Source organism: Nocardioides sp., from assembly GCF_036267815.1.
GTDB lineage: Bacteria > Actinomycetota > Actinomycetes > Propionibacteriales > Nocardioidaceae > Nocardioides.
In genome coordinates this window covers 1-56,697 of record NZ_DATAVI010000012.1, presented here as the reverse complement: position 1 = coordinate 56,697, position 56,697 = coordinate 1, and the positions used below count along the sequence as shown (strand labels likewise).

Sequence of the window (56,697 nt, the reverse complement as noted above, 5' to 3'; positions counted from 1 at the left end):
CTCCCCCCGTCGACGGCACCGAGGCCGGCCAGGAGCCACGCCTTGCACAGTCGGGCGTTGGTGAGGGTCTCCAGCGTCCCGAAGGTCTTGCTCGACACGATGAACAGCGTGCTCTGGGGGTCGAGGCCGGCCAGCTTCGTCGCGGCGTCCGTCGGGTCGATGTTGGAGACGAACCGGCACTCGAGGCCCTCCTGCCGGTACGCCGCGAGCGCCTCGTAGGCCATCACAGGACCGAGGTCGGAGCCCCCGATCCCGATGTTGACCACGGTCTCGATCCGCCGCCCGGTCACGCCCGTCCAGGTCCCGCTGCGAACGTCGTTCGCGAACGCGTACACGCGCTCCAGGACCTCGTGCACCTCGGCCACGACGTCGTGCCCGTCGACCTCGAGCGAGAGGCCGGCCGGGTCGCGCAGGGCCGTGTGGAGGACGGCGCGGTCCTCGGTGACGTTGATGTGCGCCCCGGCGAACATCTCGTCGCGGCGCCGGGTCACGCCCACCTGGTCCGCGAGGGCCAGCAGCGCCGCCAGCACGGCGTCGTCCAGCAGCGCCTTCGACAGGTCGACGTGCAGGTCTGCCGCGGTCAGGCTCAACCGCTCGACCCGGCCCGGGTCGTCGGCGAACCAGGCGCGCAGATCCGGGGCGAACCCGTCGGCGAGCGTGGACAGACCGGCCCACGCCTCCGTCGAGGTCGGGTCGACGGGGGCTTGGCTCACTGGGCGGCCGCCAGCGCCTCGTCGACCGAGCCGAGCAGCTCGTCCCACGCCTTGAGGAACTTGTCGACGCCTTCCTTGATCAGGACCTCGATCACGTCGTCGTAGTCGATACCGGCGTCGGCGAGGGCCTTCATGGTCGCCGCGGCGTCGTCGTAGAGGGGCCGGACCTGGTCGCCCTTGATCTCGCCGTGGTCGGCGACGGCGTCCATCGTCTTCTCGGGCATGGTGTTGACGGTGTCCTCGACGACCAGGTCGTCGACGTACATCGTGTCCTTGTAGTCGGGGTTCTTGACGCCGGTCGAGGCCCAGAGCGGGCGCTGCCTGCGCGCGCCGGCGGCCTCGAGCTCGGCCCAGCGGTCGCCGGCGAAGAACTCCTCGAACGCCTTGAACGCCAGTCGGGCGTTGGCCACGCCGGCCCGGCCCTTGAGGGAGGCGTCGGCCCCCGCCGCGTCGAGGCGGCCGTCGATCTCGGTGTCGACGCGGGAGACGAAGAACGACGCGACCGAGTGGATGCCGGACAGGTCGTGGCCGTTCTCCTTGGCCTTCTCCAGGCCGGCGAGGTAGGCCTCCATCACGCCGTGGTACTGCTCGAGGCCGAAGATCAGCGTGACGTTGACGCTGATGCCGTTGGCGATCGTCTCGGTGATCGCCGGCCAGCCCTCCTTGGTGCCCGGGATCTTGATCAGCAGGTTGGGCTGGTCGACCGTCTTCCAGAGGTCAGCGGCCTCGGCGACGGTCCCGTCGGTGTCGTGGGCCAGGCCGGGGGAGACCTCGATCGACACGCGGCCGTCGACGGTGCCGCTGGCGTCGTACGCCGGCCGCATGATGTCGCAGGCGTTGCGGACGTCGTCGGTGGTGATCACCCGGACTGCCTGGTCGCGGTCGGTGCCGAGCGCGGCGAGCTCGCGGATCTGCGCGTCGTACCTCTCGCCGTGGCTGAGGGCGGCCTGGAAGATCGACGGGTTGGTGGTGACCCCGACGACGTGCTGGTCGCGGACCAGCTCGGCGAGGTTCCCGGTCTCGAGCCGCTCCCGCGACAGGTCGTCGAGCCAGATGGAGACACCCGCGTCGGAAAGCTCCTTGAGGCGATCGGTCATGGTCTGCTCCTGTGGGGTTGCGGTGGTCGGGCCTGTCGGGCTGCGTCAGTGGGTGGCGTCCCGGATGCTGTCCTGGGCCGCGGCGGCAACGGCCTCGGCGGTGATGTCGAACTCCTGGTAGAGACGCGAGTAGTCGGCCGAGGCGCCGTAGTGCTCCAGCGAGACGCACTTGCCCGCGTCGCCGACGATCTCGCGCCAGCCCTGGGCGATCGCGGCTTCGACCGACACGCGCGCCTTGACGATCGGCGGGATCACCGTCTCGCGGTAGGACGTCTCCTGGGCGTCGAACCATTCCCGGCACGGCATCGAGACGACGCGGGCCCGGACACCGTCGGCGGCCAGCAGCTCGCGCGCCCGCACCGCGAGCTGGACCTCGGAGCCAGTGCCGATCAGGACGACGTCGGGCGCCCCGCCGTCGACGTCGATCAGGACGTAGCCACCCCGGTGCACGTTCGACGTATCGGAGAACCCGTCGACCCCACGGGGGTACGTCGGGAGGTCCTGCCGGCTGAGGACCAGGCCGGCCGGGCGGTCGGTGTGCTCGAGGATGGTCTGCCAGCACGCCGCGGTCTCGTTGGCGTCGCCGGGACGTACGACGTCGAGCCCGGGGATCGCGCGGAGGGCCGCGAGGTGCTCGACCGGCTGGTGGGTCGGACCGTCCTCGCCGAGGCCGATGGAGTCGTGGGTCCAGACGTAGGTGACCGGGAGCCCCATGATGGCCGCCAGGCGGACCGAGCCGCGCATGTAGTCGGAGAAGGTCAGGAACGTGCCGCCGAAGACCCGGGTGCCGCCGTGTGCCGCGATGCCGTTCATGATCGCGCCCATCGCGTGCTCGCGGATGCCGAAGTGCAGCACCCGCCCGGCCAGGGGGTCGGCCTTCCACATCTTCGTGGCGCGGTCACCGGGCAGGAAGGAGGGGACGCCCTCGATGGTGGTGTTGTTGGAGCCGGCCAGGTCGGCCGAGCCGCCCCACAGCTCGGGGAGGTGCTCGGCGACCGCGTTGATCACCTTGCCCGAGGCGACCCGGGAGGCCATCCCCTTCGGGTCGGCGTCGAACGACGGCAGGGTGGCGGCCCAGCCCTCCGGCAGGCTGCGGGTCTGGAGCCGCTCGAAGAGCGCGGTGTCGGCGGAGGGCTTCTTCGCCCAGGCGGCGAACTCGTCGTCCCACGCGGCCTGCGCCGCCTTGCCGCGCTCGACGGCCTTGCGGGTGTGCTCCAGGACGCCGGTCGGCACCTCGAAGGTCTGCTCCGGGTCGAACCCGAGCACCTTCTTGGTGGCGGCGACCTCGTCGGCACCGAGCGCGGACCCGTGCGCCTTGCCGGTGTTCTGCGCGTCCGGGGCGGGCCAGGCGATGATCGTGTGCAGCACGATGAAGCTGGGCTTGTCGGTGACCGCCTCGGCCTTGCGGATGGCGTCGTAGAGGGCGGGGACGTCCTCCTGGTACTTGGTCCCGTCGTGGGTCCAGTCCACGTGCTGGACGTGCCACCCGTAGGCCTCGTAGCGGGCGCCGACGTCCTCGGACAGGGCGATGTCGGTGTTGTCCTCGATCGAGATCCGGTTGTGGTCGTAGATCAGCGTGAGGTTGCCCAGCTGCTGGACTCCGGCGATGGCCGACGCCTCGGCGGACACGCCTTCCTCGATGTCACCGTCGGAGCACATCGCGTAGATCTGGTGGTCGAAGAGCGAGGAGCCGACCGCGGCGTTGGGGTCGAAGAGGCCGTGCTCGCGTCGTGCCGCCATGGCCATGCCGACGGCGTTGCCGATGCCCTGGCCCAGCGGGCCGGTGGTGGTCTCGACGCCGGCGGTGTGGCCGTACTCCGGGTGGCCCGGGGTCTTGCTGCCCCAGGTGCGCAGCGCCTCGATGTCGTCGAGCTCGAGCCCCCAGCCGCCCAGGAAGAGCTGGATGTAGAGAGTCAGGCTGGAGTGGCCGCAGCTCAGCACGAACCGGTCGCGGCCGGGCCAGTGGGGGTCGGCCGGGTTGTGCCGCATCACCTTCTGGAACAGCAGGTAGGCGGCCGGCGCGAGGCTCATGGCGGTGCCGGGATGGCCGTTGCCGACCTTCTGCACCGCGTCCATCGCGAGCACGCGCACGGTGTCGACGGCCTTGTCGTCCAGCTCGTTCCAGTCCAGCTTGGCGGGTGTCGCGCTCACGTGGTCTCCCGGCTCCGTTTCGTCTCGGACGTGTGCCTCGGCGGGCACCTGCTCAGGCGCCTCCGAGACTACCCACCCCGGGCGATACACTGCGAGGCGCCCACCTGAGCTCTGATCTTGCGTTCACCACCCCGTACCCGAGGACCCTGTGTGACATACGTCGGCCAGCGAGCCTCAGCGCTCTCGCAGCCGGATCCTCCTCCCGCGACCGGGGCCGCTGCGGCGCGCGACGTCGTGGCGGCGTACGTCGGGCTGACCAAGCCGCGCGTGATCGAGCTGCTGCTGCTGACCACGGTCCCGGTGATGTTCTTCGCCGCCGGCCGGGTGCCCCACCTCGGCCTGGTCGTCGCCACGGTCGTCGGCGGCGCGCTCTCCGCCGGGTCGGCGTCGGCGCTGAACTGCGTCTACGACCGCGACATCGACGAGCAGATGCGGCGCACGCGTCGCCGGGCCATCCCGCGCCACATCGTGACCCCGGGAGCGGCCACCGCCTTCGGGCTGGTGCTGGGGCTGGCGGCGGCGGCCATCCTGCTGGTCTGGGTCAACCCGCTCTCCGCGGCGCTGTCGGTGCTCGCCGAGTGCTTCTACCTCTTCGTCTACACGATGCTGCTCAAGCGGCGCACCACCCAGAACATCGTCTGGGGCGGGCTGGCCGGCTGCTTCCCGGCGATGATCGGGTGGACGGCCGTGACCGGGCATCTCGCCTGGCCGCCGGTGGTCCTGTTCCTGGTGGTGTTCTTCTGGACGCCGCCGCACACGTGGGCACTGGCGCTGCGCTACCGCGAGGACTATGCCGGGGTCGCGGTCCCGATGCTGCCGGTGGTGGCGCGGGCCGAGGTCGTCGGCCGGCAGATCGTGGTCTACAGCTGGGTGATGGTGGGGACGTCGCTGGCGCTGTGGCCGGTGGCGGGCACCGGGCCGCTCTATCCGATCGTGGCGGCGGTTCTCGGTGTGGTGTTCCTGGTGCAGGCACATCGGATGTGGGGTCGGGCTCGGGGGACCGAGGACCTCGGCGCGATCAAGCCGATGGTGCTGTTCCACGCGTCCAACCTGTATCTCTCCCTGCTGTTCGTCGCCGTTGCCCTGGAGCCGCTGCTTCGTTGAGTTGGCCCTCCGGGTCCCTTGAGTTGGCCCCCCGGGTCCCTTGAGCTGACCCGCCGGATGGGGTGGGACTCGGTGGCTCCGCCGGCGGGCCTGGTCTGGTACGACGCTCAAGCCGACGGCGTGCCCGCCGCTCCGCACACGCCACACCCCATCCGGCGGGTCAGCTCAAGGGACCCGGAGGGCCAGCTCAACGGGTGCGGAGGGGGAGGTCTGCGGGGGTGGGGGCGGGTTGGAGGGTGGTGACGAGGAGCCAGGTGGCGGCGGCGACGACGAGGCCGGCGCCGAGCATGTGCAGCATCACGACCCCGATCGGGAGGCCGGTGAAGTACTGGATGAAGCCGATCGCGGCCTGGAGCACCTCGATGGCGGCCAGGGCGGTGACCGGGCGGGGGTCTCCGCCGGTCGCGCGCCGGGCGAACCACAGGCCCACCGTGAGGCCGATGAGGAGGAACACCAGGTCGGCGTGGAACTGGCTCACGTCGAGGGAGTCCAGGCCGTTGCGTGGTGAGCTGGCGTCTCCGGCGTGGGGGCCCGAGCCGGTGACGGCGGTGCCGGCGTAGAGGACCAGCCAGGTCACGGCGTAGGTGGTGCAGGCGAGGCCCGGGACGAGCCCGCGGGCGAGCGGTCGCGGCGGGTGGTCGAGCCGATGCAGGAACAGCACGGCGAGCGAGACGATGGCCAGTGAGAGCACCAGGTGCAGCGACACGATCCACGGGTTCAGGTCGGTCAGCACGGTGATGCCTCCCAGCACGGCCTGGGCGGGGATCGCCAACGCGAGCACCAGCGCCAGCCGGAACAGGTCGGGCCGGTCGAGGTCGCGAGCCCCCTGCCGGGCCGCGACCAGGGTCGCCACGGCGACCGCGACCAGCACGAACGTCAGGGACCTGTTGCCGAACTCGATGAACTGGTGCACGCCCATCGCGTCGTGCGGGGTGAAGGAGCTGTGGTTGCAGCGTGGCCAGGTCGGGCACCCGAGACCCGACCCGGTCAGCCGGACGGCGCCACCGGTGACGATCAGCAGGATGTTGACGCCCAGGGTGGCCCAGGCGAAGCGTCGCAGCCAGGGGCTCACTCCCATCGGAACGTCCTCGCCGTCAGCGCGGCACCGAGGCAGCCCCAGAGCAGCAGGACGGTGAGGTCGCGCCAGCCGGCGCCGCCGTGGAGGCAGGCATGGCGCATCGCCCCGCCGAGGGCGCCGCTGGGGAGCCACGCCGTGACGTGGCCGAACGCGCCGTACGACGACCCGGGCAGCACCACGGCACCGCCGGCCATCAGCAGGAGGTAGACGAGGTTCGCCGCGGCCAGCGTGGCCTCCGCCCTCAGGACGCCGGCCAGGAACAGGCCCAGAGCCGCGAAGGCGAAGGTGCCGTCGACGACGGCCAGGACCGCGCCCGCCACGCCGTCGGCCGGGCTCCAGCCCAGCGCCACCCCGATGGCCCCGATCACGACGACCTGGAGCGCCTCGACGACCAGCAGGCCGCCGATCTTCCCGGCGAGCAGCCCGGACCGGGGGAGCGGTGAGGAGCCGAGGCGCTTGATCACGCCGTAGCGCCGCTCGAAGCCCGTCGCGATGGCCAGCGAGGTGAAGGCCGTCGACATCACCGCGAGGGCGAGCACGCCCGGGGTGAGCACGTCGACGGGTCGTTGCGAGAGCCCGAGGTCCACGTGCTTGGCGGCCGCCACGCCACCGACGAGCACGAGCACCGGGATCACCACCGCGAGGAGCAGCTGCTCACCGTTGCGCAGCATCAGCCGCGCCTCCATCGCCGCCTGTGTGCGGACCATCCGCGCGAAGGGCGCGGCTCCCGGCCGCGGTGAGAGGTCGAGGCTCACGACGCGATCTTCCGGCCGGTCAGCTCCAGGAACACGTCCTCGAGCGTGCGCTGTCCGAGCGTCAGCGACTCCGGCAGCACGTCGTTGGCCTCGCACCAGCGCGAGACGACGGCCAGGCTCGACGCGTCGGCCGGGCCCGTGACCACGATGCTGAGCTCGTCGAGCAGCGTCACCTCGACCTGCTCGCCGAGTGCCCGCCGCAGGGACTGCGCGGCGTCCGGCGGGAACGGCTTGGTCACGACCAGCCGGATCGTGGCCGAGCCCCCGCCGCGGGTGAGCTCCAGGGGCGTGCCGGAGGCGATCAGGCGCCCGTGGTCGATGATGTGGATCCGGTCGGCGAGCCGCTCCGCCTCGTCCATGTAGTGGGTCGTGAGCACCACGGTGACGCCGGCCGTCCGCAGCTCCGTGAGCAGCTCCCACGTCGTACGTCGTGCCGCGGGGTCCATGCCGGCCGTCGGCTCGTCGACGAAGGCGACCTCGGGTCGCCCGACGATCGCCATCGCCAGCCCGAGGCGCTGCTGCTGGCCACCGGAGAGCCGGCGGTACGGCGTGCGACCGCACTCGCCGAGCCCCAGCCGCTCGGAGAGCACGCCGAGGTCCAGCGGATGCGCGTGCAGCCGCGCGATGTGGCCAAGCATCTCCTCGGCGTGCACGCCGCTCCAGGCACCGCCGCCCTGGAGCATCACGCCGATCCGGGGGAGCAGCGCGCGGCGGTCGGCGACCGGGTCGAGGCCCAGCACGCGGACCCGGCCGGCCTGCGGACGACGGTAGCCCTCGGCGGTCTCCAGCGTCGTCGTCTTGCCGGCGCCGTTGGGCCCGAGCACCGCGGTGATCGAGCCGCGCTCGACGGTCAGCGAGAGCTGGTCGACGGCGACCCTCTCGCCGTACCGCATGACCAGGCCGTCGATCTCGACGGCCGGTCGGTCAGCCGCGTCCGAGGACGGTACGTCGGGGGGCGGTGCCACGCGCCAAGTCTAGGGAAGCGCTGATCAATCCGGCCTGCTGCCGCCGCGATGCGCGCGCGCCGGCTGCATTGCAGCCGCTCGACGTGCGCCCAGCATGCCGTCGCGACCGCGCCTCGCCATCGCACACAGGCGTCGCGGCGCTCGCGACGGCGCCATTGACCGGCACGTCCCTAGGTAGGCCCTCAGGCCTCGACGATCTCGGGCTCGTCACCCTCGTTGCGCAGATCCGCGAAGGCCGGCGGCGGCTCACGCCACACCTCGGAGCGGGGGTTCTGGATCTCGCGCCAGACCCGCTCGGCCGTGCAGGGCAGGTCGACGTGCTTGACCCCGAGGTGCTTGAGCGCGTCGACGACGGCGTTCTGGACCGCGGGCGTGGCCCCGATGGTGGCGGACTCCCCGATGCCCTTGGCGCCGATCGGGTTGACCGGCGTCGGCGTCTCGGTGTTCGAGGCCTCCAGCATGATCCCGTCGGCCGCGGTCGGGATGGCGTAGTCGGCGAAGGAGCTGGTGATCGGCGTGCCGTACTCGTCGTAGAGCATCTCCTCCCAGAGGGCCTGGCTGATGCCCTGGATCCCGCCGCCGTGCTGCTGCCCGGCGACGATCAGGGGGTTGACGATGCGCCCGCAGTCGTCGACCAGCACGTGACGCAGGGGAGTCACCCGGCCGGTCTCGGTGTCGACCTCGACGATCGAGACGTGGGCGCCGAAGGGGAACGTCGCGCCGTCCTGCGTGAAGTCGGTGTCGACGCCCAGCCCGCCGTCGTGCTGGTGGGCGTAGGCCGCGAGGTCCGGCCAGCCGATCCGGTCGCCCGGCACGCCGGCCACCCCGAAGCCGTCGTCGTCCAGCACGACGTCCTCGACGCTGGCCTCGAGCATCCGGGCCGCCACCGCGAGCGCCTGGACGCGGGTCTCGTCGGCGGCCTTGCTCACGGCGCTGCCGCCGAGCTGGAGCGACCGCGAGCCGCCGGTGCCGCCGCCGGAGCGCACCATCGCGGTGTCGGACTGGCGGTAGCCGATCCTCGACAGCGGGATGCCCAGGGTGTCGGAGACGATCATCGAGAACGACGTCGCATGGCCCTGGCCGTGCGCGGAGGTGCCGGCCATGACCGTGGCCGAGCCGTCGGAGATGATCTGCACCGAGCCGAACTCCGAGCCCCCGAACCCGGTGATCTCCACGTAGGTGGCCAGGCCGATGCCCAGCAGCCGCGTCTCCCCGGCCTCGATGCGGCGCCGCTGCTCGGCCCGGGCCGCGTCGATGTCGGCGATCCGCAGTGCCTCCTGGAGCGGCAGCTCGTAGTCGCCGATGTCATAGGTCTGCCCGGTCTGGGTGCGGAACGGGAACGCGTCCTTGGGGATCAGGTTGCGGCGGCGGATCTCCTCCGGCGCGATCCCGAGCTCCTGGGCGGCCAGGTCCAGGACCCGGTCGATGGCGGCCGCCGCCTCGGGTCGTCCGGCGCCGCGGAAGGCGCCGACCGGCGCGGTGTTGGTCATCACCGCGATGGCCTCGAAGCGGAGCCTCGGCACGACGTAGGGCCCCTGCGCCATGAGGTACGTCGGTCCTACCGCGAGCGCGCCGCCGAAGCCGGCGTAGGCGCCGCACTCGCCGAGCACCCGCATCCGGAGGCCGGTGATCGTCCCGTCGCTCCGCACCCCGAGCTCGACGAACTGGACCTGCCCCCGGCCCTGCATCGACAGCATCGCCTCGCTGCGGGTCTCGACCCACTTCACCGGGCGGTCGAGCCGTCGGGCGGCGATGGCGATCGCCGCGTGGTCGGTGCCGGTGCCGGCCTTGCCGCCGAAGGCCCCGCCCACGTGCGGGGCGACGACCCGGACGTGCTCGGCGTCCACGCCGATCGAGCGGGCCAGGAGGTCCTTGGCCATGTGGGGGTGCTGGGTCGACACCCAGGCCTCGATCCCCTCGGGGGTCGGGCGGACCAGGATCGCGTTCCCCTCGATCGGGGCGACGGCGATCCGCTGGTTGACGATGCGCACGCGGGTGACGTGGTCGGCGTCGTCGAGCACGTCGTCGTCGGCGTCCTTGGCCGCCCGGAAGGTCGCGATGTTGGAGCCGATCTCCTCGAACTGCACCGGGGCGCCCTCGGCGAGCGCGTCCTCGACGTCGGTGACCACGGGCAGCTCGTCGTAGTCGATGTCGACGAGCTCGGCGGCGTCCACCGCCAGCGCGCGGGTCTCGGCCACGACCAGGACGACCGGGTCACCCGCGTAGCGCACCTTGTCGACCGCTAGTGCCGCCCGGGGCGCGTGCTTGTTCACCGTGGCGAAGCTGGGCAGGGGCTCGCGGCCGAGGTCGTCGCAGGTGTAGACCGCGAGCACGCCCGGGGCGCGCAGGGCCTCGGAGGTGTCGACGCCGACGATCCGCGCGTGGGCGAACGGACTGCGCACGAAGACGGCGTGTGCGACGCCGTCGCTGTCGAGGTTGTCGACGAAGGTGCCCTGCCCGAGCAGGAGCTCCAGGTCCTCGACGCGGCGTACCTCGGTTCCAAGGATCGATCCCGGCATGCGCCTACCCTATGCCGCCAACCGGCGACGCTCTCCGGAAGGCCCGGGCCGAGGTTGAGTGTTAGGTGAGCCTTACTTGAATCGGTCCAGTCATTAACGGCACACTGGCGTTGTGGAATTCGAGGGACGCGCCACCAAGCACACGGAGAGCCGCTCCGACGGCGCCGGGCTCGGCGACGAGCCGACCCGAGAGCGCGTCGTCCGCACCATCCTCGTCGACGGCCCCTCCACCGCCGCCGACCTCGCCGCTCGGCTCGACCTGACCCCGGCTGCCGTCCGCCGTCACCTCGACCACCTGATGGCGCAGGGCGCGCTCGAGGCGCGTGACCCACGACCGACCGCAACTCGCGGCCGGGGTCGCCCGGCCAAGGTCTTCGCGATCACCGAGGCGGGCCGCGCCCACTTCGACCAGCAGTACGACGACCTCGCGGTGCAGGCGCTGCGCTACCTCGCCGAGACCGGCGGCGACGAGGCGGTGCTGGAGTTCGCGCGGCGTCGGGTGGCGTTCATCGAGCGCGACTACGGCATCGTCACCGCCGCGGAGCCCGACCTGAGTCCGGCCGAGGCGCTGGCCAGGGTCTTCTCCAGCGAGGGGTACGCCGCAGCGGTGCGCTCGCTGCCGCTGCTGCCCCAGGCCGACGGGGGCGTCGCCGTCGAGCAGCTGTGCCAGCAGCACTGCCCGGTCTCCCACGTGGCCCACGAGTTCCCGCAGCTGTGCGAGGCCGAGACCGAGGCGATCGGCCGGGTCCTGGGCAGGCACGTCCAGCGGCTCGCGACCATCGCCCACGGCGACGGCGTCTGCACCACCTGCATCCCGCACTCCCCGGCCCCCGTCGGGGCCTCCACAGGCTCGACCGCCGCGTCCACTAGTGAGAGGAAGTCATGACCTCCATCGAAGAGCTCAACCCGGAGCTGAAGGGCATCGGCCGCTACCAGTTCGGCTGGGCCGACCGCGACGACGCCGGCGCCGCCGCGAAGCGCGGCCTCAACGACGACGTCGTCCGCGACATCTCCGGCAAGAAGTCCGAGCCGCAGTGGATGCTCGACCTGCGTCTCAAGGGCCTCAAGCTCTTCGGCCGCAAGCCCATGCCTACCTGGGGCTCGGACCTCTCGGGCATCGACTTCGACAACATCAAGTACTTCGTCCGCTCCAGCGAGAAGCAAGCCGCATCCTGGGAGGACCTCCCCGAGGACATCAAGAACACCTACGACCGGCTCGGGATCCCCGAGGCCGAGAAGCAGCGCCTCGTCGCCGGCGTCGCCGCGCAGTACGAGTCCGAGGTCGTCTACCACTCGATCCGCGCGGACCTCGAGGAGCAGGGCGTCATCTTCAAGGACACCGACACCGCGTTGAAGGAGCACCCCGAGCTCTTCCGCGAGTACTTCAACACCGTGATCCCGGTCGGCGACAACAAGTTCGCCGCCCTCAACACCGCGGTGTGGTCCGGCGGGTCGTTCATCTACGTGCCCAAGGGGGTGCACGTCGACATCCCGCTCCAGGCCTACTTCCGCATCAACACCGAGAACATGGGCCAGTTCGAGCGGACGCTGATCATCGTCGACGAGGACGCCTACGTGCACTACGTCGAGGGCTGCACCGCCCCGATCTACTCCAGCGACTCGCTGCACTCGGCGGTGGTGGAGATCATCGTGAAGAAGGGCGGCCGCTGCCGCTACACCACCATCCAGAACTGGTCGAACAACGTCTACAACCTCGTCACCAAGCGGGCCACCTGCGACGCCGGCGCCACCATGGAGTGGGTCGACGGCAACATCGGCTCGAAGGTGACGATGAAGTACCCGGCCATCTACCTGCTCGGCGAGCACGCCAGGGGCGAGACGCTGTCGATCGCCTTCGCCGGCGAGGGTCAGCACCAGGACGCCGGGGCCAAGATGGTCCACGCCGCACCGCACACCTCCAGCTCCATCCTGAGCAAGAGCGTGGCCCGCGGCGGCGGGCGCACGTCGTACCGCGGCCTGATCCAGGTCAACGAGGGGGCGCACGGGTCGAAGTCCAACGTGCTGTGCGACGCCCTGCTGGTCGACCAGGTCTCGCGCTCGGACACCTACCCCTACGTCGACATCCGCGAGGACGACGTCTCCATGGGCCACGAGGCCAGCGTCTCCAAGGTCTCCGACGACCAGCTGTTCTACCTGATGTCGCGGGGCATGGCCGAGGACGAGGCGATGGCGATGATCGTGCGCGGCTTCGTCGAGCCGATCGCCAAGGAGCTGCCGATGGAGTACGCGCTCGAGCTGAACCGGCTCATCGAGCTCCAGATGGAAGGAGCGGTCGGCTAGTGGTCGCAGCTCTCCAGGACGCGCTCGAGCTCGAGCGCGTCGAGTCCCACCTGCACCCCGCGCCGTCGTACGACCTGGCGGACCACCCGGAGCCCACCGGGCGCGAGGAGATCTGGCGCTTCACGCCGATCAAGCGCCTGCGCGGCCTGCTCGGGGTGACCTCCTCGGCCGACCTCTTCTCCGTCGAGGGGACCGACGTCCCCGAGGGCGTGACCTGGACGGTCATGAGCCACGAGGAGACGCGGGCCCGAGGCGGCGTCGCCCCGATGGACCGGCTCGGGGCGCTGGCCGCGGGCGGCTTCCCGAAGGGGGGCGAGGTCGTCGGCGTGCCGGCCGACACCCGGCTCGACCGCCCGATCCACGTGATGATCTCCGGCGACGACGTCGCCAAGACGTGCCTGGGTCACCTCGTCTACGAGGTCGGGGCGCATGCCCGGGCGACGATCATCGTCGAGCATCGCGGCAGCCTGACCATGAACCTCTTCACCCAGGTGCTGGTCGGCGACGGCGCGCAGGTCGACCTGATCAACGTCTACGACTGGGCCGACGACGCGGTGCACACCGAGCAGATCAACCTCACGGTCGGTCGCGACGCGACGGTCCGCGCGTTCGAGATCTCGATCGGCGGCGACCTGGTCCGCACCTCGACCAACGTCGACTACGCCGGACCCGGCGGCTCGTTCGAGGGCTTCGGCCTCTACTTCGCCGACGCCGGCCAGCACATCGAGCACCGGCTCTTCGTCGACCACACGGCGCCCAAGACCAAGAGCCGCGTCACCTACAAGGGTGCGCTCCAGGGGCACGGAGCCCACACCGTCTGGATCGGCAACGTCTTGATCCGCAAGGTCGCCGAGGGGATCGACACCTACGAGGAGAACCGCAACCTGGTGCTCACCGACGGCTGCCAGGCCGACTCGGTGCCCAACCTCGAGATCGAGACCGGCGAGATCGAAGGGGCCGGACATGCCTCGGCGACGGGCCGCTTCGACGACGAGCAGCTGTTCTACCTGCGCTCCCGCGGGATCGCGGAGGACGAGGCCCGGCGGCTGGTCGTGCACGGCTTCTTCAACGACCTGGTCCGCAAGATCGACGTCCCCGAGCTGCGCGAGCGGCTGGCGGCGGTCGTCGAGGCCGAGCTGGCCCGCAACCTCCTGACGGAGGCGCGCTGATGGCGTTCGTCCGCGCGGCATCGGTCGAGGAGTTCCGCGACGGTGAGGCCCTCGGGGCGACCGTCGACGACCAGGACGTGGCCCTGGCCCGAGACGGCGAGGAGTTCTTCGCGGTCGAGGACGTCTGCTCGCATGCCGCCGTCGCCCTCAGCGAGGGCGAGGTGGAGGGCTGCACCGTCGAGTGCTGGCTGCACGGCTCGCGCTTCGACCTGCGCACGGGCAAGCCGACCGGGCTCCCGGCCACCGAACCCGTGGCCACCTTCCCCGTCGAGGTGCGCACCAGTGCCGCTGGCACCCGTGAGGTGTACGTCGACGTCACCACCACCCTGAACGGAGTACCCCCGCAATGAGCACCCCCGCCATGAGCACCCCTGCGACAGGCTCAGGACACCGCCTCGAGATCAAGGACCTCCACGTCTCGGTGACCGCCGACGACGAGGAGAAGGAGATCCTGCGCGGGGTCACGCTGAGGATCCAGAGCGGCGAGACCCACGCGATCATGGGCCCCAACGGCTCGGGCAAGTCGACGCTGGCCTACTCGATCGCCGGTCACCCGAAGTACACCGTCACCTCCGGGTCGGTGACCCTCGACGGTCAGGACGTCCTCGCGATGACCGTGGACCAGCGGGCGCGCGCGGGCCTGTTCCTGGCCATGCAGTACCCCGTCGAGGTGCCCGGGGTCTCGGTCGCGAACTTCCTGCGCACCGCCAAGACCGCCGTCGACGGCGAGGCTCCGAAGCTGCGCACCTGGGTCAAGGACGTCAACGCCGCCCTGGGCCAGCTCGACCTCGACCCGACGTTCGCCCAGCGCTCGGTCAACGAGGGATTCTCGGGCGGGGAGAAGAAGCGGCACGAGATCGCCCAGCTCGAGCTGCTCGACCCGCTGGTCGCCGTGCTCGACGAGACTGACTCCGGGCTCGACATCGACGCCCTGAAGGTCGTCGCGGACGGCGTCAACAGGTTCCGGCAGCAGCAGGGCAAGGGCGTCCTGCTGATCACCCACTACACCCGGATCCTGCGCTACATCGAGCCCGACTACGTCCACGTGTTCGTGGCCGGGCGGATCGCCGAGCAGGGCGGGGCCGAGCTCGCCGACCAGCTCGAGGCCGAGGGCTACGACAAGTACGTCCGCGCGGCGGTCTGACCGTGGCGACCCGGGAGGAGAGGTGATGGAGGGTCTACTGCCCGATCTCGACGTGGTGCGCAAGGACTTCCCGATCCTCTCGCGCACCCTGGCCGGAGGTCGGCCGCTGGTCTACCTCGACTCGGCGAACACCTCGCAGAAGCCGCAGGTCGTCATCGACACGATGGTCGACCACCTCGAGCGGCACAACGCGAACATCGCCCGGGCGATGCACCAGCTCGGGGCCGAGTCGACCGAGGCCTACGAAGGCGCCAGAGACAAGGTGGCGGCGTTCCTCGGAGCGCCTGACCGGGACGAGGTCGTCTTCGCCAAGAACGCCACCGAGGCCCTGAACCTGGCTGCCAACACCCTGGCCTGGCCGGGGGAGCGGCGGGTCGGTCCCGGCGACGAGGTCGTCATCACCGAGATGGAGCACCACTCCAACATCGTCCCGTGGCAGCTGCTGTGCGAGCGCACCGGCGCGACGCTGCGATGGTTCGAGGTCACCGAGGAGGGCCGGCTGGACCTGACGCGCATCGAGGACCTGATCACCGAGCGCACCAAGGTCGTCTCGCTGGTGTGGGTCTCCAACATGCTCGGGACGATCAACCCGGTCGGGGAGATCGCGCGCAAGGCCCACGAGGTCGGCGCCCTGGTCGTGGTCGACGCCTCCCAGGCGGCTCCGCAGCTGCCGATCGACCTGGCCGCGATGCCGGACGACCAACGTCCGGACCTGCTCGCCTTCACCGGCCACAAGGTCGTCGGTCCCACCGGGATCGGCGTGCTGTGGGGTCGCCGAGCGGTACTCGACCAGCTGCCGCCGTTCCTGGGCGGCGGGGAGATGATCGAGACGGTGACGATGGCGGGCTCGACCTACGCACCCGTCCCGCACAAGTTCGAGGCCGGCACGCCGCCGATCGTGGAGGCCGTGGGCCTGGGTGCCGCCGTCGACTACCTGTCGGTGCTCGGCATGGACAACGTCCACCGCCACGAGCAGACGATCACCGCCTACGCGCTGGCGGGCCTGGGCACGGTCCCGGGCCTGCGGGTCCTCGGGCCCCTCGACGCCGCCCAGCGCGGTGGTGCGGTCTCGTTCGAGATCCCCGGCGTCCACCCGCACGACGTGGCCACCGTCCTGGACACCCTGGGCATCGCCGTACGAGCCGGGCACCACTGCGCGAAGCCGGCCCACCAGCGGTTCGGCGTCCAGAGCTCGACCCGGATGTCGTCGTACCTCTACACCACGCCGGCCGAGATCGACGCGCTCGTCGAGGGCCTGGAATACACCCGCAGCTACTTCAAGTTGGGTTGAGAGATGACTGCCGACCTCGACGCGCTGTACCAGGAGATCATCCTGGACCACTACAAGAACCCCCACCACCAGGGGTTGCGCGAGCCGTTCGAGGCGGAGGTCCATCACGTGAACCCCACCTGCGGTGACGAGGTGACGCTCAGGGTCCACCTGGCCGACGGGCCCGAGGGGGCTTTCGTCGAGGACGTCTCCTACGACGCCCTGGGCTGCTCCATCTCGCAGGCCTCGGCCTCGGTGCTCAGCGACCTGGTGATCGGCAAGCCCGTCGACCAGGCGATGGCCATCCACCAGGAGTTCCTGGCCCTGATGCAGGGCAAGGGCCAGGTCGAGCCCGACGAGGACGTGCTGGAGGACGGCATCGCCTTCGCCGGGGTCGCCAAGTTCCCGGCCCGCATCAAGTGCGCCTTGCTGTCCTGGATGGCCTGGAAGGACGCGACCACGACCGCCCAGCTGGAGGAGACGAAGTGACCATCGACCCCGTCGACCATGGCGAGCTTCCCGACGTACCCGCGGCTGCGGGCGTGGGTGGCTCGACCACCACCGTCGAGGACCTCACCGAGGCCCTCAAGGACGTCGTCGACCCCGAGCTGGGGATCAACGTCGTCGATCTCGGCCTGGTGTACGGCGTCCACCTCGACGGCGACACCAACGCGGTCATCGACATGACCCTCACCTCGGCGGCGTGCCCGCTGACCGACGTGATCGAGGACCAGACCAACACCGCCCTGGAGGGCTTGGTCAACGACGTCGCCATCAACTGGGTGTGGATGCCGCCGTGGGGCCCGGACAAGATCACCGACGACGGTCGCGACCAGCTCCGGGCGCTGGGGTTCAACGTCTAGGTCCAGGCCGTGAGGGGGAGCACGGACCCCCGACCGGGCCGCCTGCGAGACTTCTCGCCGTGGCGACGACGTACGACGCGATCTCCGACCGGCACCGAGACTTCATCGGGCGACAGCCGATGTTCTTCGTCGCGACCGCGGCGCGGGACGGCCGCGTCAACGTCTCGCCGAAGGGACTCGACTCCTTGCGGGTGCTCGGCGCCAACCGCGTGGTGTGGCTGAACGGCACCGGGTCGGGCAACGAGACGGCCGCGCACCTGCGCGATCTCGACCGGATGACGATCATGCTCTGCTCGTTCGTGCGCGAGCCGCTGATCATGCGGCTCTACGGCTCGGCCCGCGAGGTGCAGCGCGACAGCGCGGACTGGCCGGCGCTGTCGGGGCTCTTCCCGCCGATGCGTGGCGCCCGCCAGCTGTACGACGTGACCGTGGACCTGGTCCAGACCTCGTGCGGGTACGGCGTCCCGCTGATGGAGCAGGTCGGTCAGCGTGACCTGATGGACCGCTGGGCCGAGAGGAAGGACGAGGCGGGGCTCGCGGCGTACCAGGCGGAGAAGAACCTGCACAGCATCGACGGCTTCGAGACCGGCCTGCGCGTCTGAGCCTCAGCGACCGGCCAGCAGCCGGTTGAGGAGCTTGTCGACCAGGTACCCGCCGGAGAGCCCCGGTTGTGGCTTGCCGTCGACGGTCACCCCGATGAACGCGCACCCGGATGCCGCGACGTGGAAGACCGGGTCGGAGGTTCTGCCCAGGAAGCGCAGCCGGTCGGCGGCGCCGTCGTCGTTGGGGCAGTTGATCATGCCGTAGGCGTTGGTGGGTCGTAGCCCGTCGAGCGCCCGAGCCAGCTCGCGCACCGGCCGCCCGGTGAGCCGGAACCGTTGCGGCCGTGCGCCGATGCCGCTGACACGTGTCCCCACCACGGCGGTGGCGTCCTCCGGTGCCCGCTCCGCCGCCGTGCGCTGGGGGAGCCAGGTCGCCATCGCATCGACGCGGACGACGGAGTGGGAGTCGTCGAGCGGGAACACGCCCACCTGCTCCTCGAGGCCGTCGTAGAGGCGGGTGGCGCGTCCGTCGAACTCGACACCCTGGGAGGTGACCCCGTCGGGGCCGCTGGCGCTGGACGTGCCGCCCGGACTCTGGAGATCCGGTGGCCGGTGGGCCGAGAACCACTCGATGGCGGGCCCCAGCCCCAGCGCGACGACGTAGGTCCTGTGCAGCTGGACGAGGTTGTCGTCCAGCGGCGTGCTCTGTGGCCTCTTCCCTTGGGCCTCCTTCGCGGTCGCGGGGCGGATGCCGGGCGGCAGCGGGGCCGTGGCGAGGACATGCTCGACGGCGCGCATCGCGACCGCGCGCGGGCTGCTCCCGCCGGCGGCGGGCGGGTCCCCGGGCGGGCTCGTGGCGGTGGCGCGGGCCCCGCAGCCCGCGAGCAGGACAGCCGCCAGCGCGACCGTCGGTGCCGGGCTCCGCTTCATCACGCCTCCCGCATGCCGTGGTGCTGGCAGTGTGGCCGTACGCCGGCACTGGGACGAGGCCGATCCGGTCACGGTTCCGCACCGGATCGGTCACGGGTCGGGTGCCAGCGGCCCGTTACTCGGGTGCCAGCGGCCCGTTACTCGGGCGCGTCGCGGCGGCCGGGGTGCCACACTTCGCGCATGGACCTCGAGCAGCACCTCGCCGGTCTGCGCGAGGCGGTCGACGCCTTCGTGGGGTCTGCGACCACCGCCGGCCTCGCCGCGCCGGTGCCGACCACCCCCGACTGGGACGTGCGGCGCCTGGTCGTCCACCAGGGCCTGGTCCATCGCTGGGCGGCGGGGCAGGTCGTCGGCGCCGAGGTCGACCCGGACGAGGTGGAGCGCGACGGGCTGGCGGCGGCGGACCCGGTCGCCTGGCTCGCTGAGGGCGCCGTTGCGGTGGAGGAGACGCTGCGCGCCGCCCCCGACGACCTTCGGGCGCTGGTGTTCCTGGCGGACGCGCCGCCGCCCCGGCAGTTCTGGGCCCGACGGCAGTGCCACGAGACGACGATCCACGCGGTGGACGCCCTCTCGGCCGTGATCGGGCGCTACCCGAAGGCCGCGGACACCTGGATCGGCCGCGACCTGGCCCTCGACGGGATCGACGAGCTGCTGACCGGCTTCCTGCCACGCCCCCGGTCGCGGCTGCTCTCCGAGGAGCCGATGACGATCGCGGTCCTGCCGGAGGACGCCGACCAGCGCTGGCTGGTCGCGCTGAGCACCCAGCGGCCGGTCACGGCGCGCGGCCTCGGCGACGAGGACGCCGACGTCGTGCTGCGTGGCTCGGCGGTGGCGCTCTACCTGACCCTGTGGAACCGCAGCGACGAGGTCTCCGACGAGAGCCTCGACCTGTGGGCCGAGGGTGCCCGCGTCACGTGGGGCTGACGGGGGCCCGCGTCGGATGACCGAGGTGCTGGTCCCGGGCGTGCGGATGGTCCGGTGGGTCGAGAACTTCGCGACCCGGCACGGCGCCACGTCGTACGCCGTGCACGAGGGCACGCTGACCGGCGCGGCGGCCGACGGGTCCACCTTCTCCGCCCGCCTGCCGCTCGAGGCGACGTACGCCGGCCCGGCCGACCCGGGCGCCTTCGCGGCGGCCGTCGCGGCCCCGGACCGGTGGGGTGTCCTGCTGGTCCGCAAGGGCGGGTTCGCCGTCGCGCGCCTGGCCGGCGACGTCGTGGCGGAGCACAAGGTCGGCCAGCGACACGTCCAGGGACGCACCAAGGCGGGCGGTCAGAGCCAGCAGCGCTTCGCCCGGCGACGCGACAACCAGGCGAGGCAGGCCTTCGAGGCCGCGGCGGAGCACGCCGTCCGGCTGCTCGGCGGCCGTCCCCTGCCGGTCGTCACCGGCGGTGACCATGCGGCGGTCGACGAGGTGCTGGCCGACGCCCGGCTCGCCCACCTGTCCGTGGCCGGCCCCTGGCTCGCCGTTCCCGATCCCCGGCGCGGCGTGCTGGACAGCGCGGTCGCCGACGCGCTGTCGGTGCGCGTCGACGTCGTCAACGCCTGACGCGGAGCCGTTCCCTCAGCGCAGGTGCTCGCCGAACGCGATCGGCTCGCGGGTGAACAGGTACGTCGCCCAGTTGAGCTTGGGGACCGAGCCGTCGGCGTTGCGGGTGACCCGCAGGATCTCGCCGCGCTCCCGGCCGGCGATGTCGCGGTAGACGTCCTCCTCGACCTTGGCGAAGCGCGACGGCGCCAGCTTGGCCGCCGCGGGCTTGTCGACCCGGGCCCGGAGCTCACCCTGCTCGACCCAGAAGACGAACGGCTGACCCTCGGAGAACCATCGTCCCAGCAGGCCCCGGAACTCCTCGGGCACCGAGGTGCCCGGCTGCCAGGGCTCCGGCTCGAGCGGGTCGTGGTCGGCCACGAGGTCGGCCAGCTCGATGGCGAACACGTCGGGCGGGACCGGCGCGCTGTTGTTCATCAGCGCGATCCCGCCAGTGCCCGACTCGCGGTGGGTGAAGACGCCGGTGATGTGACCCGGCATGCCACCCGTGTGCCCGACGTAGGTGCGGTCGCCCTTGCGCACCAGGAAGAAGCCGAGCCCCATCGCGGCGTTCCAGCTCTCGGGCGTGAGCAGGATCTGCGGCTGGCACATCTCCTCGAGCGTGTCGGCCGAGAGCAGGTCGCCGGGGTCCGCGACGAACGCCGACCAGGTCGCCAGGTCGTTGGCGGTGCTCGCGAGGCCGCCGCACGGAGCCAACCCTCGCAGGTCCATCACCGGCTCCTCGCGGGGGACGTCGTCGTAGGCCGGCACGTAGTAGCCCTGCACGTGCGGCCCGCTGTCGAAGCCGTTGCTCGTGCGCGTCATCCCCAGCGGCGTCAGCAGCCGCGTCGCCAGCGACTCGGTCCAGGGACGCTGGTCGAGCACCTCGACCAGCTGGCCGAGCATCGCGTAGACGACGTTGGAGTAGTGCCAGTGGTGGTGGGGCTTGAGCACTCGCTCGACGTCGTCGAAGTCGCGCCGCAGCTCCTTGGCCGTGGGGTTCTCCAGGGTCTCCCAGACGTCGCCGAGGGGCTCGCGGGCCATGCCCGAGACGTGCGACAGGCACTGCCGGACGGTGAGCGGGTGGGAGACCTCGGGCACGTGGTCGCCCAGCAGGTCGTCGAGGGAGAGCCGTCCCTCGTCGCGCAGCTGCATCACCATCACCGCGACGAAGGTCTTGGTGTTCGAGGCGATCAGGAACTGGTCGTCGGGACCGGGTGCCGGCTCCGCTCCCACCCGGGCCTGCCCGACGCCCTCGCCCCAGACCAGGGAGCCGCCGCGGGCCACGCCGGCGAACAACCCGGGCACTCTGCCCTCGCGCTGCTTGTCGAGGGCGATGTGGTGCAGGGAGCGGCTGGTCGACTCGAGCAAGGTGGTCACGGGGCGAACCTACGACACTGGTTCCTGCTCCTGGCCGCGACACTTCTGGTCGTGGGAGCCAGGTGGCGCCACCACGAGCGTGACATCGGCTAGCGTCCGGTCCATGTGGGAGCCCGATCCGGCCTGGCTCGCCGTGACCGGCGGCACGGGGACCTCGACCATCGGCGTGTGGCGCACCGAGCGCGACGGCCGGCCGCTCGTCGTGAAGCGCCTCGCCCTGCCGGCACCCGACGACCCGGTGGAGTACTCCGACCCGCACCACTTCGCCTACTGGCGGCGTGAGGCCGACGTGGCCATCAGCGGTGTCACCGCGGAGACACCGGGGCTCCGAGCGACGCCCACCGACGTCGCGGAGGACGACGAGGGCATCACCTTGACCAGTGAGTGGGTCGAGGACGCCGCGCTCAACGGGCTCTACGTCGCGCACGCGCTGGGCAGGTTCGCCGGTGCGGACCTGGGGCGGCACCGCTGGCTGGCCGTGGGCCAGCTGCGCGACCGGATGCACCGGGTCGATCGTCGCGGCGGGTGGCCGACGCTCGCGCGGACCACGGTCGCCGACGTCGCCGAGCGGCTGTGGTCTCGGCGCGAGACCCTGCTGCGCGAGCTCGACGCCCTGCCGCAGCTCCCGCAGCACGGCGACCCGGCCGCGCAGAACCTCCCCGGGCGCCACGGCGACGACATCGTCGCGATCGACTGGAGCACGCTGGGGCACGGCCCGGTCGGTGCGGACCTCGGCCTGTTCCTCCAGAACGCCCGTGAGGATGCCGAGCCGCTGCTCGACGCCTACCTCCTGGGGCTTCCTGACGGGGTGGCGACCGGCGAGGAGGCCGCGCTGGGCATGCGCATCAGTGCGGCCTATACCGCGCTCTCGCGCGCCGAGTGGGCGTTGGCTCGGGTCGCCCACGGCGAGGGCGCGTTGGCCGGGAAGTACCGCCACCCCGCCGTCGCGCCGTACCTGAGGCGCCTCCAGCGCCAGTTCCCTCTCGTCGAGGCGCTCCTCTAGCGGGGCAGCACCGGGACGTCGACGGTCATGGTCTCAGGGTACTTCGAGCCCGCCCCGGTGTTGAGGACGACCACCCGCTCGCCGGCGTCGAGCCAGCCGCTCGCGCGCAGCCGCCGGACCGCGGCCAGGCAGGCCGCGCCCTCCGGGCAGATCCAGGTGCCCTCCTGCCGAGCCAGGCTCGCCAGCTCCGCCAGGATCGTGTCGTCGTCGACCGCGACCGCCGTCCCGTCGGACTCGCGCACCGCCTGGAGCACCAGGAAGTCACCCAGCGCCTTCGGGACGTTGATGCCGAAGGCGATGGTGTGGGTGCCTTCGCGAAGCGTGCTCTCGTCGAGCCCGGCCTCGTAGGCCTCGACGATCGGCTGGCAGCCCCTCGCCTGGACCGCGACGAGTCGGGGCAGGCGCGCGCCGATCCAGCCCAGCTCGCGCATCTCCAGCATCGCCTTGTGGATGCCGATGATGCCGACCCCGCCGCCGGCGGGGTAGACGATGACGTCGGGTACCCGCCAGCCGAGCTGCTCGGCGATCTCGTAGCCCATCGTCTTCTTGCCCTCGATGCGATAGGGCTCCTTGAGGGTCGAGACCTCCTGGTAGCCGCTCCGCTCCTCGACCGCGGCCTGCACCAGCGCGCCGGCGTGGTTGATCAGGCCGTCGACGAGGTACAGCTCGGCGCCGGCGGCAACACACTCGCGCCGGGTGATCTCCGGAGCGTCGACCGGCATCATGACCAGGCTGCCCAGGCCGGCCCGCGCGGCGTACACCGACCAGGCGGCGCCGGCGTTGCCGTTGGTCGGCATCGCCACGGCAAGGACGCCGAGCTCGCGGGCGCGGGAGACGCCGACCGCGGCGCCCCGCGCCTTGAAGGTGCCGGTCGGGAGCAGGCCCTCGTCCTTCATCAGGAGACCGGGCACGCCGATGGACGCGCCGTACGCCGGGAGGGGCAGCAGCGGCGTCATGCCCTCACCGAGGGTGGTGACGTGGGCGCGGTCTCGGACGGGCAGCACCTCGTGGTAGCGCCAGAGCGTCGGCGGCCGGCTGGCGATGCCCTCCCTGGTCACCGCCGACCGGACGCCGGCCAGGTCGTAGCGCGCGAGCAGCGGTGCGCCGACCTCGCTGAGCCCCTGCACCTGGTCGGCGCCGTACGACGTGCCGGTGCGCGAGCACTCGAGGTGGGAGAGGAAGGAGTAGGGCGTCACTCGACGTTCTGGCCGTTGAAGGTGTTGCAGGCGCTCAGGGTGCCGTTCTGGTAGCCGACGGTGAACCAGCGGACCCGCGCCGCCGAGGACCCGTGGGTCCACTGCTCGGGGCTGACCTGGCCGGTGGTCTCCTTCTGGATGGTGTCGTCGCCCACCGACTTGGCGGCGGCGATGGCGTCCTGGACGTCTTGCTGGCTCAGGTCCTGGATCAGGACGTTGCCCTGGCTGTCCTCGGTGGTGGTCGCGCTCTTGGTCCACATCCCGGCGTAGCAGTCGGCCTGGAGCTCCAGGCGCACCGAGTCGCTGTTCGGCCCCTGCTGGGTCCTCACCTTGCTCATGGTCCCGAGGAGGTTCTGGATGTGGTGCCCGAACTCGTGGGCGATGACGTAGGGCTCCACGAAGGCGCCCGACGGCCCGTTCAGCTGCTGCTGGAGGATGTCGTGGAAGAACGACGGGTCGAAGTAGATCGTCTGGTCGGTGGGGCAGTAGAAGGGTCCCATCGCCGCCTGGGCGGTGCCGCAGCCGCCGGCCGTCGACCCCGAGAAGGTCACGATCGCGGCCTCGGGCTTGAAGGTGGTGCTCGCAGACTGCTGGGCCAGGGTCTGCTTCCAGTAGTCGACCAGGGAGTTCTCGACGGCGACGACCCCGCAGGTGGTGGGGTGCTCGTTGGCGTCCTCGCCCGTCGTGCAGCCCTGGTAGGCCGTGCTGTCGCCGCCCTGGAACCTGCTGGTGGTGTAGCCGCTGGCCCCGGCCCCGCTCACGGCCCCGGTCAGGTCGATCCCGCTGCACTGGCTGACGATCAGCACCACGATGATCAGGACCAGGCCGACACCGCCGCCGGCCTTGGTGCCGCCCGGCAGGGGGATCCGCATCCCGGGGCCGCCCAGACCGCCGCCCCCGCCGCCACCGCTGCCGCCCTCGCGCACCCGGCTCGTGTCGAGTCGCGCCTTCGGGTTGAACCGCATCGTGACTCCTAGTCGAGGGGCCGCACGGGCCGCTGGGCAGGCGCCCTAGACTAGCCAGCCTGATGATCAGTGCCCAGCAGCTCGAAGTTCGGGCCGGGGCGAGGTTGCTGATGCACGACGTCTCCTTCCGGGTCGGGCCGGGGGACAAGGTCGGACTGGTCGGGCGCAACGGAGCCGGCAAGACCACCTTGACCCGGATCCTGGCCGGCGAGTCCCTGCCGGCGTCGGGACAGGTGACCTCCACCGGCTCGGTCGGCTACCTGCCCCAGGACCCCCGCACCGGCGACCCCGACGTTCCCGTGCGCGAGCGGATCCTGTCCGCGCGCGGCCTCGACGACGTCGTACGCCGGCTGCGCTCGGCCGAGGTCGAGATGGCCAGCGACCAGCCCGCGGTGCGCGAGCGGGCGATGCGGCGCTACGAGCGGGCCGACGCGGACCTGCACGCCGGGGGTGGCTACGCCGCCGAGGCCGAGGCCTCCCAGATCGCTGCCTCGCTCGGCATCGAGGAGCGGCTGATGACCCAGCCGCTGCGCACTCTCTCGGGTGGTCAGCGGCGCCGCGTCGAGCTCGCGCGGATCCTCTTCTCCGGCGCCGAGACGCTGCTGCTCGACGAGCCGACCAACCACCTCGACGCCGACTCGGTGATCTGGCTCCGCGAGTTCCTGCGGTCCCACCGAGGCGGGCTGGTCGTGATCAGCCACGACACGGCCCTGCTCGAGCTGACCGTGACCAAGGTCTTCCACCTCGACGCCAACCGGCAGGAGATCGACGTCTACAACATGGGCTGGGCGGCGTACCTCAGCCAGCGCGAGACCGACGAGCGGCGACGCAAGCGCGAGCGTCAGAACGCCGAGAAGAAGGCCGACGCGCTGCTCGACCAGGCCTCGAAGATGCGGGCGAAGGCGACCAAGGCCCAGGCGGCGCACAACATGATGCGCCGGGCGGAGAAGATGCTCAGCGGAGTCGAGGCCGACCGGCGCGGCGACCGCGTGGCCCGGATCAAGTTCCCGGACCCCGCGCCGTGCGGGCGCACGCCGCTCACGGCGTCCGAGCTGTCGAAGTCCTACGGCTCCCTGGAGGTGTTCACCGACGTCGACCTCGCCATCGACAAGGGCTCCCGGGTCGTCATCCTGGGTCTGAACGGCGCCGGCAAGACGACCTTGCTACGGATCCTGGGCGGCGTGGACAAGGCCGACACGGGCGAGGTGGAGCCCGGTCACGGGCTGAAGCTCGGGTACTACGCCCAGGAGCACGAGACGCTCGACACCGGCCGGACCGTCCTGGAGAACATGCGCAGCGCGGCGCCGTCCCTCACCGACACCGAGACGCGCTCGGTGCTGGGCTCGTTCCTCTTCTCCGGCGACGACGTGGGCAAGCCCGCCAGCGTCCTGTCCGGAGGCGAGAAGACCCGTCTCGCGCTGGCCATCCTGGTGGTCTCCAGCGCGAACGTCCTGCTGCTCGACGAGCCGACCAACAACCTCGACCCCGCCTCCCGCGAGGAGGTGCTCGCGGCGATCCGCGGCTACCAGGGAGCGATCGTGCTGGTCACCCACGACGAGGGCGCCGTCCGCGCCCTCGACCCGGACCGCGTCCTGATCCTTCCCGACGGCGTCGAGGACCTCTGGAACGACTCCTACGCCGACCTCGTCTCCCTCGCCTGACGGCGCCTGTCCGAGCCCCCACCTACAGTGGCGGCCATGACGCCCGAGGAGCTCGCCGCCGCCGGCCTGACCTACGCCGTGTCGGGCGAGGTCGCCACCGTCACGCTGAGCCGCCCCGAGGTTCGCAACGCGCAGACGCCTGCGATGTGGCGCGCGCTCGCTGCCATCGGGGAGGAGATCCCCGACCAGGTGCGCGTGGTCGTCGTCCGGGGCCAGGGCGCGAGCTTCTCGGCCGGTCTCGACCGCGCGATGCTCGACCCGCGGGCTGCGGTCGAGGATCCCGAGTCGATCGCCGGGCTGCTGTCCCGACCCGAGGCGGAGGTCGACGCCACGGTCGACCGCTTCCAGCAGGGGTTCACCTGGCTGCGCGACCCCCGGTTCGTCTCGGTCGCGGTCGTCCAGGGCCATGCCATCGGCGCCGGCTTCCAGCTTGCGCTGGCCTGTGACCTGAGGGTGGTCGCCGCCGATGCACAGTTCTGCATGAAGGAGCCGGCCCTCGGTCTGGTCCCTGACCTCACCGGAACAAAGCCGCTGGTGGCGTGCGTTGGGTATGCCAGGGCGCTGGAGATCTGCGCGACGGCACGCGTGGTCGGTGCGCCCGAGGCTCTGGAGATCGGGCTGGCGACCATGCTGTGCCCGGTCTCCGAGCTCGACGGCGCGCTGGCCGACCTGGTCGGGGCGCTGACCGCACCGATGGCCGGGGCGGTGCGAGAGACGAAGGCGCTGCTCCAGACGGCGGCGGACAGCTCGCTGGACGAGCAGCGCCGCCTGGAGCGCGCGGCGCAGGTGCGCCGGTTCCGCGAACTGGCCGACCTCCTGGCCGACGGCTGAGCGAGAGAGAGATACCCGGATGTCGAGCATCGGACCGATGGCCTGGCGCACGCTGCGCTCCGACCGCGCGATCCTGGAGAACCGGATCGAGCGTCAGACGCTGAAGCGGGTCATCGAGTTCTCCAAGCCCCACCGACGGCTGATCGGGTTCTTCCTGGTGGGCACCGTCCTGGACGCGGGGCTCGTGGTGGTCCCACCGCTGTTCATGCAGCGGCTGGTCGACCAGGGCATCCTGGGCCACGACGTCTCGGTCGTGGTCTGGCTCGCCGTCGGGATCGCGCTGGCCGCCCTCGCCGACGCCCTGCTCGGGATGTTCACCGGATACCTCTCGAGCCGGATCGGCGAGGGCCTGATCTACGACCTGCGCACCCGCGTCTTCGCCCACGTCCAGCGCCAGTCGCTGGCGTTCTTCACCCGCACCCAGACCGGCGCGCTGGTGAGCCGCCTCAACAACGACGTCATCGGCGCCCAGAGCGCGTTCACGTCCACGCTCTCGGGCACCGTCTCCAACGCGGTGTCGGTGGTGGTCGTCGGCGTCACGATGCTCGCCCTGAGCTGGCAGGTCACGCTGCTGTGCCTGCTGCTGTTCCCGCTCCTGCTGCTCACCTCGCGCTGGGTGAGCGGCCGGATGGCCGTGCTGACCCGCGACCGCATGGACGGCAACGCCGCGATGGGCAACGCGATGACCGAGCGGTTCAACGTCGGCGGCGCGATGCTGCTCAAGCTCTTCGGCCACCGCGAGACCGAGGATGCCCGGTTCGCCGACAAGGCCGGCACCGTGCGCGACCTCGGCATCAGGATCTCGGTGCTCACCCGCGTCTTCTTCACCGTGATGACCCTGGTGCCGTCCCTGGCGATGGCGCTGGTGTACGGCGTCGGCGGGTACCTCGCCGTCCAGGGACACCTCTCGGTCGGCACCTTGATCGCCCTGGGCGCGCTGCTCCTGCGGCTGCTCGGGCCCCTCCAGGCGCTGTCCAACGTCCGCGTCGACGTGATGACGGCGCTGGTCAGCTTCGACCGCGTCTTCGAGGTGCTCGACCTGCCGTCCCTGATCCAGGAGTCGCCCGACGCCGTGGTCCTCCCGCCGACCGCGTCGTCGGTGGCGTTCGACGACGTCTCCTTCGGGTATCCGCGGGCCCAGGACGTCTCGCTGGCCTCGCTCGAGACCGTGGCCCGGGCGGAGTCGCGCGACAGCGGCACGGTGCTCCACCACGTGTCGTTCGCCGTCGAGCCCGGACAGATGGTGGCGCTGGTGGGTCCGTCGGGTGCCGGCAAGACCACGGCCACCCACCTCGTCGCGCGGCTGTACGACGCCACCTCGGGTCGGGTTCTGGTCGGTGGTGAGGACGTGCGCGACGTGACCCTGCAGTCGCTCGAGGACGTCGTGGGGTACGTCACCCAGGACGCCCACATGTTCCACGACACCATCCGCGAGAACCTGCTCTACGCGCGCCCCGCGGCCACCGACGAGGAGATCTGGGCAGCCCTCGGGGCCGCGCAGATCGCGCCCCTGGTCAGCAACCTCCCCGACGGTCTCGAGACCGTGGTCGGCGATCGGGGCTACCGCCTCTCCGGCGGCGAGCGGCAGCGCCTCGCGATCGCCCGGCTGCTGCTGAAGGCACCGGCGGTCGTCGTCCTCGACGAGGCGACCGCCCATCTCGACAGTGAGTCCGAGGTCGCGGTGCAGCGGGCACTGGACGCGGCCCTGGAGGGCCGGACGTCGCTGGTGATCGCGCACCGGCTGTCCACGGTGCGCGACGCCGACCTGATCCTGGTGCTGGAGGCCGGCCAGATCGTCCAGCAGGGCACCCATGCCCAGCTGCTCGCCCAGGGCGGGCTGTACGCCGACCTCTACCGCACCCAGTTCCTGCCCGGACCCGGGCGGGAGGACGTCCCCGCCTGATCCGAGACGGCGGCCGCGTCCTCCCACTAGCGCGTCTCGTGAGGATCGCGCTCGAGCTCGGCCAGGGTGTGGAAGAAGGCGTGACCGACGGCCCTGCGCGCGGCCTTGCCGACATGCTGCCCGGTGCCGGCGAACGGCACGAAGTAGACCAGACAGCGAGGGCGCATCACCTCGATCATCGTCAGCGCCAGGGGGAACGGGCTGACCTCGCTCAGCGGCGACTCCTCGTTGCCGCGCCAGACGGTGGCGAACTCCTCCTGGACTGCCAAGAAGCCCACCGGCTGGACCAGCCAGAAGCCCACGCCCAGACCCTCGACCTCGGGGGTCCTCGCCGTCAGCTGCGCCTCGATCCGCCGCGCGCCGGCGTTGTGGTGCGTCTCGGACATGGCGCCCAGCGTCGCGTTGAGGCGCGCGGGGAGCTCGGCCAGCATGATCGCCGCGGCCTCCCGGCTCGCGGCACTCACCAGATAGTCCGAGACCTCGGGCGCCGGTGCTCGGTCCACCAGCGCGGCCACGGGTCCGGGGTTCTGGTGGGTGCGGGCCAGGAACTCGTGGTAGTTGCGCCAGGCGGGGACCGGCTCGAGCACGTAGCCGTCGCACACGTCGTGCAGACGCAGCACCATGCGCGCCCGCGCCGACTGGGCGTCGGAGCCGGACTCGCTCAGGGCGGTCAGGGGGGCCCGCGAGTCTCGCAACCAGGTCAGGAAGTCGACGTCGTCCCGGCACCGCCGAAGCGGCGCGACGGCGTCTGCCGCCGCGGCGACGTAGTCGAGGTCCGGCATCACGGCCCGCAGGCGGGTCACCGCCTCGTGCGGCTCGTCCTCGTCGGACGAGCTGACCAGGTCGAAGATCCCTTCGGCGCAGCGGCTCAGGGCGGCGTCCGCGGCGACACCGGCGTGATGGTGGATGACCCAGCGGTAGTGCTGGGCGCGTTGTACCAGCAGGGTCTCGAACGCCGAGATGGCCCGGGCGCCCAGGCCGATCCGCCAGCCCCCGGGCACCTCCGGCAGCTCGTGCAGCTCGAGGCTGTCCACCAGGCGGCGCCAGTCGACGGCGCCCAGCTCGGTGCCGGCGCCGAGCCCGTCTCGCATCAGGTAGTCGAGTCGGTCGACGTCGAACTGGCCGTCGATGATCGCGTGCAGGCAGTGCGACCAGTCGTCTCCCGAGCGGTCCGAGAGCACCGCCCTGACGAACACCCGGGGTAGGTGGGCGAAGCACGCGTCGGGCAGTGCGTCGAAGATCGTCAGCCCCGCCCACTCGTGGAACTGGGCGTGACCGCTGGCAGCGGCGTACTCGGCCTGGTCGCGACCGGCCGCAGGCCCCATGACCTCCTCGATCCGCGCCCGGTAGAAGTCCTCCATGGTGTGCGAGAACGGCGGGTGCCCGAGATCGTGAACCAGCCCGACCGCCGCCACGACCAGACCGACCACGCGGGGGAAGTCCCGCCACAGCGCGGTGTCCTCGATCTGGTCGCCGGCCAGCCAGCGGGCCGTGCAGTCGTCGGGCTCGGGAATGCCGCGGAGCTCGCCGACGACCTCGCGGGCGAAGCGCGGCCGTGCCTGCTCCTCGCAGTTGCGCCACGCGCTCCGCCAACCCTTGACCGCAAGGTGCATGGTGCCGAGCCCGTGCTCGTAGCGCGACCCGTTCAGCGACGGGTAGCGCGTGTTGGCGCGGGAGGTCTGGGAGATGTTCCGCAGCCGCTGCACGGCCGGTGACGCGAGGAGCGCCTCGAGTTCGCCCGGCACCTCGACGTAGTCGTGCACCGGGTCTCGGACGACGCGCCGGCGCGGGGTCGGGTCGGTCGCGTCGAGCCCGCCGGCCAGCCTCTCGACCATGGCCGAACACTACGTGACCGCGGACCTGGGGCCTTCGCGTTGCCCTAGAATCCACCGGTGCTGCTCACCATCGAACGCGTCACCCTGCTCAAGCGGGTGTCGCTGTTCGAGCGAACCCCGGACCGTGTCCTGGCCGGGCTGGCCCGGACCCTCCTCGAGGAGGAGTTCCCGGTCGGGACCGACCTGATGGTCGCCGGCGCGGTCGAGGACTGGATGTTCGTCCTGACCGAGGGGACGGTGCGAGTCACCCGCCCCGACCGCGCGGTCGACCTGGGGGCCGGCCAGGTGGTGGGCGAGCTCGCGGTGCTCGAGCCGGAGCCGCGCACCGCGACCGTCACCGCGCTGACCGACGTCCGGGCCTTCCGGCTGCGCAAGGTCGACTTCGACGAGGCCCTTCGCACTCGCCCCGAGATCGCGGTCGGGGTCATCGCCGAGCTGGTGCGACGCCTGCGTGAAGCACACTCCTCGGCCTGACAAGCCTGGCATGAGCCCCAGATGACAGAGCTGAGACGGCGGGTCCTGCTACTGGCTGCTCAAGCCGGCCTGCTGGGCCTGTCGGTCGTCTTCCTGATCGTCCCCGCCAGCGCGCTGTTCCTGGAACGCTACGGCGCGCAGAACCTGCCCTTCGTCTACCTCGCCGTCGCCGTGCTCGGTGTCGCCGTCTCCCGCGTCATGGGCAGCCTCCAGGCCCGGCTCTCCCTGGCCGGCGTCGCCCGGTGGTGCATCGGTGTCTTCGTGGTGATCGTGGCTCTGGGCTGGGCGCTGCTCCGCCTCGGCGGCCACCCGTGGGTCTCCGCGGTGCTGGTGGCGCTGTTCCCGTTGATCATCCCCGTGGGCTTCGTGATGGTGGGCACCCAGGCCGGGCGGGTGCTCGACGTCAGGAGCCTGAAGCAGTACTTCGCTCGGATCGTGGCGGGGTTCTCGCTCGGGTTCGTGGTGGGCGGGCTCGCGTCGGCAACCCTGACCGGGCCGCTCGGCGGCCCGGTCAACCTGCTGCTCGTCGACGTCGGGTGTGGCGTGGTCTGGTTCGGGACCGCGGTCGCGGCGGGACGACGGTTCCCCGACGAGCTCGGCCGGCGTCCCGAACCGCAGCGTCAGGACCCCGGGGCCGCGGCCGCCGAGACCTCGTCGACGCCGGACCGCGGTCTGTTCCTGGTGATGTTCGGCTACCAGCTGCTGGTGGCCGCGATCACCCAGCTCCTCGACTACATCGTCTGGGAGCGCGCCGCGTTCCACTTCCCCGACCCCAACGACCTGGCGCGGTTCCAGGGCCTTTACGACACCCTGATCAACGTCGTGGCGCTCGGCTTCGTGTTCCTGGTCGCCGGCAGGCTCCTGATGCGGTACGGCGAGCGCGGCGGTCTCACCGCGAACCCCCTCGGTCTGATCGTGCTGCTGGTCCTCGGTACCGCCGTCGGGGCGTTCGGAGGGCCAGACGGCACCACGTTCTTCGTCGTGATGTGTGCGCAGCAGGTCGCCCACATCGCCCTGACCGACGGGATGACCAGGGCGGCGATCAACACGGCGTACCAGGCTCTCGAGCCGCGTAGCCGACTGCGGGCGCAGACCGTCGTGGAGGCGGCCGGGGTGCCCCTGGCCCTAGGGTTCGTGGGCATCCTGCTGCTGGTGTTCCGCGCCACGCATCTGGGTGTCCGGGCCGTCGTCGCCATCACGCTGGTGCTCACGGTCGCCTGGCTGGTCACCGCGCTGGTCGCCCACGCGCACTACCGGTCCGGCGTGCTGGCATTGGTCACCGCCCGCCCGTGGGAGCCGCTGGACCTCGTCGACTCCGACGGGCGGGTCGTCGTCTCGCTGCTGGCCGGCCCGCGGGTGCCCGAGGTCCGGGCAGCGCTCGGTGCGGTCGGGCCGGTCGGCCCTCCGTCGGGGGTCGAGATGTCAGCGCTCCTGGCGTCGGCCGACCCGTACGCACGGCTCGCCGCAGCCGCCGCACTGGCAGGCGGGGAAGGCGCGACCGCTCAGCGCGCCCAGCGCGAGTGGGCTGCCGCCGTGGCCGATCCGGCTCCCGGAGTCCGCGACGCGGCACTGGCCGGGTGCTCCGCGGCCCGGCACCACCCCTTCTTCGTGCCGTACCTCGCAGACGTCACGGCGTCCGCCGCGTCGAGTGCCGCCCTGGTCGACGCGCTCGACCGATATGCCGTCGAGGTGGCGCCGTTGGTCGTGGACCGCCTCGGGGCCGAGGAGGCGGGTGTCGTACGCGAGCGCCTGGTCGCCGCGCTGGGAAGGATGCGCGACTCGCTGCCGGACACCCCCGCCGGCCTCCCCGATCTCCGGACCGAGGTCGAGCTCCGGGCCGACCGCGCCGCTCGTGCTCGCGATGCCCTTGTCGCGCTCGAGAGCCAGCCCGCCGCCGCGACGCTGCGTCGGGCGCTCGTCGAGGACACCGAGCACTCCTCGCAGGTGCTGGCCGACCACCTCGCCATGCGCCAAGGGCATCGCGGCGCCGGGCGGATCGTGGCGGCCCTGGGCCGCAGCGGCACCGACGAGCGAGCCCTGGCCGTCGAGCTGCTCGAGGTGCTCGTGGGGCGCGAGCTCGGCGAGCGGATGGCGGGGCTGCTGGCTCCCTGGGCGAGTGCGGAGGACCTGGCAACGGCGCTCGCGGGACGCGGAGAGCCGGGTCTGTCCGCCGACGCCTGGGTCCGCGACCTCGTCGAGGACCCCCAGACGCAGTGGGACGACCCGTGGCTCCGGTCCTGCGCGCTGCACGCAGCGCCAGCCGTCGTCGGCTCACCGGCCGCGATCCGGCTCGCCGAGCCGTGGCTGGGTGACCTGGACGACGTCGTCGCGGAGACGGCGCGGTCGGTCGTGGCGCACCGGGGCAGCGGCTGAGCCGGCTCGCCCCGCCAACCCGTTAGGTTTCGGGTCATGGACCTGGGACTAGCCGATCGCGTCTTCGTCGTCACCGGGGGAGCGCGCGGACTGGGCCGCGCCACCGCGGAGGTGCTCGTCGCCGAGAGCGCCAGCGTGGTGCTCGCCGGCCGCACCGAGGAGAGGCTGGCGTCGGCCGTGGCCGAGCTGGGCTCCGGCCACGCGTCGTACGTCGTCGGCGACAACGCCGACCCCGGTCTGGCGGATCGCCTGGTCGCGGCGGCCCACGAGCGGTGGGGCCGGATCGACGGTGCCCTCATCAGCGTCGGCGGACCACCCGTCGGCAGCGTCACCGCGACCACCGACGAGCAGTGGACCGCGGCGTTCGAGTCGGTGTTCCTCGGAGGCGTCCGGCTGGCCAGGGTGGTCGCCGCCGCCCTCGGTGCGGGTGGCTCGATCGCGTTCGTGCTCTCCACCAGCGTCAAGGCCCCGCTCACCCAGATGGCGACCAGCAACGGGTTGCGGCCCGGACTGGCGATGGTGGCCAAGCAGCTGGCCGACGAGCTCGGTCCGCGTGGCATCCGGGTCAACGGCCTGCTGCCCGGGCGGGTGGCCACCGAGCGGGTGGCCGAGCTGGATGCGCTCTCTCCCGATCCCGCCGCGGCGAAGGCGCGTGCCGCCGAGACCATCCCGCTGCGACGCGACGGCGAGCCCTCAGAGTTCGGCCGTGCCGCTGCGTTCCTGCTCAGCCCGGCCGCGTCCTTCGTCAGCGGGGCGATGCTCCCCGTCGACGGCGGGGTGATGCGCGCGCTGTGACGCGCTCACCCGGGCCGGGGGGCCGGGCTTGGACTGCTTGGCCGGCTGCTGTGCGCGGCGCAGCTCGGCACGCCCGGTGCGCTCCTCCCAGGCGAGATACCCGTACCCGAAGAGGCCGAGGATCCCGAAGAACCACCACTGGAGCGCGTAGAAGAAGTGCGGACCGTCGCCGAGCCCGGGCTTGCCCGCTCTGGCCAGCGGCGTCGCCGGGGCCGGCGTCTCGGTCAGCAGCTGCACGAAGCCGCCGTAGACCGGCAGGCCGGTGGCGGTCGCGATCTGGCTGCTGGAGATCGAGCGGGCCGAGGCGTCGACCACCTGGGTCGAGCTGCCGCCGGCGTCCTGCCGGACCCACCCGGTGACGGTGACCGTGCCGGACGGTGGGTCCGGCACCTGGGTGGCGCCGGTGCCACCCTCGTTGGCGGTCTGGTACCACCCGCGGTCGACGAGCAGGGCCGTGCCGGAGGACGTCATCAGCGGGACGACGACGTCGACGCCGGGGCTGCCGTTGCGGGTCTGGTAGCGGATCACGACGGTCTGCGACGTCTCATATGTGCCGGTCGCCGACACCACGGCGTACTGGTCGGTGTCGGGCGGCTCGACACCGCGGCGCAGCACCTGGTCGACGGGTCGAGGCCTGGCGCTCTCGTTGGTGGAGACGATCTGGTTGCTCGCGCGCCGGCTCTCGAGCCGGTGCCACTGCCAGCGGCCGAGCAGCAGGCACGCGTAGGCCCAGAGCAGCACGACCAGCAGGAGCACCACCCACCGCCGGCTCAGCAGGAACCGCAGGCTGCGGGTATCCGTCGGCACCGTGCGAGGCTATCCGCCCGCCGGTGACCGTGGTCCGCGGGCTCGCTTGACCTAGACTTGACCGGTGAGTGAGCAGCGAGTGCTGGCCGACGCCTACGGCCGGGTCGCGACCGACCTGCGGGTGTCGCTGACCGACCGCTGCAACCTGCGCTGCTCCTACTGCATGCCGGCGGAGGGACTCGACTGGCTGCCGCACCCCGAGGTGCTCACCGACGACGAGGTGGTCCGGCTGATCACGGTCGGGGTCCGCAGCCTCGGTGTGCGCGACGTTCGCTTCACCGGGGGAGAGCCGCTGATCCGGCGTGGCCTGGTCGACATCGTCCGCCGTACCCGCGAGCTCGATCCCGGCCTCGAGCTCTCGGTCACCACCAACGGCCTCGGCCTGGAGCGGATGGCCGGTGCCCTCGCCGAGGCCGGGCTCGACCGGGTCAACCTCAGCCTCGACACGCTCGATCCGAAGCAGTTCGCGACGATCACGCGTCGCGACCGCCTCGACGACGTCCTGCGCGGGGCCAAGGCGGCCCACGAGGCCGGGCTGACTCCGGTCAAGGTGAACGCGGTGCTCCTACGCGGCGTCAACGACGCCGAGGCCTGCGGCCTGCTCGCGTGGGCGGTGGCCCACGAGTACCAGCTGCGCTTCATCGAGCAGATGCCGCTCGACGCCCAGCACGACTGGCACCGCGAGCAGATGGTGACCGCCGAGGAGATCTTCGAGCGGCTCAGCCGCGAGTTCTCGCTCTCACCGGCCAGCGAACCGCGCGGGAGCGCACCCGCCGAGCTCTTCCTGGTCAACGGCGGCCCGGCGGTCGTGGGCGTGATCGCCTCGGTCACGCGACCGTTCTGCGGCGACTGCGACCGCGTCCGCATCACCGCCGACGGCCAGGTGCGCAACTGCCTGTTCGCGCGCGAGGAGTCAGACCTGCGTGCCGCCCTGCGGGGCGGCGCCTCCGACGACGAGATCGCGCAGCGCTGGGTCGCCGCGATGGCGACGAAGCTGCCCGGACACGGGATCAACGACCCGACGTTCCTCCAGCCCGACCGGCCGATGTCGGCCATCGGGGGCTAGGCCTTCCGGGCTTCGAGACGCCTCGGCCTGTCGCGGTTCTCTGCGGCTTCGCAGGCTCATCCGAAGCGGCGCCGAAATGACGACGAGTGCCAGACAGCCACGGGGGAAGCTTTCCGGCACTCGACGGTGCACACCGAGTCGGGGAACCCGGCGGGCACGTCGGCGATTCTTGCACGCTGGCTTGCGCCCCTCCAACCCCCAGAAGCGGGGAGTCTCATTCGGAATCCGTGCCCCGGGGGAGCTCCTTCTCCTGCGATGATCCGTTGCGCAGGGCGAAGCCATCTGATTTCGTCGTGGCCGCGTTGGCCATCACCACCGCCACGTAGGGCAGCACGATGGCGCCGACCACGAAGATCCATGGCAGCCAGCTCGGCCCGGCGTGGGTGATGGCCAACCCGGCCACCACCAGGAAGCACAGCGTGCGCACACCCATCGCGACCAGGTAGCGCCGCTGGCGCGACGAGATGTCGGCATCGGCCCCTGCCGAGGCCGTGGTGATCCGGATCGGGTCCTGCGCCCCGCGTCTGGTGCGCGCCATAGTCCACCTTAAGTCGCCTGCTCGTCTGGTGATCCGTTGCCCAGGCTCGTGCGGATGGCGGGGCGCTGGGCGGGCGGCCGGCGGGGCGCCGGACGGGCGGCCGGACGGGCGGCTGGACGGCGCGGATCCGGCTCGCCCGTAGAGTCCGGCCATGAGCAACCGCACCTATCGCGTCACCGAGATCGTCGGCACCTCGCCGGACGGGATCGAGGAGGCCATCCGCAACGCCATACGCCGCGCCAGCTCCACGCTGCGGCACGTCGACTGGTTCGAGGTGACCCAGGTCCGCGGCCAGATCACCGACGGCGACGTCGAGCACTTCCAGGTCGGCATGAAGATCGGGTTCCGGCTCGAGGACGAGTGAGCCGCCCGGCCGAGGCCGACTTCCGGGTACCGGCCAGTAGTCGCTAGCGTCGGCCCCGTGGACGAACAGGTCGACACACAGAGTGAGCCCCGGTCCGTCCTGGTCACCGGTGGCAGCCGCGGCATCGGCCGCGCCATCGCGGAGGCCTTCGTAGCGCTGGGCGACAAGGTCGCGGTCACCTCGCGCTCCGGCGGAGGTCCCGACGGCGCGCTCGACCTGATCTGCGACGTCACCGACGGCGCGGCGGTGGAGCAGGCGTTCGCGGACGCCGAGGCGGCACACGGCCCCGTCGAGGTGCTGGTGGCGAACGCCGGGATCACCGCCGACACCCTGCTGCTGCGGATGTCGGAGGACGACTGGAGCTCGGTGATCGAGACGAACCTGACCGGGGCCTTCCGGCTGACCAAGCGCGCCGCCAAGGGGATGCTCCGGCTCCGGCGTGGGCGGATCATCTTGATCTCGTCGGTCGTCGGCCTCACCGGGCAGGCCGGCCAGGTCAACTACGCGGCGTCCAAGGCCGGGCTGGTCGGCATCGCGCGGTCGCTGACCCGCGAGCTCGGGTCGCGCTCCATCACGGCGAACGTCGTGGCGCCCGGCTTCATCGACACCGACATGACCGCCGTCCTCAGCGACGAGCAGAGGGCGGCCATCAAGGACCAGGTGCCGCTGCGGCGCTACGGCACCGTCGACGAGGTGGCCGGGGCCGTGACCTGGCTCGCCTCGGCGGGCGGCGCCTACGTGTCCGGGGCCGTCATCCCGGTCGACGGTGGTCTCGGCATGGGCCACTGACCGCACGACCCACCCACCCGAGGAGACAGATGAGCGGCATCCTGGACGGCAAGCGGATCCTGGTCGCGGGCGTGACCTTGGACTCCTCGATCGGCTTCGCGACCGCGAAGGTCGCCCAGGAGCAGGGCGCCACCGTCCTGATCTCCAACTTCGGCCGGGCGCTGGGCATCACCCGTCGGATCGCGAAGCGGCTGCCCGCCGAGCCGCCGGTCCTCGAGCTCGACGTGACCGACGAGGACCACCTCGCCGGTCTCGCGGACGCCGTGCGCGAGCACGTCGACGGCCTGGACGGCGTCGTGCACTCCATCGCCTACGGCAACCCCGAGACCCTGCTCGGCGGGAAGTTCATGACCGGGCCGTGGAACGACGTCGCGCAGGCCGTGCACGTCTCGGCGTACTCCCTGAAGTCACTGACGACCGCCTGCCTGCCGTTGATGGGTCCGGGCGGGAGCATCGTCGGGATGACGTTCGACGCCTCGGTCGCGTGGCCGGGCTACGACTGGATGGGCTTCGCCAAGGGCGCGCTGGAGTCGTGCAACCGCTACCTCGCGCGCGACCTCGGTCCGCAGGGCATCCGCTGCAACCTGGTCAGCGCGGGCGCGCTGAAGACGCTGGCGGCCAAGGCGATCCCAGGCTTCGAGCTGTTCGAGGAGGAGTGGGCCAAGCGGGCCCCCCTCGGATGGGACCTCGACGACCTCGAGCCCACCGCCCGTACCGTCGTCGCCCTGCTCAGCGACTTCCTCCCCAAGACCACCGGCGAGATCGTGCACGTCGACGGCGGCTACCACGCGATGGGCGCCTAGCCCGACCGACGTCATCCGAAGCGTGCGCGACGGCGCTGGATGGCGCTCGCGCCGGATGACGTCCGCGGGCGGGCGCCCGAGATAGCGTGCCCGCGTGACGTCGCTGACCGAGCTTCGGGTTCTGGAGGGGCCGAACCTGTACTTCCCGCGCGCGGCCATCAAGGCCACGCTCGACATCGAGGGGCTGGCCTCGGCGCCGACGGCGACCGCCGAGCGGCTGGCCCGGCGGATCGGGCTCGCCGGCGCCCGACCCGGCGAGCCCGACACCGGCTTCCGGCAGCGTTTCGCGCTGCGGGCCGTGGCCCGGCTGGTGCGCGAGATCGCGCGTGAGTCGGGCACGGTGCGGCTCGCCGTCCGGGTGCGCCCCACCAGCGACCCCCACCTGGTCGTCGTCGCCTACCCCTGGCGACATCGGGAGCGGGCCCAGGAGATGGCGCGGGCCGTGGCCGACGTGCTCGACGCCGTGCCCGGCGAGGACGTCGAGTGGGCGGTCGGACGCGCCGCCGAGCGGGTCGCCGCCTCGGCGGAGGGGGAGCGGCCGCACACGATCCGCCCGACGATCCCGGTGGTGGCCGTCACCGGCACCAACGGCAAGACCACCACCAGCCGGATGATCGCCCACATCGCCCGCACGGGCGGGAAGGTCGTCGGCTGGTCCAACACCGACGGCATCTACCTGGACGGCAAGCTGGTCGAGGCGGGGGACTACTCCGGCCCGAGCGGCGCCGGTCGGGTGCTCGGTCTGCCGGGAGTGCAGTTCGCGGTCACCGAGACCGCGCGCGGCGGCATCCTGCTCAAGGGCATCGGGCTGACCCGCAACGACGTCTCGGTGGTGACCAACGTCAGTGCCGACCACCTCGGGCTGCAAGGCATCGACACCCTCGACCAGCTCGCGGAGGTCAAGGCCGTCGTCCCACGGATCACGCGACGCGGGGGCTGGGCGGTCCTCAACGGCGACGACCCGCGCGTCTTCGCGATGCGCTCGGTCATCCACTGCCGCCCGTGGGTGTTCTCGCGCGACCCCAGCTCACCCGCCGTCCGCGAGACCCTGGACGCCGGCGGCCGCGCCACGACCGTGATCGACGGCTGGGTCGCGGTCCTGAGGCCAGGGGCGGACGCCGACCCGCTGGTCGAGCTCGTGGACGTGCCGATGACGCTGGCGGGACTCTCCCGCTTCAACGTCGAGAACACCCTCGCCGCGGCGTCGGCGGGGCTGGCCGCCGGCATTGCGCGCGCGACGGTGGTCGAGGGGCTCCGCTCGTTCCGCCCGGACCCCGAGCACAACCCCGGCCGGATGAACTTCTTCACGGTGCCGGTGGACGGCGGCGAGGTCTGCGTGGTCATCGACCTGGCCCACAACGAGGCCGGGCTCGAGGCGCTGCTGGAGGTCATGTCCGGCGTACGCCGCGCGGGGACCCGTCTGCTGCTGGGCCTGGGGGCGGTCGGAGACCGCACCGACGAGCTGATCGGCCGGCTGGGGGAGATCGGCGGGATGGGCGCCGACGTGGTCGCGATCGGCCACAAGCAGCACTACCTTCGAGGCAGGTCCGTCGAGGAGCTGGAGACGCTGCTGCGCGAGGGCGCGGAGCGGGTGGGGGTGCACGACGTGCCGGCGTACCCGACCGAGGTCGAGTGCCTGGCCGCCCTGGTCGCCCAGGCCGGCCCCGGGGACGTCGTGGGGCTGATGTGCCACGCCGAGCGTCAGCAGGTCTACGACTGGATCGCCGCCCACGGCGGCACGGCTGACACCCCGGAGCAGCTCGGCGCGAAGGTCCGCGCGGCCCGGGCCTGAGCGCCGGGCGTCAGCGGACCGGGATCGGCTGGAGCAGCCGGTGAGGCTGACGCAGCGCCACCGACACCGGGTCGTCGCGCAGTGAGGGGTCGGCGCCAGGCCCCTGCCGCACCTCGACGTCGCCGGGGGCCGGCGTGAGGCCGCAGGCGTGGCAGCGTCCGTCCGGGCCGAGGTCGCCGCAGCCGACGTGCTGGTAGAGGCGCCGCGGGCGTCCCGGCGTCGTCCGCCGGTCGCCCCACTGCACGAGCGCGTAGAGCGCCGGCCACAGGTCGAGGCCCTCCTCGGTGAGCTCGTAGGTCGGGTGACCCTCGCCGCTGCGGGTGAGCAGCCCGTCGGCGACCAGCGCGTCCAGGCGCGAGCTGAGCACGGCTCGGGAGATGTCGAGGTGCGCCTGGAAGTCGGAGAACCGGCGTACTCCCAGGAAGGCGTCGCGCAGGAGCAGCAGCGTCCAGCGCTCCCCGACGAGCTCCAGTGAGCGGGCCAGCGAGCAGTCCTGGCGGGCGTAGTCGGTGCCGAGTGGCATCGTGGCCTCCGGTCGGAAGAATTTCATCTGGTCTGATGGACAGACTATATGCTACGGTGCCGTTAGTTCAATGAACAGACTAAAGGGAGCCACCGTGACCGCCGCCCGCCGCACCCTCCTCACCGCCACCCTGGGCACCGTGGCGGTGCTCGTCGCGTTCACCGCGCCGCTGGCCAACCTGAACCAGACCGCCGCCGGGCTGGACGCGGGTGCCTCCGGGCGGACGTGGATCCTCAGCTCGATGTCGATCGGCCTGGGGGCGTTCCTGCTCACCGCAGGCCGGGTCGCCGACGACTTCGGCCGTCGGCGGACGTTCGTGGCGGGAGCCGTGCTGCTGGCCGCGGGCTCGCTGCTGGGCGCTGTCGCGCCCGGGGTGGGGGTGTTCGTGGCGGCTCGCGTGCTGACGGGCACGGGCGGCGCGGCCGTCATCGCGGCCGGGCTCGGCATGATCGCCGTGGCGTTCACCGAGCCGCTCGAGCGGGCCCGGGCCACCGGCCTGTGGGGCGCGAGCGTGGGTGCGGGCATCGCCGTCGGGCCGGTCCTGTCGACCTGGCTGGGTCGGTGGAGCTCCTGGCGCGACGTGTACGCCGTGCTCGCGGCGGGTGCGGTGGTGCTGGCGCTGACGGCGAGCGGGTGCAACGAGTCGCGGTCGGCCCACCGGGCCCGCCTCGACGTGCCGGGGGTCGTGCTGCTGGCGGCCGGCTCGAGCTCGCTGCTGGCGGGTCTGACCGAGGGACGCCAGGGCTGGACGCGCCCGCTGGTGCTGGTCCTCCTGGGCGCCGGCGTGCTGCTGCTGGCCGCGTTCGTGACGGCCGAGCTGCGCTCGGACCACGCGATGGTCGACCTGACGTTGTTCCGGCGACCGGCCTTCGCCGCGGTCACGGTGGCGGCGCTGGCGACCGGCGGCGGCATCATCGCGCTGCTCTCGTTCATCTCGGGGTTCGCCGGCCTTGCCCTGGGGCTGCCCCCCACGACCACGGCGTGGCTGATGCTGGCGTGGTCGGGCCCGAGCGTGCTCACCGCGATCCTGTCGCGGCGGCTCCCTCACCACTGGACCGGCCGGGCCCGGATGGGCATCTCGCTGGTCGTGGTCGCGATCGGCCAGCTGATGCTGTGGGGCGTCGGCACGGGGTCCGGCGCGGGCCGGTTCGTCCCGGGGCTGCTGCTGGCCGGAGTGGCCTCGGGGGTCCTGAACGCCGCGCTGGGCCGCGAGAGCGTGGCCAGCGTGCCGGCGGCCCAGGCGGGCCTGGGCAGCGGCGCCAACAACACCGCGCGGTACCTCGGGTCGGCGCTGGGCGTCACCGTGGTCTCGGTGGTCGCGACCCCCTCGGGTGCGATCTCGCCCGCCGCCCTGGTCGACGGCTGGAACCGTGCTGCGCTGGTCACCGCGGCGGTGTCCCTGGTCGGGGCGCTGGTCGTGCTGCTGGTCGGCGAGCGTCGGGCCGTCGCGGTCCCTGCCGAAACCCTGTCGCGTCAGGAGGCCGACGCTGCCTAGGGTCGCAGCCATGGTGATGGTCATGATGATGGTCCGCCGTGGCCGCGGCGAAGCCGCGGCGCGGGGCTGCGAGCCGGCCGAGAGGCTGGGGATGGCACCCGCTCACCCCTGAGTGGGCCGAGGCGGTCGTGGCGGGCTCGCCCGTTCGCCCGGGTGAGGTCGTGGTCGACCTGGGGGCCGGGGACGGTGCCCTGACCCTGCCGCTGGCCAGGGCGGGCTGCCGGGTGCTCGCCGTGGAGCTGCACCCGCACCGGGCCGCCGTGCTGCGCCACCGAGCCGGGCAGCTGTCGGTGTCCGTCCTCGAGGTCGACATCGAGGAGTTCCGCTGGCCTGGGCACCCGTTCCGCGTCGTGGCCAACCCGCCGTACGCCGGGATCAACGCGCTGGTGGGCACGCTGACCCGGCTGCGCTGGCTCCGGTCTGCGGACCTCGTGGTCGCGGAGGGCGCCGCCCGCGGGCTGGCCCGACGTCACCCGGGCCGGGTGCGGCTGGGTGAGCGGCTGCCCCGAGCGGCGTTCCGCAACCCACCACCGGACACCGCCCGAGTCGTCCACGTGCGCTGAGTTGCCAGAGCAGTGGAGCAGAGAAGTGGACCAGTCAAAGAGACCGGAACCGGCTCATCTGTCTGGTCCAGAATCGGCCTACGGTGGACCCATGACCACCGGGACCCTCCACCACATCCCCGCCCGGCTGGACGTCGACGCCGTCGTCCCGTCGTTCGCCAAGGGGATGCAGCACCTCGACGCGACGGCGACCCGCGAGCTCGACCGCGCCGGCATCCCGGCGGGACTGCGCGACCTGCTGCGGCTGCGCGCCTCCCAGATCAACGGCTGCTCCTACTGCGTCGACATGCACAGCTCCGACGCGGCCGGCGCCGGCGAGGCCGCCCAGCGGATCAGCGCCGTGGCCGTCTGGAACGAGTCGCCGTTCTTCACCGAGCGCGAGCGCGCGGCGTTCCGCTTCACCGAGGTCGTCAGCCGGGTCGCCGACACCCGGGTTCCCGCCGAGGAGTACGACGCGGTCGCGGCCCACTGGTCGCCCGACGAGGTGGGCGCGCTGCTCGCCCTGATCGTCACGATCAACGCCTGGAACATGCTCGCGGTCTCCTCCCGGGCGTGGGAGCCCGAGCTCCGCGGCTGATCGCCGAGGAGAACGGCGTGGATCTCCAGGTGACCCTGGCCGGGCCGGGGGACCGCGTCGCGCGCATCTACCGCGAGCTGCGCGCGGCGGTTCTCGACGGGCGGCTGGAGCCGGGTGACCGGGTGCCGGCGACCCGCGACCTGGCCCGCCAGCTGGGCGTCGCCCGCGGGACCGTGACCGCGGCCTACGACCGGCTGAGCGCCGAGGGCTTCCTGGAGGCGCGGACCGGCTCGGGTACCTACGTCGCGACCGTCAGCCTGTACGACGCCACGGGCGACGCCATGGGCCGGTCGACGGACGCCTCCGGGGACGGCCGGCGGGCGCGACCCGGTGCCGTGCATCCGCTGCCCCTGTGGGAGGCGACCGCGCCGCGACCGAGCCGACGGGACCGCCCGCTCCACGACCTCTCGCTCGGCCAGCCCGAGCCCGCGCTGTTCCCGCTCGAGGTCTGGCGTCGGCTGGTCGGCGCGCAGCTGCGGCGCTCGCGGCTCGAGGAGTCGGCGTACTCCGGTCGCGGCTCGCCTCGGCTTCAGCGCGAGATCGCCCGCTTCCTCGGCCTGGCCCGCGGAGTCGTTGCCTCGGGGGACGACGTGATCGTCACCGCCGGCGCCCAGCAGGCGGTCGACCTGATGGCCCGGGTCGTCCTCGCGCCGCGGGCGGTGGTGGCGGTCGAGGATCCGGGGTACTTCGCGGTCCACCGGCTCCTGGAGACCCACCGCGTCGCCCTGCGCGGCGTGCCCGTCGACGACGAAGGGCTGGTCGTGGAGGCGATCCCGCCGGAGACGCGACTGGTCTACGTCACCCCGTCGCACCAGTTCCCGACCGGGGTGGCGATGTCGCTGGGCCGCCGGGTGGCGCTGCTGCGCTGGGCCGTCGAGCACGACGCGCTGATCCTCGAGGACGACTACGACAGCGAGTTCCGCTTCGGCGAGCAGCCGGTCGAACCCCTCCAGAGCCTGGACCGGGTGGGTCGCGTCGCCTACGTCGGCACGTTCTCGAAGTCGTTGCTGCCGGCTCTGCGCGTCGGGTACGTCGTGCCGCCGCGCTCGCTGGCCGCGGCGGTGCGCGAGGCCAAGCGGGTGACGACGTGGGAGGGCGACCTGACCACCCAGGGGGCCCTCGCCGAGTTCCTCGCCGAGGGTCACCACGCGGCTCACGTGCGCCGGGCCACCCGCGTCTACCGAGAGCGGCGCGACCGGGTGCTGGCCGGGCTGGCCGGGTGTGCCGACCTGCTCGACGTGGTGCCGTCGGTGGCCGGGCTCCACGTCTGCGCGAGGTTTCGTGACGAGTCGGTCGACGACCGGGAGGCCGCGGCACGCGCGGCAGCGCGTGGCGTGCGCGTCGAGGCCCTCTCGGACCACTACCGCCGGCTGCCGCCGCGACCCGGCCTGGCCATCGGCTTCGGCGGGATCGGGGCCGACGCCGTCCCGGATGCGATGCGCCGCCTCGAGGCCGCGCTGCGGGGTGCCCCTGGGTCAGGTACCGACTGAGGTCTCCGGCTGCGCCTCGGACGGGTAGTAGTCGGGGTCGGCGGCGGGGGCGTCGGGATTCTCGACGGAGCCCGCCTGCGCCCGGTGCGACCACGACTCGAGCTCGCCCATCACCCGGCCGTGCTGGTCGACGCAGATCACCACCAGGTCGCCCGGGTTGGCCCGGGAGAGCGCGTGGCGCACGGCGTCGATCTCCTCCAGGACCATCTCGACCTGCTTGCAGCGCGCGCCGTCCTCCATGGCCTTCCGCACGCCCTCGGTGACCAGTCCCGCGGTCTCGCCGCGCGGGCGCCGCCGGAGGTTGTCGTCCTCACGCACGATGACCACGTCGAAGTGCTCGGCCGCGACCGCCCCCAGCTCGCGCATGTCCTCGTCGCGTCGGTCGCCCGCGGTGGCCACGACTCCGATCCGTGAGAGCCGTCCGAGCTCGGAGGTGGCCGACAGCGAGTCGCCCACCCGGTCGACGAAGTCGCCGAGCATCCGCATCCCGGGCGCGTTGTGGCAGTAGTCGACGATCACGTGCGCGCCGTTCACGTCGACCTCGTTGAGGCGTCCGGGGGAGAGGTAGTAGTTGGTCGAGAAGCTGCGCAGGCCCTGCCGGATGTCGTGCAGCGGCGCACCGGCGGCGAAGGCGGCCGCGGCGGCGGCCAGGGAGTTCTGGACGTTCATCCGGGCGCGGCCGCTGAAGGTCGCGGGCAGGAGGTGGGTCCAGGCCAGCTGCATCTCGCGGCGGCCGTGCTTGACCACGATCATCTCGCCGCGGTCCGACGGGTTGAGGACCAGCGCCTTCCCGCCCCGCCGGCAGTGCGCCTCGATCATCTCGCGGACCTCCGAGCCGGGCTCCTCCATGGAGAACCACACGACCTGGCCCGAGCAGCGGCGCCGCATCTCGCGCACCAGCGGGTCGTCGGCGTTCAGCACGGCGTGCCCGTCGCGAGGCACCGCCTCGACCACGACGGCCTTGACGTCGGCGAGCTGCTCGACGGTGTCGATGCCGCGCATGCCGAGGTGGTCGGGCTGGACGTTGAGCACGACCGCCACGTCGTTGCGCTCGTAGCCGAGACCCTCGCGGAGGATGCCGCCGCGGGCCACCTCGAAGACCGCGAAGTCGACGCGCGGGTTCTGGAGCACCATCCGCGCACTGCGGGGCCCGGACGCGTCGGCCCTGATCACCAGCCGCTCGTCGATCACGACGCCGTCGGTGGAGGTCATCCCGACCTTGCGGCCCATGCCCTTGAAGATGTGGCTGATCATCCGGGACGTCGTCGTCTTGCCGTTGGTGCCGGTGACGGCGACGACCGGGATGCGTGAGGGTGCGCCCGGGGGGAAGAGCATGTCGACGACCGGCTTGGCGATGAACTGCGGCTCGCCGATCGTCGGGTGGGTGTGCATGCGGAACCCCGGCGCGGCGTTCACCTCGCAGATGGCGCCGCCGGTGTCGCGCACCGGCTCGGTGATGTCGGGGCAGATGAAGTCGATCCCCGCGATGTCGAGCCCGATCATCCGGGCCGCCTCCTCGGCGATCTCGACGTTCTCCGGGTGGGCCTCGAACGTCCGGTCGATCGAGATTCCGCCGGTCGACATGTTGCCGGTCAGGGCGAGCTTGACCGTCTCGCCCTCGGCGGGGACCGAGTCGAGGCTGTGCCCCTGCCCGGCCAGCACCTCCTCGGCGGCGGCGTCGAGCTTGATCCGGGTCAGCACCTTCTCGTGGCCCACGCCTCGGCGCGGGTCGGCGTTGGTGAGGTCGACCAGCTCGCGGACCGTGCCGCGGCCGTCGCCGGTGACCGAGGCCGGGACGCGCTCGGCGATCGCGGCCATCCGACCGTCGATGATCAGGCAGCGGTAGTCGCGGCCGGTCACGAACGACTCGACGATGCAGGTGCCGCGTCGCGACTGGTCCCGGGCCACCGGGAAGGCCTCGCGCACGTCGTGGTCCGAGGCGAGGTTCAGGCAGACGCCGCGGCCGTGGTTGCCGTCGAGCGGCTTGACCACCACCGGGAAGCCGATCCTCCGGGCCGCCGCGACCGCGCCGTCGGCGTCGCGCACCGACTCCTGCTTGGGGACCGGCAGCCCCGCCGCGCCCAGGAGCTTGGTGGTGAGGTCCTTGTCGGAGGCGACGTCGACCGCGATCGAGCTGGTCTCCGAGGTCATCGTCGCGCGGATCCGCTTGGCGTGGACGCCCTGCCCGAGCTGGACCAGGGAGTACTGGTTGAGCCGGATCCATGGGATGTCGCGGCTCACCGCCTCGTCCACGAGAGCCTGGGTCGACGGCCCGAAGGCCGTGCGCTCGGCGCGGATGATGAAGTGCTCGAGCTCGCCGGCCCAGTCGAACTCGGGGTCGGCGCGGACGAGGTGGTTGACCAGCCGGATCGCGAGGCGACCGGCCGCCAGCCCGACGTTCTCGTCGATGTAGCCGTAGATGACGTTGTAGTGGCCCGGCTCGCCCTTGACCCCGCGGGTCTTGCCGCGCCGGATGTCGTGACCCACGACCTGCTGGAGCGCGAGCGCGCAGTGCTCGGCGACGTGGCCGAGCCACGTGCCCTCCTGGAGGCGCTCGACGAACCCGCCCCGGCGACCGCGCGAGCAGGAGTGCTGAGCCAGGCCGGGCAGGGCCTCGAGCAGGTGCTCGGTGAACCCGGGGAGCTTGTCGGTGGGGAACCTCTCGAGCCCGCCCAGGTCGACCACGAGATGGATGGACTTGTCGTAGGACCAGATGTTGGGGCCGCGGTAGACGCGCGTCTCGAGGATCGTGAGGTCGGGGGTCGGGCGTTCGCTCACCTGGGGTCTCCGTCCTGTACCTCGGGATGGGCCGGGTCTACGGATCCGGCGCTGCGGCCAGTCTTGCCCGAGGCGCGCTTGCGGGCCAGCCGCCGACGCAGGTGGGACGGGCTGACGTCACCCGCCGCGATGTCGCGCGCCATCAGGCGCAGGTCCGCCTGCGCCTCGGCGAGCTCGGCCGCCTCGCGGGCGGAGACCCGCGCGGGCCGCTGGACCAGGACCCGGTCGGTCAGGTCGTACGCCGTGCCCGGGGGCAGGACGTGGAGCACGACGCCGCTGGCCAGCAGCGGCGAGGACCGGGTCGCCTCGTAGGCGTTGGTGACGAGCCGGGCCGGGTCGAGGACGGTGACCGCGCCGCGCCCGGAGACCCGGAGGATCTCGTGGCCCTCCTCGTGGGTGACCGTCGCGCAGGTGTCCTCGTCGACGCCGATGCCGAGCAGCTGGGGCGACTGGGCCACGATCATCAACAGCCGGCCGTAGCGGTTGCGCTGGTCGAAGTGCTGGTCGATCACCGTGGTGGACAGCAGCCCTAACCCCGCAGCCACCTGGGTCATCCGCTGCTTGGGCGTCGCTCCGCCCCGGCCGAACGCGACCATGTGCGAGGACTGGATGCTGGCCCCCGCCGACGTCCCGGCCACGACGGCACCGCGCCGGTGAGCCCGGACGATCGCGTCACCGAGCGGCGTGCCGCACACGACCGCGGAGAGCTTGAGCTGGTTGCCGCCGGTCATGAAGACGCCGGTGGCCTCGTCGACACGCTTGACCAGGTCGGGGTCGTGCGCCTCCTCGCGGGTCTCGGGACCGGCGGGGACGACTTCGCCCGCGCCCAGCCGCCGGAACAGCGCGTCGTACACCTCGACGACCTCGGCGCCCAGGCTCGAGGCGGTCGGCACCACCACGATCCGCGCCTCGGCGCCGCCGCTCCCGGCGACGAAGTCGGTCAGGATGGCGCGCTGGCCGAGCTTGTCCTCCGCGCCGCCGATCACCATCAGCGGCCCAGGTCGCGTCGACGAGCCGATGTCCTGCTGGTCCGGGCGAGGCATGACAGGGAAGGCTAGCCGGTGCCAGAGTTCGGGTGTGAGCGTCCAGGCAGAAGGCGGGCCGCGGCGGCTGGTGGTGATGCGGCACGCGAAGGCGCAGCCTGGTGGCGAGACCGACGCGCTCCGCGAGCTGGCCCAGCGCGGCTGGGACGACGCGCGCGATGCCGGACGCTGGCTCGCGTCCCTGGGCGTCGCTCCCGGCGCCGCTCTGGTCTCGTCGGCACGGCGGACGAGGTCGACGTGGCTCGCCCTGGCCGAGGGCGGGTCGTTCGCGTGCGACGCGACGTACTCCGACAGCCTGTACAGCGCCGGACCGGAGACGGCGCTGGATCTGGTCCGGGAGACCGCGGAGGCGGTCTCGGTGCTCGTGGTCGTCGGCCACAACCCGACCATGGCCTACCTCGCCCAGCTGCTCGACGACGGCGACGGCGACCAGGCGGCTGCGCGCCAGATGGCGACCGGCTTCCCGACCGGCGCCGTCGCCGTGTTCGCCGTACCGGCGCCGTGGTCCGGCCTCGACCTCGCCTCCGCCCGCCTGGTCGCCTTCCACGTGGGCCGCGCCTAGGGATAGTACGGATCAAGGCGCTGGAGAACGCCGCCCCTGGACCAGCCTGGTGATCCGTACTATCGGAGGGGGGGAGCGGGGGTGACGAGGCCGTGGGTGAGGTCGAGGGCCTCGATCTCCTCGCGGCTGATCCCCAGCAGGTACATGATCGCGTCGAGGTAGGGCACGTTGACCGAGGTGTCGGCCGCCTCCTGGACGAGCGCCTTGGCGTTGTAGGCGATCCCGAGTCCGGCCGCGGCGAGCATGTCCAGGTCGTTGGCGCCGTCGCCGATGGCCACCACCGACTCCACCGGGACGCCGACCTCCGCCGCGAAGTGCCGCAGCGCCGCGGCCTTGCCGGCGCGGTCGACGACGTCGCCGACGATGCGGCCGGTCAGGCGGCCGTCGACGATCTCCAGCTCGTTGGCGCGGGCGTAGTGGATGCCCAGGTCGGCCGCGAGCCGGTCGGTGATCTGGCTGAACCCGCCCGAGACCAGGGCGAAGCGGTAGCCCAGCCGGCGCAGGATGCGCACCAGCGTGCGCGCCCCCGGGGCCAGCACCAGCTCGTCGTAGACCTGGTCCAGAGCGGACGCCGGGATGCCGGCGAGCAGCGCAACCCGCTCCCGCAGGGACTCCTCGAAGTCGGTCTCGCCGCGCATCGCCCGACCGGTCGCCGCGGCAACCGCGGCGCGCTGACCGCTGTGCGCCGCGAGCAGCTCGATCACCTCGCCCTGGACCAGCGTCGAGTCGACGTCCATCACGATCAGCCGCATGGCGCGCCGCAGCAGGCTCGACGGCTGGACGGCGATGTCGATGCCCTGGGCGGCGGCCTCGGCGCTGAGCATCGTGCGCAGGCGGTCCGGGTCGACCCCGGAGACGTGGAGGTCGATGGCGGTCACGGGGTAGCGCGCCATCCGCTCGATGCGGTCGATGTTCGCACCGCTGTCGGCGATCCGGCCGGCGACCGCCGACATCGCCGAGGCCCGCAGCGGCGCCCCGATCAGGGTGACGTGCGAACGGCCGTCACGACGCCCGTCGTTGTCACCGGTGCCGCGGGTGATCTCGATGCCCATGCCGAGCCCGGTCGCCGTGGCCTCCACCGCCGAGCGCAGGCGCCTCCAGTCGCGGGGAGCGGTGACCAGGATGCCCAGGACCAGGCGGCGGCGCAGCACGATCTGCTCGATGTCGAGCACCTCGACCCCGGCCCGGCTCAGGGTGCGGAAGATGGCCGAGGTGACCCCCGGCCTGTCCTTGCCGGAGATCGTGAGCAGCAGGGTCTCCGGCTTGTCGTGGCTCATGACCCTCCCGAGGCTAGCGAGGCGGGGCGGACTGTCGGTGGCGGTCCGTACTGTGACGCGGCATGACAGCCACCCGACACCACCACACCTTCGACGACGTCGAGCTCGCCGCACCGACATCGCGGCGGCCGAGGAGTTCTACGCCGAGGCCTTCGGCTGGATCTTCACCGACTGCGGCCCGGCCTACTCCGGCATCGGCCGGCCCGGCGGCGAGGGCGAGATGGGCGGGCTCAACCCCGAGCGCCCCGCCGGCCCCGGCCTGCCGCTGGTGATCCTCTGCAGCGACGACCTGGACGCGACGTACGCCGCGGTCCGGTCGGCCGGCGGCACGATCGACGAGGAGATCTTCGACTTCCCGGTGGCCGACGCTTGCACTTCGGCGACCCGGCGGGCAACGCCCTGGCGGTGTGGCAGCAGTCCTGAGCGCGACCCGTGACTCGGGGGCGGCCGGACGGTAGCGTCCCGACTGGCCGGCGCCCGTGTCGGTCCCGTCCGAGACCCCGGAGGTCCCGATGTCGTTCCAAGACGCGGTCAAGATCTGCATCAGCAAGTACGCCGACTTCAACGGGCGAGCGCGCCGGTCGGAGTACTGGTGGTGGGTGCTGTTCACCGTCATCGTGTCGTTCGTCGCCAGCATCATCGACGTCATCCTGGGCACCCGCTCGGGCAGCTTCGGGCTGATCGAGGGTCTGGCCACCCTGGCGTTCATCGTTCCCAGCCTCGCTGTCGGCGCCCGGCGCCTCCACGACGTCGGGATGACCGGCTGGCTCCAGCTGCTGGCGATCATCCCGATCATCGGCGCCCTGATCCTGATCTTCGCCTTCTACATTCGCGACAGCCAGCCGGACAACAAGTACGGCCCGTCGCCCAAGGGCTACGGCGCCGGCCCCGGTGCACCCGGCGGTCCGGGGTACGGCCAGCCGCCCCAGGCGCCCAGCGGCCCCGACTACGGCCAGCCTCCGGGTCCGCCGTCCGGGCAGAACCCCTACGGCACCTGAGCCCTACGGAGCCCACGCCTCGGGCGAGCACGCCGCGACCAACCCTCGGCGTGCCGCCCGGGCCAGTGGCTGGAGGGCGTCGCGGCGACGCCCGGCATCGGCAGCGCTGAGCGCTCCGCCGTCGTCCTCCAGCGCCAGGTCGGCGATGGCGCGGGCCTGGAGCGAGCGGCCGGCCAGCTCGGCGCAGCGCGGTGGCGTGCCCGCGGGCGGGCGCAGCCGCGGCGGATGGTGCAGGTTCAGCAGCGCGTCCGCCGCCTCCGGGCGCCAGCGGGCCACGTCGAGCGCGGCGAGAGCCGACGCCGCGTCGCGCAGGGCCAGGCGCAGCCCGCGATCGGCCTCGCCGACATCGGGCGGATGCCGCGGCGACGCCGGGTACGCAGTCCACTCCACGGCGGCGCCTACCCGTCGCGGCACGAGGGCGGCGGCACCGGCCACGACCGCCTCGCCGCACTCGAGCGCGGCCGTCGTCAGGTCCGCGGGACCGCCCAGTCCCACCGGGTCACCCGGGACGGCCAGCGCCAGCCCGAACGACGAAGCCCCGCTCACGCGGATCTCGGCCAGCGCCCGCGACAGCGGCACCGAACCGTCGACGCCGGGCAGCCCGGCCACGACGTGCGTCGCATCCTGCCCCAGCACCGCGTCGAGGACCAGATCGAGCACGACCTGACCGCGCAGCCAGGAGGTACCCCACCACGCCACCAGGGCTGAGACGGGCAGGGCCGGTGCTGAGTCGGTCGGCACGGCGCGTCACCCTACCTCGATAGGGTGGCGATCATGGTCGCGGTGATCGAGTTCGCCGACGTGACCGTGCGACGGGGCCAGGCGACGCTGCTGGACCGGATCTCGTGGCGCGTCGCGGAGGGCGAGCGCTGGGTGGTGCTGGGGCCCAACGGCGCCGGGAAGACGACGCTGCTCCAGGTCGCCTCGGCGCAGGTCCATCCCACCGACGGCGTTGCCGGCATCCTCGACGAGGTGCTCGGCACCGTGGACGTCTTCGAGCTGCGGCCGCGCATTGGGCTCACCAGCGCCGCGCTCGCCGAGCGCATCCCGCGTCACGAGCTGGTCCGCGACGTCGTCGTCAGTGCGTCGTACGCCGTGGTGGGGCGCTGGCGGGAGGCCTACGACGACTTCGACCACGACCGGGCTCGCGAGCTGCTTGCCTCGGTACGGGCCGACCATCTGCTCGACCGCACGTTCGGCACCCTCAGCGAGGGAGAGCGCAAGCGGGTCCAGATCGCCCGGGCCCTGATGGCCGACCCGGAGCTGCTGCTGCTCGACGAGCCGGCCGCCGGGCTCGACCTCGGGGGCCGTGAGGATCTCGTCGTGACCCTGTCGACGCTGGCACTCGACCCGGGCTCGCCGGCGACCGTGCTCGTCTCCCACCACGTGGAGGAGATCCCCCCGGGGTTCACCCACGCGATGCTGCTGCGGGCCGGCCGGGTCGTCGCGGCCGGGCCGATCCGGCTCGTGATCACCGAGGAGCACCTCTCCCAGACCTTCGACATGCCGCTCGTGCTCAGCTTCGAGGGCGGCCGGTGGACCGCCCGCAGGCGGCTGCGCCGTCGCAGTGAAGGTTGAGGCAATCGCGGGGGTCCGGGCCGTTCGCGGGATAGGCTCGCGCCATGGAGTGGCTGGGGGATCACCTCTGGGCCGCCTGGCTGGTCCTGGCGGTGGCGCTGGGCGTCGCCGAGATGGTCAGCCTGGACCTGATCCTGATCATGGTCGCCGTAGGTGCCGCCGTCGGCGCCCTGGCCGCGATCGCGTCGCTCCCCTTGGCACTCCAGGTCCTGCTCGCGGCGGGCAGCTCGACGGCGATGCTGGCGCTGGTCCGGCCCAACCTGGTGGCCAAGCTGCACCAGGGGCCTGACCTCGTCACCGGTACCAAGAAGCTGCTCGGGCAGCAGGGCGTGGTGACCGAGGAGCTCACGGCCCATCACCCGGGCCGCGTCAAGCTGGGCGGCGAGGTCTGGTCGGCATGCCCCTACGACGAGTCCACGACGATCGCTACGGGAGTCACTGTCGAGGTGTTCGCGATCCGCGGCGCCACGGCGTACGTCCACCCGGTCGGCGAGCTGATGCCCTGACCAGGCAAGTAGTCTCGAAGCAACCCATCTAAGGAGCCCTCGATGCCGGTCGTGTACGCGCTGCTGATCGTGGTCGTGCTGTTCGTGCTGGTGATGCTGGCCCGTACGGTCCGGATCATCCCGCAGGCCAGGGCGGGCATCGTGGAGCGCTTCGGGAAGTACAAGGAGACGCTCCCGGCCGGGCTGAACGTCGTGGTCCCCTTCGTCGACAAGGTGCGCTACATGATCGACCTGCGCGAGCAGGTCGTCAGCTTCCCGCCACAGCCGGTGATCACCGAGGACAACCTCGTGGTCTCGATCGACACCGTCATCTACTTCCAGGTCACCGACCCGATCGCCGCGACGTACGAGATCGCCAACTACATCCAGGCGATCGAGCAGCTGACCATGACGACCCTGCGCAACATCGTGGGCGGTATGGACCTCGAGGCCACCCTGACCAGCCGCGACCAGATCAACTCCGGGCTGCGCGGCGTCCTCGACGAGGCCACCGGCAAGTGGGGGATCCGGGTCAACCGGGTCGAGCTCAAGGGCATCGACCCGCCGCCGTCGATCAAGGACTCGATGGAGAAGCAGATGCGCGCCGACCGTGAGAAGCGTGCGACGATCCTCACCGCGGAGGGTCAGCGGCAGTCCGCCATCCTGAGTGCCGAGGGGGAGAAGCAGTCGGCGATCCTGACGGCCGAGGGTGCCCGGGAGTCGCAGATCCTGCGGGCCCAGGCCGATCGCGAGGCCGCGATCCTGCGTGCCCAGGGTGAGGGGCAGGCGATCCAGACCGTCTTCCAGGCGATCCACGACGGGCAGCCGGACCAGGCGTTGCTGGCCTACCAGTACCTCCAGATGATGCCCAAGATCGCCCAGGGCGAGGCCAACAAGGTCTGGGTGATCCCGTCGGAGATCACCAAGGCGCTCGAGGGGCTGGGCTCGTCGGTCCACGAGATCGCGGGGATCCCCAAGGCTTCCGGAGGCCCGCGCACCCGCGTCGACATGGGGTCCACCGAGCCGGCCGCCATCGCCGCGACCACCGACGCCGCGCTGTCGAGCGCCGACCAGGCAGTCCAGGACGCGATCGCCGAGGCGGAGAACGCCGCCAACCCCGGCCACGGCGCCCACGTCGCGGCCGATGCCGCTGCCGCGGCCGCGGCCGCCTCCCCGGGCACGCCCACGGCCACCGACGAGCCGCCCGCCACCGACGGTGGCGACGCCCCGGAGGCCCCGCCCGCGCAGTGACGCTCCTTCAGATGGCGGCCGTGCTCCTGGCGGGCATGGCCGCCGGCACCATCAACGCCGTTGTCGGCTCGGGAACGCTGATCACCTTCCCGACCCTGCTGGCCTTCGGGGTCGCGCCGGTGACCGCGAACGTCTCCAACACGATCGGCCTCGTCCCCGGGGTGGCCAGCGGGGTCGTCGGCTACCGGCGCGAGCTGGTCGGGCAGCGCGGCCGCGCCGTCCGGCTGGGCAGCGCCGCCGTGCTCGGTGGGGTGGTCGGGGCGGGTCTGCTCCTGGTGCTGCCCGCCGGTGCGTTCCGCGCGATAGTGCCGGCCCTGATCGTCGTCGGGCTGGTGCTCGTGGTGCTCCAACCGCGCATCTCGCGCCGGGTTGGCGCGCAGCACGACGACGCGGCTGGTGACGCGGGCCCCTGGTGGGTGTGGCCCGCGGTCTTCGGCACCGGGGTGTACGGCGGGTACTTCGGCGCGGCGCAGGGCGTGATCCTGATCGGCATCCTGGGCATCGCGATCACCGACACGCTGCAACGCCTCAACGGGCTCAAGAACGTCCTGGCCGGCCTGGTGAACGGCGTGGCCGGTCTGATCTTCATCGTCGTGGCGCACGTCGACTGGACGGTGGTGGCCCTGATCGCGACCGGCTCGGTCGTCGGCGGGCAGCTCGGGGCGACGGTCGGCCGCAAGCTGTCGCCGGTGGTGCTGCGGGTCGTGATCGTGGTCGTCGGCCTCGCCGCGCTGACCTCGTTCCTGCTCCGGTGACCCGGCGCGGCTCGAGCCGGCGTCGCCGCGGTGCCGGGACGGTGGCGCAGAGACGACACCGTTCCGGGAGGACGCGTGCCTCGAGACCTGCGTGGGCTGACCCGGGCCGACCTCCCCGAGCAGCTCACGCCGGACAGCATCCGGCCGCTCCCGATCGGCGACCTCGAGCGCCTCGCGCGGCCGGGCAACGGGGGTGCTCGACCCGGCCGAGCAGGCGACGTTCGACGCCGCTCTGCACGAGGTGATGAGCGCGGCGCGCCGCGGGTCCGGCCAGACCAGGTCGACGAGCACGTGCGCCACCTGGCCCGGCACATCGGCCCGCAGGTCGGCGTCGCGGAGGGCCTGGCGCCCGGCGTGGACTGGTCGTTCGCCCAGCGCGGGCCCGCGGGGAGAAGTCGACCTCCATCGACTGACCGCTTGACGTGGCTCCCCGTGGGTCGAGCCTGTCGGGGCCACGGTGTGGACGGGTGCTTGTGACTCGAACAGGTGTTCGATAGCATACGGGTATGGCCATCCTCTCCCTCGAGCCCCCGCCGGCGTCGCCGGGCCTGGGCGAGCTCCTGACCGGGGTGGTCGCCGGGTTGACGGCTGCGGCCGACCTGCCGACGGAGGCGGTGT

General features: G+C 72.3%; 54 protein-coding genes (1 of these 54 only partly in view). 35 read left to right on the top strand and 19 right to left on the bottom strand.

Annotation, left to right across the window (positions count from 1 at the left end):
- The 3 genes in view from pgi to tkt are tightly spaced (at most 45 nt apart) and all read right to left on the bottom strand, a layout consistent with a single transcriptional unit that may run on beyond the window.
- Positions 1-713: the 5' end (the start) of a glucose-6-phosphate isomerase gene (gene pgi, locus VHW64_RS02700; protein WP_329648966.1), read on the bottom strand. Its footprint begins 970 nt before the window's first position; the window shows 713 of its 1,683 coding nt (coding positions 1-713); its start codon is at positions 711-713; the stop codon falls past the left edge of the window.
- A complete protein-coding gene (gene tal, locus VHW64_RS02695; RefSeq protein WP_329648965.1) occupies positions 710-1,810 on the bottom strand; it encodes a transaldolase in 1,101 nt (366 codons plus the stop codon). Before tal ends, pgi begins: the two co-directional genes overlap by 4 nt.
- A 45-nt stretch (positions 1,811-1,855) precedes the next feature.
- On the bottom strand, positions 1,856-3,961 hold the full coding sequence (tkt, locus tag VHW64_RS02690) for a transketolase (RefSeq protein WP_329648964.1): 2,106 nt from the start codon (positions 3,959-3,961) through the stop codon (positions 1,856-1,858).
- 150 nt (positions 3,962-4,111) lie between these two features.
- Between tkt and VHW64_RS02685 the strand changes: the two genes are divergently transcribed.
- Entirely contained in the window at positions 4,112-5,065 is a 954-nt protein-coding gene (locus VHW64_RS02685; RefSeq protein ID WP_329648963.1) for a heme o synthase, read from the top strand.
- 187 nt (positions 5,066-5,252) lie between these two features.
- Here VHW64_RS02685 and VHW64_RS02680 read toward each other — a convergent pair whose 3' ends face one another.
- From VHW64_RS02680 to VHW64_RS02665, 4 genes are all read right to left on the bottom strand, one after another.
- A complete protein-coding gene (locus VHW64_RS02680; protein WP_329648962.1) occupies positions 5,253-6,143 on the bottom strand; it encodes a COX15/CtaA family protein in 891 nt (296 codons plus the stop codon).
- Positions 6,134-6,898, bottom strand: a complete 765-nt coding sequence (locus VHW64_RS02675) for an ABC transporter permease (protein ID WP_329648961.1) — start codon at positions 6,896-6,898, stop codon at positions 6,134-6,136. The genes VHW64_RS02680 and VHW64_RS02675 overlap by 10 nt, the downstream gene beginning before the upstream one ends.
- On the bottom strand, positions 6,895-7,863 hold the full coding sequence (locus VHW64_RS02670; protein WP_329648960.1) for an ABC transporter ATP-binding protein: 969 nt from the start codon (positions 7,861-7,863) through the stop codon (positions 6,895-6,897). Before VHW64_RS02670 ends, VHW64_RS02675 begins: the two co-directional genes overlap by 4 nt.
- A gap of 182 nt (positions 7,864-8,045) precedes the next feature.
- Positions 8,046-10,382 carry a xanthine dehydrogenase family protein molybdopterin-binding subunit gene (locus tag VHW64_RS02665; protein ID WP_329648959.1) on the bottom strand — a complete coding sequence of 779 codons (2,337 nt, stop codon included), beginning with the start codon at positions 10,380-10,382 and terminating at the stop codon, positions 8,046-8,048.
- A 112-nt stretch (positions 10,383-10,494) separates the two neighbouring features.
- Here VHW64_RS02665 and VHW64_RS02660 point away from each other — a divergent pair, with 112 nt between their 5' ends.
- Genes VHW64_RS02660 through VHW64_RS02620 form a run of 9 tightly spaced genes read left to right on the top strand, consistent with a single transcriptional unit; the run spans position 10,495 to position 17,731 of the window.
- Positions 10,495-11,268, top strand: a complete 774-nt coding sequence (locus VHW64_RS02660; RefSeq protein ID WP_329648958.1) for a metalloregulator ArsR/SmtB family transcription factor — start codon at positions 10,495-10,497, stop codon at positions 11,266-11,268.
- A complete protein-coding gene (gene sufB / locus VHW64_RS02655) occupies positions 11,265-12,683 on the top strand; it encodes a Fe-S cluster assembly protein SufB (protein ID WP_329648957.1) in 1,419 nt (472 codons plus the stop codon). The genes VHW64_RS02660 and sufB overlap by 4 nt, the downstream gene beginning before the upstream one ends.
- Positions 12,683-13,852 carry a Fe-S cluster assembly protein SufD gene (gene sufD, locus VHW64_RS02650; RefSeq protein WP_329648956.1) on the top strand — a complete coding sequence of 390 codons (1,170 nt, stop codon included), beginning with the start codon at positions 12,683-12,685 and terminating at the stop codon, positions 13,850-13,852. The genes sufB and sufD overlap by 1 nt, the downstream gene beginning before the upstream one ends.
- The gene (locus VHW64_RS02645) at positions 13,852-14,202 is read left to right on the top strand and encodes a non-heme iron oxygenase ferredoxin subunit (protein WP_329648955.1); all 351 of its coding nucleotides are present in this window, start codon (positions 13,852-13,854) and stop codon (positions 14,200-14,202) included. Before sufD ends, VHW64_RS02645 begins: the two co-directional genes overlap by 1 nt.
- Positions 14,203-14,213: 11 nt before the next feature.
- Entirely contained in the window at positions 14,214-14,996 is a 783-nt protein-coding gene (gene sufC, locus VHW64_RS02640) for a Fe-S cluster assembly ATPase SufC (protein ID WP_329648954.1), read from the top strand.
- Between the two features lie 25 nt (positions 14,997-15,021).
- Complete coding sequence (locus VHW64_RS02635; protein ID WP_329648953.1) at positions 15,022-16,287, top strand: cysteine desulfurase; 1,266 nt, start codon at positions 15,022-15,024, stop codon at positions 16,285-16,287.
- 3 nt (positions 16,288-16,290) lie between these two features.
- Entirely contained in the window at positions 16,291-16,755 is a 465-nt protein-coding gene (gene sufU, locus VHW64_RS02630) for a Fe-S cluster assembly sulfur transfer protein SufU (RefSeq protein ID WP_329648952.1), read from the top strand.
- A 2-nt stretch (positions 16,756-16,757) separates the two neighbouring features.
- Positions 16,758-17,129 (top strand): metal-sulfur cluster assembly factor, encoded by a 372-nt coding sequence (locus tag VHW64_RS02625; RefSeq protein ID WP_414690440.1) that lies wholly within the window; start codon positions 16,758-16,760, stop codon positions 17,127-17,129.
- 59 nt (positions 17,130-17,188) lie between these two features.
- Positions 17,189-17,731, top strand: a complete 543-nt coding sequence (locus tag VHW64_RS02620; protein WP_329648951.1) for a pyridoxamine 5'-phosphate oxidase family protein — start codon at positions 17,189-17,191, stop codon at positions 17,729-17,731.
- Positions 17,732-17,734: 3 nt separating this feature from the next.
- Here the strand turns inward: VHW64_RS02620 and VHW64_RS02615 are convergent, their stop codons facing one another.
- Positions 17,735-18,601: a hypothetical protein gene (locus tag VHW64_RS02615; protein ID WP_329648950.1), complete on the bottom strand. Its 867-nt coding sequence runs from the start codon at positions 18,599-18,601 to the stop codon at positions 17,735-17,737.
- 180 nt (positions 18,602-18,781) lie between these two features.
- Here VHW64_RS02615 and VHW64_RS02610 point away from each other — a divergent pair, with 180 nt between their 5' ends.
- Positions 18,782-19,525, top strand: a complete 744-nt coding sequence (locus VHW64_RS02610) for a maleylpyruvate isomerase family mycothiol-dependent enzyme (protein WP_329648949.1) — start codon at positions 18,782-18,784, stop codon at positions 19,523-19,525.
- Between the two features lie 16 nt (positions 19,526-19,541).
- Complete coding sequence (locus VHW64_RS02605) at positions 19,542-20,150, top strand: acVLRF1 family peptidyl-tRNA hydrolase (protein WP_329648948.1); 609 nt, start codon at positions 19,542-19,544, stop codon at positions 20,148-20,150.
- Between the two features lie 15 nt (positions 20,151-20,165).
- Here VHW64_RS02605 and VHW64_RS02600 read toward each other — a convergent pair whose 3' ends face one another.
- On the bottom strand, positions 20,166-21,509 hold the full coding sequence (locus tag VHW64_RS02600) for a serine hydrolase domain-containing protein (protein ID WP_329648947.1): 1,344 nt from the start codon (positions 21,507-21,509) through the stop codon (positions 20,166-20,168).
- Positions 21,510-21,612: 103 nt separating this feature from the next.
- Here VHW64_RS02600 and VHW64_RS02595 point away from each other — a divergent pair, with 103 nt between their 5' ends.
- Positions 21,613-22,512 (top strand): phosphotransferase, encoded by a 900-nt coding sequence (locus VHW64_RS02595; RefSeq protein ID WP_329648946.1) that lies wholly within the window; start codon positions 21,613-21,615, stop codon positions 22,510-22,512.
- Here VHW64_RS02595 and VHW64_RS02590 read toward each other — a convergent pair.
- Both VHW64_RS02590 and ypfJ read right to left on the bottom strand, forming a co-directional pair.
- A complete protein-coding gene (locus VHW64_RS02590; RefSeq protein ID WP_329648945.1) occupies positions 22,509-23,708 on the bottom strand; it encodes a threonine synthase in 1,200 nt (399 codons plus the stop codon). The two genes, VHW64_RS02595 and VHW64_RS02590, sit on opposite strands and share 4 nt — an antisense overlap.
- Positions 23,705-24,673 carry a KPN_02809 family neutral zinc metallopeptidase gene (gene ypfJ / locus VHW64_RS02585; RefSeq protein WP_329648944.1) on the bottom strand — a complete coding sequence of 323 codons (969 nt, stop codon included), beginning with the start codon at positions 24,671-24,673 and terminating at the stop codon, positions 23,705-23,707. The genes VHW64_RS02590 and ypfJ overlap by 4 nt, the downstream gene beginning before the upstream one ends.
- A gap of 62 nt (positions 24,674-24,735) precedes the next feature.
- On the opposite strand from ypfJ, the gene VHW64_RS02580 reads away from it, so the two are divergent.
- The 3 genes from VHW64_RS02580 to VHW64_RS02570 are packed head-to-tail and all read left to right on the top strand — an operon-like array spanning position 24,736 to position 29,068.
- Positions 24,736-26,334, top strand: coding sequence for an ABC-F family ATP-binding cassette domain-containing protein (locus VHW64_RS02580; protein WP_329648943.1), 1,599 nt, complete (start codon positions 24,736-24,738; stop codon positions 26,332-26,334).
- Positions 26,335-26,370: 36 nt separating this feature from the next.
- Positions 26,371-27,165, top strand: a complete 795-nt coding sequence (locus VHW64_RS02575; protein WP_329648942.1) for an enoyl-CoA hydratase/isomerase family protein — start codon at positions 26,371-26,373, stop codon at positions 27,163-27,165.
- A 19-nt stretch (positions 27,166-27,184) separates the two neighbouring features.
- Positions 27,185-29,068 carry an ABC transporter ATP-binding protein gene (locus VHW64_RS02570; RefSeq protein ID WP_329648941.1) on the top strand — a complete coding sequence of 628 codons (1,884 nt, stop codon included), beginning with the start codon at positions 27,185-27,187 and terminating at the stop codon, positions 29,066-29,068.
- 26 nt (positions 29,069-29,094) lie between these two features.
- On the opposite strand, the gene VHW64_RS02565 is transcribed toward VHW64_RS02570, so the two are convergent.
- On the bottom strand, positions 29,095-30,903 hold the full coding sequence (locus VHW64_RS02565) for a hypothetical protein (protein WP_329648940.1): 1,809 nt from the start codon (positions 30,901-30,903) through the stop codon (positions 29,095-29,097).
- A gap of 57 nt (positions 30,904-30,960) precedes the next feature.
- Between VHW64_RS02565 and VHW64_RS02560 the strand changes: the two genes are divergently transcribed.
- The 3 genes from VHW64_RS02560 to VHW64_RS02550 are packed head-to-tail and all read left to right on the top strand — an operon-like array spanning position 30,961 to position 34,545.
- Positions 30,961-31,377 (top strand): cyclic nucleotide-binding domain-containing protein, encoded by a 417-nt coding sequence (locus VHW64_RS02560; protein ID WP_329648939.1) that lies wholly within the window; start codon positions 30,961-30,963, stop codon positions 31,375-31,377.
- 21 nt (positions 31,378-31,398) lie between these two features.
- The gene (locus VHW64_RS02555) at positions 31,399-33,750 is read left to right on the top strand and encodes a hypothetical protein (protein WP_329648938.1); all 2,352 of its coding nucleotides are present in this window, start codon (positions 31,399-31,401) and stop codon (positions 33,748-33,750) included.
- A 36-nt stretch (positions 33,751-33,786) separates the two neighbouring features.
- Positions 33,787-34,545, top strand: coding sequence for an SDR family oxidoreductase (locus VHW64_RS02550; RefSeq protein ID WP_329648937.1), 759 nt, complete (start codon positions 33,787-33,789; stop codon positions 34,543-34,545).
- Here the strand turns inward: VHW64_RS02550 and VHW64_RS02545 are convergent.
- Positions 34,444-35,352, bottom strand: coding sequence for an SURF1 family protein (locus VHW64_RS02545; RefSeq protein WP_329648936.1), 909 nt, complete (start codon positions 35,350-35,352; stop codon positions 34,444-34,446). The genes VHW64_RS02550 and VHW64_RS02545 overlap by 102 nt on opposite strands.
- A 64-nt stretch (positions 35,353-35,416) precedes the next feature.
- Between VHW64_RS02545 and moaA the strand changes: the two genes are divergently transcribed.
- Entirely contained in the window at positions 35,417-36,418 is a 1,002-nt protein-coding gene (moaA, locus tag VHW64_RS02540; RefSeq protein WP_329648935.1) for a GTP 3',8-cyclase MoaA, read from the top strand.
- A gap of 214 nt (positions 36,419-36,632) precedes the next feature.
- On the opposite strand, the gene VHW64_RS02535 is transcribed toward moaA, so the two are convergent.
- Positions 36,633-36,956, bottom strand: coding sequence for a DUF3099 domain-containing protein (locus VHW64_RS02535; protein WP_329648934.1), 324 nt, complete (start codon positions 36,954-36,956; stop codon positions 36,633-36,635).
- 151 nt (positions 36,957-37,107) lie between these two features.
- Here VHW64_RS02535 and VHW64_RS02530 point away from each other — a divergent pair, with 151 nt between their 5' ends.
- From VHW64_RS02530 to VHW64_RS02515, 4 genes are all read left to right on the top strand, one after another.
- Positions 37,108-37,320 (top strand): dodecin, encoded by a 213-nt coding sequence (locus tag VHW64_RS02530; RefSeq protein ID WP_329648933.1) that lies wholly within the window; start codon positions 37,108-37,110, stop codon positions 37,318-37,320.
- A 57-nt stretch (positions 37,321-37,377) separates the two neighbouring features.
- Complete coding sequence (fabG, locus tag VHW64_RS02525; protein WP_329648932.1) at positions 37,378-38,109, top strand: 3-oxoacyl-ACP reductase FabG; 732 nt, start codon at positions 37,378-37,380, stop codon at positions 38,107-38,109.
- Between the two features lie 29 nt (positions 38,110-38,138).
- The gene (fabI, locus tag VHW64_RS02520; protein WP_329648931.1) at positions 38,139-38,912 is read left to right on the top strand and encodes an enoyl-ACP reductase FabI; all 774 of its coding nucleotides are present in this window, start codon (positions 38,139-38,141) and stop codon (positions 38,910-38,912) included.
- Between the two features lie 94 nt (positions 38,913-39,006).
- Entirely contained in the window at positions 39,007-40,704 is a 1,698-nt protein-coding gene (locus VHW64_RS02515) for a Mur ligase family protein (RefSeq protein ID WP_329648930.1), read from the top strand.
- Between the two features lie 10 nt (positions 40,705-40,714).
- On the opposite strand, the gene VHW64_RS02510 is transcribed toward VHW64_RS02515, so the two are convergent.
- Entirely contained in the window at positions 40,715-41,254 is a 540-nt protein-coding gene (locus VHW64_RS02510; RefSeq protein WP_329648929.1) for a helix-turn-helix domain-containing protein, read from the bottom strand.
- Positions 41,255-41,321: 67 nt separating this feature from the next.
- Here VHW64_RS02510 and VHW64_RS02505 point away from each other — a divergent pair, with 67 nt between their 5' ends.
- The 4 genes from VHW64_RS02505 to VHW64_RS02490 all read left to right on the top strand — a co-directional run bounded on the left by VHW64_RS02505 (position 41,322) and on the right by VHW64_RS02490 (position 45,352).
- Positions 41,322-42,722 carry an MFS transporter gene (locus tag VHW64_RS02505; protein ID WP_329648928.1) on the top strand — a complete coding sequence of 467 codons (1,401 nt, stop codon included), beginning with the start codon at positions 41,322-41,324 and terminating at the stop codon, positions 42,720-42,722.
- 38 nt (positions 42,723-42,760) lie between these two features.
- A complete protein-coding gene (locus tag VHW64_RS02500) occupies positions 42,761-43,285 on the top strand; it encodes a methyltransferase domain-containing protein (RefSeq protein ID WP_329648927.1) in 525 nt (174 codons plus the stop codon).
- A 91-nt stretch (positions 43,286-43,376) separates the two neighbouring features.
- Positions 43,377-43,862, top strand: a complete 486-nt coding sequence (locus tag VHW64_RS02495; protein WP_329648926.1) for a carboxymuconolactone decarboxylase family protein — start codon at positions 43,377-43,379, stop codon at positions 43,860-43,862.
- Positions 43,838-45,352 carry a PLP-dependent aminotransferase family protein gene (locus VHW64_RS02490; protein WP_329648925.1) on the top strand — a complete coding sequence of 505 codons (1,515 nt, stop codon included), beginning with the start codon at positions 43,838-43,840 and terminating at the stop codon, positions 45,350-45,352. Before VHW64_RS02495 ends, VHW64_RS02490 begins: the two co-directional genes overlap by 25 nt.
- Here VHW64_RS02490 and cphA read toward each other — a convergent pair.
- Together cphA and VHW64_RS02480 are read right to left on the bottom strand one after the other, a co-directional pair.
- Complete coding sequence (gene cphA, locus VHW64_RS02485; protein ID WP_329648924.1) at positions 45,338-48,130, bottom strand: cyanophycin synthetase; 2,793 nt, start codon at positions 48,128-48,130, stop codon at positions 45,338-45,340. The two genes, VHW64_RS02490 and cphA, sit on opposite strands and share 15 nt — an antisense overlap.
- Positions 48,127-49,173 carry a cyanophycinase gene (locus tag VHW64_RS02480; protein WP_329648923.1) on the bottom strand — a complete coding sequence of 349 codons (1,047 nt, stop codon included), beginning with the start codon at positions 49,171-49,173 and terminating at the stop codon, positions 48,127-48,129. The genes cphA and VHW64_RS02480 overlap by 4 nt, the downstream gene beginning before the upstream one ends.
- Positions 49,174-49,207: 34 nt before the next feature.
- Here VHW64_RS02480 and VHW64_RS02475 point away from each other — a divergent pair, with 34 nt between their 5' ends.
- Positions 49,208-49,735, top strand: coding sequence for a histidine phosphatase family protein (locus tag VHW64_RS02475; RefSeq protein ID WP_329648922.1), 528 nt, complete (start codon positions 49,208-49,210; stop codon positions 49,733-49,735).
- Positions 49,736-49,794: 59 nt separating this feature from the next.
- Here the strand turns inward: VHW64_RS02475 and serB are convergent, their stop codons facing one another.
- A complete protein-coding gene (gene serB, locus VHW64_RS02470) occupies positions 49,795-51,012 on the bottom strand; it encodes a phosphoserine phosphatase SerB (protein WP_329648921.1) in 1,218 nt (405 codons plus the stop codon).
- Between the two features lie 52 nt (positions 51,013-51,064).
- Between serB and VHW64_RS02465 the strand changes: the two genes are divergently transcribed.
- Both VHW64_RS02465 and VHW64_RS02460 read left to right on the top strand, forming a co-directional pair.
- On the top strand, positions 51,065-51,448 hold the full coding sequence (locus tag VHW64_RS02465; RefSeq protein ID WP_329648920.1) for a VOC family protein: 384 nt from the start codon (positions 51,065-51,067) through the stop codon (positions 51,446-51,448).
- A 76-nt stretch (positions 51,449-51,524) separates the two neighbouring features.
- Positions 51,525-52,010, top strand: coding sequence for a DUF805 domain-containing protein (locus VHW64_RS02460; protein WP_329648919.1), 486 nt, complete (start codon positions 51,525-51,527; stop codon positions 52,008-52,010).
- A gap of 3 nt (positions 52,011-52,013) precedes the next feature.
- Here VHW64_RS02460 and VHW64_RS02455 read toward each other — a convergent pair whose 3' ends face one another.
- Entirely contained in the window at positions 52,014-52,751 is a 738-nt protein-coding gene (locus tag VHW64_RS02455) for a hypothetical protein (protein ID WP_329648918.1), read from the bottom strand.
- A 33-nt stretch (positions 52,752-52,784) separates the two neighbouring features.
- Between VHW64_RS02455 and VHW64_RS02450 the strand changes: the two genes are divergently transcribed.
- Genes VHW64_RS02450 through VHW64_RS02435 form a run of 4 tightly spaced genes read left to right on the top strand, consistent with a single transcriptional unit; the run spans position 52,785 to position 56,079 of the window.
- Positions 52,785-53,588, top strand: a complete 804-nt coding sequence (locus VHW64_RS02450; protein ID WP_329648917.1) for an ABC transporter ATP-binding protein — start codon at positions 52,785-52,787, stop codon at positions 53,586-53,588.
- Positions 53,589-53,632: 44 nt separating this feature from the next.
- Positions 53,633-54,094 (top strand): NfeD family protein, encoded by a 462-nt coding sequence (locus tag VHW64_RS02445; RefSeq protein ID WP_329648916.1) that lies wholly within the window; start codon positions 53,633-53,635, stop codon positions 54,092-54,094.
- A gap of 42 nt (positions 54,095-54,136) precedes the next feature.
- Complete coding sequence (locus VHW64_RS02440) at positions 54,137-55,324, top strand: SPFH domain-containing protein (RefSeq protein ID WP_329648915.1); 1,188 nt, start codon at positions 54,137-54,139, stop codon at positions 55,322-55,324.
- A gap of 11 nt (positions 55,325-55,335) precedes the next feature.
- Positions 55,336-56,079, top strand: coding sequence for a sulfite exporter TauE/SafE family protein (locus tag VHW64_RS02435; protein ID WP_414690439.1), 744 nt, complete (start codon positions 55,336-55,338; stop codon positions 56,077-56,079).
- Positions 56,080-56,697 lie beyond the last annotated feature (618 nt).

Coding starts and splice junctions, on each gene's coding strand:
- VHW64_RS02565 (WP_329648940.1), bottom strand. CDS start 30,903: ATGGTCGAGAGGCTGGCCGGCGGGCTCGACGCGACCGACCCGACCCCG.
- VHW64_RS02495 (WP_329648926.1), top strand. CDS start 43,377: ATGACCACCGGGACCCTCCACCACATCCCCGCCCGGCTGGACGTCGAC.
- VHW64_RS02680 (WP_329648962.1), bottom strand. CDS start 6,143: ATGGGAGTGAGCCCCTGGCTGCGACGCTTCGCCTGGGCCACCCTGGGC.
- VHW64_RS02575 (WP_329648942.1), top strand. CDS start 26,371: ATGACGCCCGAGGAGCTCGCCGCCGCCGGCCTGACCTACGCCGTGTCG.
- VHW64_RS02445 (WP_329648916.1), top strand. CDS start 53,633: ATGGAGTGGCTGGGGGATCACCTCTGGGCCGCCTGGCTGGTCCTGGCG.
- VHW64_RS02510 (WP_329648929.1), bottom strand. CDS start 41,254: ATGAAATTCTTCCGACCGGAGGCCACGATGCCACTCGGCACCGACTAC.
- sufB (WP_329648957.1), top strand. CDS start 11,265: ATGACCTCCATCGAAGAGCTCAACCCGGAGCTGAAGGGCATCGGCCGC.
- VHW64_RS02635 (WP_329648953.1), top strand. CDS start 15,022: ATGGAGGGTCTACTGCCCGATCTCGACGTGGTGCGCAAGGACTTCCCG.
- VHW64_RS02435 (WP_414690439.1), top strand. CDS start 55,336: ATGGCGGCCGTGCTCCTGGCGGGCATGGCCGCCGGCACCATCAACGCC.
- VHW64_RS02645 (WP_329648955.1), top strand. CDS start 13,852: ATGGCGTTCGTCCGCGCGGCATCGGTCGAGGAGTTCCGCGACGGTGAG.
- serB (WP_329648921.1), bottom strand. CDS start 51,012: ATGAGCCACGACAAGCCGGAGACCCTGCTGCTCACGATCTCCGGCAAG.
- fabI (WP_329648931.1), top strand. CDS start 38,139: ATGAGCGGCATCCTGGACGGCAAGCGGATCCTGGTCGCGGGCGTGACC.
- sufC (WP_329648954.1), top strand. CDS start 14,214: ATGAGCACCCCTGCGACAGGCTCAGGACACCGCCTCGAGATCAAGGAC.
- VHW64_RS02480 (WP_329648923.1), bottom strand. CDS start 49,173: ATGCCTCGCCCGGACCAGCAGGACATCGGCTCGTCGACGCGACCTGGG.
- VHW64_RS02610 (WP_329648949.1), top strand. CDS start 18,782: ATGGACCTCGAGCAGCACCTCGCCGGTCTGCGCGAGGCGGTCGACGCC.
- sufU (WP_329648952.1), top strand. CDS start 16,291: ATGACTGCCGACCTCGACGCGCTGTACCAGGAGATCATCCTGGACCAC.
- VHW64_RS02460 (WP_329648919.1), top strand. CDS start 51,525: ATGTCGTTCCAAGACGCGGTCAAGATCTGCATCAGCAAGTACGCCGAC.
- VHW64_RS02555 (WP_329648938.1), top strand. CDS start 31,399: ATGACAGAGCTGAGACGGCGGGTCCTGCTACTGGCTGCTCAAGCCGGC.
- VHW64_RS02535 (WP_329648934.1), bottom strand. CDS start 36,956: ATGGCGCGCACCAGACGCGGGGCGCAGGACCCGATCCGGATCACCACG.
- VHW64_RS02605 (WP_329648948.1), top strand. CDS start 19,542: ATGACCGAGGTGCTGGTCCCGGGCGTGCGGATGGTCCGGTGGGTCGAG.
- VHW64_RS02595 (WP_329648946.1), top strand. CDS start 21,613: ATGTGGGAGCCCGATCCGGCCTGGCTCGCCGTGACCGGCGGCACGGGG.
- VHW64_RS02580 (WP_329648943.1), top strand. CDS start 24,736: ATGATCAGTGCCCAGCAGCTCGAAGTTCGGGCCGGGGCGAGGTTGCTG.
- ypfJ (WP_329648944.1), bottom strand. CDS start 24,673: ATGCGGTTCAACCCGAAGGCGCGACTCGACACGAGCCGGGTGCGCGAG.
- VHW64_RS02570 (WP_329648941.1), top strand. CDS start 27,185: ATGTCGAGCATCGGACCGATGGCCTGGCGCACGCTGCGCTCCGACCGC.
- VHW64_RS02550 (WP_329648937.1), top strand. CDS start 33,787: ATGGACCTGGGACTAGCCGATCGCGTCTTCGTCGTCACCGGGGGAGCG.
- VHW64_RS02615 (WP_329648950.1), bottom strand. CDS start 18,601: ATGAAGCGGAGCCCGGCACCGACGGTCGCGCTGGCGGCTGTCCTGCTC.
- tal (WP_329648965.1), bottom strand. CDS start 1,810: ATGACCGATCGCCTCAAGGAGCTTTCCGACGCGGGTGTCTCCATCTGG.
- VHW64_RS02440 (WP_329648915.1), top strand. CDS start 54,137: ATGCCGGTCGTGTACGCGCTGCTGATCGTGGTCGTGCTGTTCGTGCTG.
- VHW64_RS02450 (WP_329648917.1), top strand. CDS start 52,785: ATGGTCGCGGTGATCGAGTTCGCCGACGTGACCGTGCGACGGGGCCAG.
- VHW64_RS02665 (WP_329648959.1), bottom strand. CDS start 10,382: ATGCCGGGATCGATCCTTGGAACCGAGGTACGCCGCGTCGAGGACCTG.
- VHW64_RS02530 (WP_329648933.1), top strand. CDS start 37,108: ATGAGCAACCGCACCTATCGCGTCACCGAGATCGTCGGCACCTCGCCG.